Source organism: Rhodococcus sp. K11/5 (genome assembly GCF_055193735.1).
In genome coordinates this window covers 3,446,839-3,502,634 of record NZ_CM143721.1, presented here as the reverse complement: position 1 = coordinate 3,502,634, position 55,796 = coordinate 3,446,839, and the positions used below count along the sequence as shown (strand labels likewise).

General features: G+C 64.5%; 57 protein-coding genes, 2 pseudogenes, 1 riboswitch and 1 other annotated feature (2 of these 61 only partly in view). Of the genes and pseudogenes, 40 read left to right on the top strand and 19 right to left on the bottom strand.

The features are described from left to right. The 9 genes in view from ACY466_RS16500 to ACY466_RS16460 are tightly spaced (at most 26 nt apart) and all read left to right on the top strand, a layout consistent with a single transcriptional unit that may run on beyond the window. A protein-coding gene (locus ACY466_RS16500) for a branched-chain amino acid ABC transporter permease (protein WP_463246660.1) crosses the window boundary here: on the top strand, nucleotides 1-24 show its 3' portion. 975 nt of this gene lie to the left of the window's left edge; the window shows 24 of its 999 coding nt (coding positions 976-999); its start codon lies beyond the left edge, outside the window; it ends in the stop codon at nucleotides 22-24. Then, nucleotides 21-1,064 carry a branched-chain amino acid ABC transporter permease gene (locus tag ACY466_RS16495; protein WP_463246659.1) on the top strand — a complete coding sequence of 348 codons (1,044 nt, stop codon included), beginning with the start codon at nucleotides 21-23 and terminating at the stop codon, nucleotides 1,062-1,064. Before ACY466_RS16500 ends, ACY466_RS16495 begins: the two co-directional genes overlap by 4 nt. Continuing rightward, a complete protein-coding gene (locus ACY466_RS16490) occupies nucleotides 1,061-1,783 on the top strand; it encodes an ABC transporter ATP-binding protein (RefSeq protein ID WP_463246657.1) in 723 nt (240 codons plus the stop codon). Before ACY466_RS16495 ends, ACY466_RS16490 begins: the two co-directional genes overlap by 4 nt. Beyond that, entirely contained in the window at nucleotides 1,780-2,487 is a 708-nt protein-coding gene (locus ACY466_RS16485) for an ABC transporter ATP-binding protein (protein ID WP_463246655.1), read from the top strand. Before ACY466_RS16490 ends, ACY466_RS16485 begins: the two co-directional genes overlap by 4 nt. A gap of 24 nt (nucleotides 2,488-2,511) precedes the next feature. Next, nucleotides 2,512-3,135: an aspartate/glutamate racemase family protein gene (locus tag ACY466_RS16480; protein ID WP_463246653.1), complete on the top strand. Its 624-nt coding sequence runs from the start codon at nucleotides 2,512-2,514 to the stop codon at nucleotides 3,133-3,135. Then, a complete protein-coding gene (locus ACY466_RS16475) occupies nucleotides 3,132-4,505 on the top strand; it encodes an FAD-dependent oxidoreductase (RefSeq protein ID WP_463246651.1) in 1,374 nt (457 codons plus the stop codon). Before ACY466_RS16480 ends, ACY466_RS16475 begins: the two co-directional genes overlap by 4 nt. An 18-nt stretch (nucleotides 4,506-4,523) precedes the next feature. Beyond that, nucleotides 4,524-5,993, top strand: a complete 1,470-nt coding sequence (locus ACY466_RS16470) for a dihydroorotase (protein WP_463246649.1) — start codon at nucleotides 4,524-4,526, stop codon at nucleotides 5,991-5,993. Beyond that, nucleotides 5,990-7,180: a CaiB/BaiF CoA transferase family protein gene (locus tag ACY466_RS16465; RefSeq protein WP_463246648.1), complete on the top strand. Its 1,191-nt coding sequence runs from the start codon at nucleotides 5,990-5,992 to the stop codon at nucleotides 7,178-7,180. Before ACY466_RS16470 ends, ACY466_RS16465 begins: the two co-directional genes overlap by 4 nt. Before the next feature lie 26 nt (nucleotides 7,181-7,206). Further along, a complete protein-coding gene (locus ACY466_RS16460; protein WP_463246646.1) occupies nucleotides 7,207-7,644 on the top strand; it encodes a DUF6992 family protein in 438 nt (145 codons plus the stop codon). On the opposite strand, the gene ACY466_RS16455 is transcribed toward ACY466_RS16460, so the two are convergent. The 3 genes from ACY466_RS16455 to ACY466_RS16445 all read right to left on the bottom strand — a co-directional run bounded on the left by ACY466_RS16455 (nucleotide 7,634) and on the right by ACY466_RS16445 (nucleotide 10,273). After that, a complete protein-coding gene (locus ACY466_RS16455; RefSeq protein ID WP_463246644.1) occupies nucleotides 7,634-8,296 on the bottom strand; it encodes a class F sortase in 663 nt (220 codons plus the stop codon). The two genes, ACY466_RS16460 and ACY466_RS16455, sit on opposite strands and share 11 nt — an antisense overlap. Before the next feature lie 3 nt (nucleotides 8,297-8,299). Beyond that, nucleotides 8,300-9,730 (bottom strand): ice-binding family protein, encoded by a 1,431-nt coding sequence (locus ACY466_RS16450; protein ID WP_463246642.1) that lies wholly within the window; start codon nucleotides 9,728-9,730, stop codon nucleotides 8,300-8,302. A gap of 408 nt (nucleotides 9,731-10,138) precedes the next feature. Beyond that, entirely contained in the window at nucleotides 10,139-10,273 is a 135-nt protein-coding gene (locus ACY466_RS16445) for a hypothetical protein (protein WP_463246640.1), read from the bottom strand. Nucleotides 10,274-10,766: 493 nt separating this feature from the next. Here ACY466_RS16445 and ACY466_RS16440 point away from each other — a divergent pair, with 493 nt between their 5' ends. After that, a complete protein-coding gene (locus ACY466_RS16440; RefSeq protein ID WP_463246638.1) occupies nucleotides 10,767-11,762 on the top strand; it encodes a DUF4185 domain-containing protein in 996 nt (331 codons plus the stop codon). Nucleotides 11,763-11,867: 105 nt separating this feature from the next. Here ACY466_RS16440 and ACY466_RS16435 read toward each other — a convergent pair whose 3' ends face one another. From ACY466_RS16435 to ACY466_RS16425, 3 genes are all read right to left on the bottom strand, one after another. Continuing rightward, nucleotides 11,868-12,203, bottom strand: a complete 336-nt coding sequence (locus ACY466_RS16435; protein WP_463246637.1) for a hypothetical protein — start codon at nucleotides 12,201-12,203, stop codon at nucleotides 11,868-11,870. A gap of 13 nt (nucleotides 12,204-12,216) precedes the next feature. Then, a complete protein-coding gene (locus tag ACY466_RS16430) occupies nucleotides 12,217-12,729 on the bottom strand; it encodes a DUF3558 domain-containing protein (protein ID WP_463246635.1) in 513 nt (170 codons plus the stop codon). A gap of 143 nt (nucleotides 12,730-12,872) precedes the next feature. Then, nucleotides 12,873-14,498 carry an HNH endonuclease signature motif containing protein gene (locus tag ACY466_RS16425; protein ID WP_463246634.1) on the bottom strand — a complete coding sequence of 542 codons (1,626 nt, stop codon included), beginning with the start codon at nucleotides 14,496-14,498 and terminating at the stop codon, nucleotides 12,873-12,875. Nucleotides 14,499-14,654: 156 nt separating this feature from the next. Here ACY466_RS16425 and ACY466_RS16420 point away from each other — a divergent pair, with 156 nt between their 5' ends. From ACY466_RS16420 to ACY466_RS16380, 9 genes and pseudogenes are all read left to right on the top strand, one after another. Further along, the gene (locus tag ACY466_RS16420; RefSeq protein ID WP_463246632.1) at nucleotides 14,655-15,731 is read left to right on the top strand and encodes an SDR family oxidoreductase; all 1,077 of its coding nucleotides are present in this window, start codon (nucleotides 14,655-14,657) and stop codon (nucleotides 15,729-15,731) included. Nucleotides 15,732-15,853: 122 nt separating this feature from the next. After that, nucleotides 15,854-16,525, top strand: a complete 672-nt coding sequence (locus ACY466_RS16415) for a LuxR C-terminal-related transcriptional regulator (protein ID WP_463246631.1) — start codon at nucleotides 15,854-15,856, stop codon at nucleotides 16,523-16,525. Next, nucleotides 16,492-17,751, top strand: a complete 1,260-nt coding sequence (locus ACY466_RS16410) for a sensor histidine kinase (protein WP_463246629.1) — start codon at nucleotides 16,492-16,494, stop codon at nucleotides 17,749-17,751. Before ACY466_RS16415 ends, ACY466_RS16410 begins: the two co-directional genes overlap by 34 nt. Next, nucleotides 17,748-18,800 carry a hypothetical protein gene (locus tag ACY466_RS16405; RefSeq protein ID WP_463246627.1) on the top strand — a complete coding sequence of 351 codons (1,053 nt, stop codon included), beginning with the start codon at nucleotides 17,748-17,750 and terminating at the stop codon, nucleotides 18,798-18,800. Before ACY466_RS16410 ends, ACY466_RS16405 begins: the two co-directional genes overlap by 4 nt. 72 nt (nucleotides 18,801-18,872) lie before the next feature. Beyond that, a complete protein-coding gene (locus ACY466_RS16400) occupies nucleotides 18,873-19,217 on the top strand; it encodes a response regulator transcription factor (RefSeq protein WP_463246626.1) in 345 nt (114 codons plus the stop codon). 40 nt (nucleotides 19,218-19,257) lie between these two features. After that, nucleotides 19,258-20,790: pseudogene (locus ACY466_RS16395) on the top strand (alkaline phosphatase D family protein). Nucleotides 20,791-20,858: 68 nt separating this feature from the next. Then, complete coding sequence (locus ACY466_RS16390; protein WP_463246624.1) at nucleotides 20,859-21,725, top strand: SCO6745 family protein; 867 nt, start codon at nucleotides 20,859-20,861, stop codon at nucleotides 21,723-21,725. Further along, a complete protein-coding gene (locus ACY466_RS16385; protein WP_463246623.1) occupies nucleotides 21,726-22,289 on the top strand; it encodes a hypothetical protein in 564 nt (187 codons plus the stop codon). It begins immediately after the preceding gene. 163 nt (nucleotides 22,290-22,452) lie between these two features. Further along, nucleotides 22,453-22,893, top strand: coding sequence for an Hsp20/alpha crystallin family protein (locus ACY466_RS16380; RefSeq protein ID WP_463246621.1), 441 nt, complete (start codon nucleotides 22,453-22,455; stop codon nucleotides 22,891-22,893). Nucleotides 22,894-22,956: 63 nt separating this feature from the next. On the opposite strand, the gene ACY466_RS16375 is transcribed toward ACY466_RS16380, so the two are convergent. Continuing rightward, nucleotides 22,957-23,097 carry a hypothetical protein gene (locus ACY466_RS16375; protein WP_463246620.1) on the bottom strand — a complete coding sequence of 47 codons (141 nt, stop codon included), beginning with the start codon at nucleotides 23,095-23,097 and terminating at the stop codon, nucleotides 22,957-22,959. Nucleotides 23,098-23,242: 145 nt separating this feature from the next. Between ACY466_RS16375 and ACY466_RS16370 the strand changes: the two genes are divergently transcribed. From ACY466_RS16370 to ACY466_RS16355, 4 genes are all read left to right on the top strand, one after another. Beyond that, nucleotides 23,243-23,371 (top strand): hypothetical protein, encoded by a 129-nt coding sequence (locus ACY466_RS16370; RefSeq protein ID WP_463246619.1) that lies wholly within the window; start codon nucleotides 23,243-23,245, stop codon nucleotides 23,369-23,371. 156 nt (nucleotides 23,372-23,527) lie between these two features. Beyond that, a complete protein-coding gene (locus ACY466_RS16365) occupies nucleotides 23,528-24,973 on the top strand; it encodes a serine hydrolase domain-containing protein (RefSeq protein WP_463252332.1) in 1,446 nt (481 codons plus the stop codon). Nucleotides 24,974-25,294: 321 nt separating this feature from the next. Further along, nucleotides 25,295-25,528 carry a hypothetical protein gene (locus tag ACY466_RS16360; RefSeq protein ID WP_463246617.1) on the top strand — a complete coding sequence of 78 codons (234 nt, stop codon included), beginning with the start codon at nucleotides 25,295-25,297 and terminating at the stop codon, nucleotides 25,526-25,528. 48 nt (nucleotides 25,529-25,576) lie between these two features. After that, nucleotides 25,577-26,632: a glycerophosphodiester phosphodiesterase family protein gene (locus tag ACY466_RS16355; protein WP_463246616.1), complete on the top strand. Its 1,056-nt coding sequence runs from the start codon at nucleotides 25,577-25,579 to the stop codon at nucleotides 26,630-26,632. A 19-nt stretch (nucleotides 26,633-26,651) separates the two neighbouring features. Here ACY466_RS16355 and ACY466_RS16350 read toward each other — a convergent pair whose 3' ends face one another. Beyond that, nucleotides 26,652-26,783: a hypothetical protein gene (locus ACY466_RS16350; RefSeq protein WP_463246615.1), complete on the bottom strand. Its 132-nt coding sequence runs from the start codon at nucleotides 26,781-26,783 to the stop codon at nucleotides 26,652-26,654. A gap of 30 nt (nucleotides 26,784-26,813) precedes the next feature. Beyond that, nucleotides 26,814-27,134: a hypothetical protein gene (locus tag ACY466_RS16345; protein ID WP_463246613.1), complete on the bottom strand. Its 321-nt coding sequence runs from the start codon at nucleotides 27,132-27,134 to the stop codon at nucleotides 26,814-26,816. A 307-nt stretch (nucleotides 27,135-27,441) separates the two neighbouring features. On the opposite strand from ACY466_RS16345, the gene ACY466_RS16340 reads away from it, so the two are divergent. Beyond that, nucleotides 27,442-28,824, top strand: coding sequence for an acyl-CoA dehydrogenase family protein (locus tag ACY466_RS16340; protein WP_463246612.1), 1,383 nt, complete (start codon nucleotides 27,442-27,444; stop codon nucleotides 28,822-28,824). Nucleotides 28,825-28,865: 41 nt separating this feature from the next. Here the strand turns inward: ACY466_RS16340 and ACY466_RS16335 are convergent, their stop codons facing one another. Next, a complete protein-coding gene (locus tag ACY466_RS16335) occupies nucleotides 28,866-29,837 on the bottom strand; it encodes an alpha/beta hydrolase (protein WP_463246610.1) in 972 nt (323 codons plus the stop codon). A gap of 117 nt (nucleotides 29,838-29,954) precedes the next feature. Further along, the gene (locus ACY466_RS16330) at nucleotides 29,955-30,866 is read right to left on the bottom strand and encodes a hypothetical protein (RefSeq protein ID WP_463246609.1); all 912 of its coding nucleotides are present in this window, start codon (nucleotides 30,864-30,866) and stop codon (nucleotides 29,955-29,957) included. A gap of 191 nt (nucleotides 30,867-31,057) precedes the next feature. Between ACY466_RS16330 and ACY466_RS16325 the strand changes: the two genes are divergently transcribed. The 6 genes from ACY466_RS16325 to ACY466_RS16300 all read left to right on the top strand — a co-directional run bounded on the left by ACY466_RS16325 (nucleotide 31,058) and on the right by ACY466_RS16300 (nucleotide 36,017). Further along, nucleotides 31,058-31,798 (top strand): (Fe-S)-binding protein, encoded by a 741-nt coding sequence (locus tag ACY466_RS16325; RefSeq protein WP_463246608.1) that lies wholly within the window; start codon nucleotides 31,058-31,060, stop codon nucleotides 31,796-31,798. Continuing rightward, nucleotides 31,795-33,270, top strand: coding sequence for a LutB/LldF family L-lactate oxidation iron-sulfur protein (locus tag ACY466_RS16320; RefSeq protein ID WP_463246606.1), 1,476 nt, complete (start codon nucleotides 31,795-31,797; stop codon nucleotides 33,268-33,270). Before ACY466_RS16325 ends, ACY466_RS16320 begins: the two co-directional genes overlap by 4 nt. Beyond that, nucleotides 33,267-33,869, top strand: coding sequence for a LutC/YkgG family protein (locus tag ACY466_RS16315; RefSeq protein WP_463246605.1), 603 nt, complete (start codon nucleotides 33,267-33,269; stop codon nucleotides 33,867-33,869). Before ACY466_RS16320 ends, ACY466_RS16315 begins: the two co-directional genes overlap by 4 nt. Before the next feature lie 100 nt (nucleotides 33,870-33,969). After that, nucleotides 33,970-34,464 (top strand): hypothetical protein, encoded by a 495-nt coding sequence (locus ACY466_RS16310; protein WP_463246603.1) that lies wholly within the window; start codon nucleotides 33,970-33,972, stop codon nucleotides 34,462-34,464. After that, the gene (locus ACY466_RS16305; RefSeq protein WP_463246602.1) at nucleotides 34,461-35,129 is read left to right on the top strand and encodes a hypothetical protein; all 669 of its coding nucleotides are present in this window, start codon (nucleotides 34,461-34,463) and stop codon (nucleotides 35,127-35,129) included. The genes ACY466_RS16310 and ACY466_RS16305 overlap by 4 nt, the downstream gene beginning before the upstream one ends. A gap of 30 nt (nucleotides 35,130-35,159) precedes the next feature. Continuing rightward, nucleotides 35,160-35,253: riboswitch (TPP riboswitch) on the top strand. After that, a complete protein-coding gene (locus ACY466_RS16300; RefSeq protein ID WP_463246600.1) occupies nucleotides 35,244-36,017 on the top strand; it encodes a 3-oxoacyl-ACP reductase in 774 nt (257 codons plus the stop codon). Its footprint overlaps the riboswitch before it by 10 nt. Before the next feature lie 85 nt (nucleotides 36,018-36,102). Here the strand turns inward: ACY466_RS16300 and ACY466_RS16295 are convergent, their stop codons facing one another. The 3 genes from ACY466_RS16295 to ACY466_RS16285 all read right to left on the bottom strand — a co-directional run bounded on the left by ACY466_RS16295 (nucleotide 36,103) and on the right by ACY466_RS16285 (nucleotide 37,556). Then, nucleotides 36,103-36,522 (bottom strand): DUF1801 domain-containing protein, encoded by a 420-nt coding sequence (locus ACY466_RS16295; protein ID WP_463246598.1) that lies wholly within the window; start codon nucleotides 36,520-36,522, stop codon nucleotides 36,103-36,105. 102 nt (nucleotides 36,523-36,624) lie between these two features. Continuing rightward, entirely contained in the window at nucleotides 36,625-36,882 is a 258-nt protein-coding gene (locus tag ACY466_RS16290; RefSeq protein WP_463246596.1) for a helix-turn-helix domain-containing protein, read from the bottom strand. Nucleotides 36,883-37,070: 188 nt separating this feature from the next. After that, nucleotides 37,071-37,556 (bottom strand): glycosyl-4,4'-diaponeurosporenoate acyltransferase CrtO family protein, encoded by a 486-nt coding sequence (locus ACY466_RS16285; protein WP_463246594.1) that lies wholly within the window; start codon nucleotides 37,554-37,556, stop codon nucleotides 37,071-37,073. A gap of 176 nt (nucleotides 37,557-37,732) precedes the next feature. On the opposite strand from ACY466_RS16285, the gene ACY466_RS16280 reads away from it, so the two are divergent. Next, on the top strand, nucleotides 37,733-38,584 hold the full coding sequence (locus tag ACY466_RS16280; RefSeq protein ID WP_463246592.1) for an SDR family oxidoreductase: 852 nt from the start codon (nucleotides 37,733-37,735) through the stop codon (nucleotides 38,582-38,584). A 292-nt stretch (nucleotides 38,585-38,876) separates the two neighbouring features. Beyond that, the gene (locus tag ACY466_RS16275; RefSeq protein WP_463246590.1) at nucleotides 38,877-39,242 is read left to right on the top strand and encodes a hypothetical protein; all 366 of its coding nucleotides are present in this window, start codon (nucleotides 38,877-38,879) and stop codon (nucleotides 39,240-39,242) included. Between the two features lie 131 nt (nucleotides 39,243-39,373). Here ACY466_RS16275 and ACY466_RS16270 read toward each other — a convergent pair whose 3' ends face one another. After that, a complete protein-coding gene (locus tag ACY466_RS16270; protein ID WP_463246588.1) occupies nucleotides 39,374-39,751 on the bottom strand; it encodes a DUF6188 family protein in 378 nt (125 codons plus the stop codon). 1,163 nt (nucleotides 39,752-40,914) lie between these two features. On the opposite strand from ACY466_RS16270, the gene ACY466_RS16265 reads away from it, so the two are divergent. Then, nucleotides 40,915-41,214, top strand: coding sequence for a helix-turn-helix domain-containing protein (locus tag ACY466_RS16265; RefSeq protein WP_463246586.1), 300 nt, complete (start codon nucleotides 40,915-40,917; stop codon nucleotides 41,212-41,214). 59 nt (nucleotides 41,215-41,273) lie between these two features. Here ACY466_RS16265 and ACY466_RS16260 read toward each other — a convergent pair whose 3' ends face one another. Continuing rightward, nucleotides 41,274-42,275 carry an IS481 family transposase gene (locus tag ACY466_RS16260; RefSeq protein WP_463246585.1) on the bottom strand — a complete coding sequence of 334 codons (1,002 nt, stop codon included), beginning with the start codon at nucleotides 42,273-42,275 and terminating at the stop codon, nucleotides 41,274-41,276. Nucleotides 42,276-42,411: 136 nt separating this feature from the next. Between ACY466_RS16260 and ACY466_RS16255 the strand changes: the two genes are divergently transcribed. Both ACY466_RS16255 and ACY466_RS16250 read left to right on the top strand, forming a co-directional pair. After that, on the top strand, nucleotides 42,412-43,416 hold the full coding sequence (locus tag ACY466_RS16255) for a protein kinase domain-containing protein (protein WP_463252331.1): 1,005 nt from the start codon (nucleotides 42,412-42,414) through the stop codon (nucleotides 43,414-43,416). 305 nt (nucleotides 43,417-43,721) lie between these two features. Beyond that, nucleotides 43,722-45,218, top strand: a complete 1,497-nt coding sequence (locus tag ACY466_RS16250) for a tetratricopeptide repeat protein (protein ID WP_463246584.1) — start codon at nucleotides 43,722-43,724, stop codon at nucleotides 45,216-45,218. A gap of 544 nt (nucleotides 45,219-45,762) precedes the next feature. Here ACY466_RS16250 and ACY466_RS16245 read toward each other — a convergent pair. Then, nucleotides 45,763-47,023, bottom strand: a pseudogene (locus ACY466_RS16245) (IS3 family transposase). Continuing rightward, nucleotides 46,608-46,739, bottom strand: a sequence feature (AL1L pseudoknot). It overlaps the preceding pseudogene by 132 nt. 342 nt (nucleotides 47,024-47,365) lie before the next feature. Here ACY466_RS16245 and ACY466_RS16240 point away from each other — a divergent pair. The 3 genes from ACY466_RS16240 to ACY466_RS16230 are packed head-to-tail and all read left to right on the top strand — an operon-like array spanning nucleotide 47,366 to nucleotide 53,728. Then, on the top strand, nucleotides 47,366-49,342 hold the full coding sequence (locus ACY466_RS16240; protein WP_463246582.1) for a type I restriction-modification system subunit M: 1,977 nt from the start codon (nucleotides 47,366-47,368) through the stop codon (nucleotides 49,340-49,342). Further along, the gene (locus ACY466_RS16235) at nucleotides 49,339-50,625 is read left to right on the top strand and encodes a restriction endonuclease subunit S (RefSeq protein WP_463246581.1); all 1,287 of its coding nucleotides are present in this window, start codon (nucleotides 49,339-49,341) and stop codon (nucleotides 50,623-50,625) included. Before ACY466_RS16240 ends, ACY466_RS16235 begins: the two co-directional genes overlap by 4 nt. Nucleotide 50,626: 1 nt before the next feature. Continuing rightward, nucleotides 50,627-53,728 carry a type I restriction endonuclease subunit R gene (locus tag ACY466_RS16230; protein WP_463246579.1) on the top strand — a complete coding sequence of 1,034 codons (3,102 nt, stop codon included), beginning with the start codon at nucleotides 50,627-50,629 and terminating at the stop codon, nucleotides 53,726-53,728. 631 nt (nucleotides 53,729-54,359) lie between these two features. Here the strand turns inward: ACY466_RS16230 and ACY466_RS16225 are convergent. Then, nucleotides 54,360-54,713: an ATP-binding cassette domain-containing protein gene (locus tag ACY466_RS16225; protein ID WP_463246578.1), complete on the bottom strand. Its 354-nt coding sequence runs from the start codon at nucleotides 54,711-54,713 to the stop codon at nucleotides 54,360-54,362. 9 nt (nucleotides 54,714-54,722) lie between these two features. Further along, a complete protein-coding gene (locus ACY466_RS16220; protein ID WP_463252330.1) occupies nucleotides 54,723-54,974 on the bottom strand; it encodes an ABC transporter substrate-binding protein in 252 nt (83 codons plus the stop codon). A 59-nt stretch (nucleotides 54,975-55,033) separates the two neighbouring features. On the opposite strand from ACY466_RS16220, the gene ACY466_RS16215 reads away from it, so the two are divergent. Both ACY466_RS16215 and ACY466_RS16210 read left to right on the top strand, forming a co-directional pair. After that, nucleotides 55,034-55,243, top strand: a complete 210-nt coding sequence (locus ACY466_RS16215) for a hypothetical protein (RefSeq protein WP_463246577.1) — start codon at nucleotides 55,034-55,036, stop codon at nucleotides 55,241-55,243. Beyond that, a protein-coding gene (locus ACY466_RS16210; RefSeq protein ID WP_463246576.1) for a glycerate kinase crosses the window boundary here: on the top strand, nucleotides 55,243-55,796 show its 5' portion. It continues 553 nt past the right edge of the window; the window shows 554 of its 1,107 coding nt (coding positions 1-554); the start codon lies at nucleotides 55,243-55,245; its stop codon lies beyond the right edge, outside the window. The genes ACY466_RS16215 and ACY466_RS16210 overlap by 1 nt, the downstream gene beginning before the upstream one ends.

Genomic DNA, 55,796 nt, shown 5'->3' with positions numbered 1-55,796 from the left:
GGATTGTTCGGAGAACGCCGATGACTGCCACCGTGGACAACCCGACCACCGCACCCGCCGACAAGCGCCTGAAGGAGAACTGGCTCAGCCGCCAGCTCATCACGCTCGTCGTCGTGTTCGTCGCCATCGCCACCCTTCCGCTGTTCCTCGGCGAGCAGGCCCAGACGGTGGCCGTGCGGACCCTGATCTTCGCGATCATGGCCGTCGCCTGGAACATCATGAGCGGATTCGGCGGCATGTTCAGTTTCGGTCATGCCGCCTTCTTCGGCATCGGGGCCTACTCCGGTGCGTATCTGTTGGTGGAACACGGCATCTCGCCGTGGATCTCGATGGTGGTGGCCGCGGTGATCGCCGCCGTGGTCGGCACACTCATCGCTTACCTGTGCCTGCGGTATCGGCTCGCGGGCTCGTACTTCGCCCTGGCGACGTTCGCGTTCGCGCAGATGTTCCTGCTGCTGGTGCAGAACCTGGAGGTCTTCAACAAGACCGAGGGCTTCAACGTGCCGATCCTGCCGCGGGATTCGTGGTGGATGCTGCAGTTCGAGAAGGGCAGCGCCAACTACATCTGGATTCCGCTGGTGATCCTCACCCTCGCGGTGCTGGGCACCATCTTCTACGTGCGTTCTCGGGCAGGACAATTCGTCCAGGCGGTGCGCGACGACGCCACCGCGGCGGCGTCGTTGGGTATCGACACGATGAAGTACCGGCTCATCGCCGTCGCGGCCAGCTGCGCGCTGACGGCCGTGGCCGGCGTGTACTACACCCAGTACTACTTCTTCGTCGGTCCCGAGCAGGCGTTCGGATCCGCCGTGTCGGTCGAGGCCATCGTCCCCGCGGTCATCGGCGGCATCGGCACCATCTGGGGCCCCGTCATCGGAGCCGCGGTCATCGGACCGCTCTCCGAGCTCATCAACGAACTGCTCCGAAACCCGCCCGCGTTCCTCGAATTCCTGCAGGGCGCAATCGGTCTGGACGTCGCGGTCTACTCGATCATCCTGATCCTGATCGTCATCTTCCTGCCCAAGGGGATCTTCGGCACCATCCGCGAGAGGACGCACCGATGAGCCTGCTGACCGTCGACAAACTGAGCAAATCGTTCTCGGGAATCCACGCCGTGCGCGAGGTGTCCCTCGAGGTCCCGGACCGGCAGTTCCTGGGCATCATCGGTCCGAACGGGGCCGGCAAGACGACGCTGTTCTCGCTGCTCGCCGGGGAACAGCCGGCGACGAGCGGCCGCGTGATCTTCGACGGCACCGACATCACGGGTTGGCCTGCCAACAAGATCGCCCGCGCCGGGCTGGTGCGCACGTTCCAACTCATGCGTCCGTTCGAGTCGATGTCCGTGCTGGACAACGTCACCATCGCCGCGCTCACCCGCCGCAAGTCCCGCGGCGATGCGCGTCGCCACGCGCTCGAGGTGCTGGACCGGGTCCAGTTGTCCGACCACGTGGGCGGGCGAGTGTCCACCATGTCCACCGCCGGGCTCAAGCGTCTCGAGCTCGCGCGGGCACTGGCCCTGGAGCCGCGGGTGGTTCTGCTCGACGAGGTTCTCGCCGGGCTGGTTCCCGCCGAGCGGGCACCCATGATCGATCTGCTGCGCACGCTGCACGGCGACGGTCAGACCGTCCTGTTCGTCGAACACATCATGGCCGCGGTGATGGCGCTGTCGGAGAAGTTGGTCGTGATGCACGAAGGTGCCGTTCTGACGTCCGGTGACCCACGCACGGTCGTCGAGGACCCGCGGGTCGTCGAGGCCTACCTCGGTGAGGAGAAGACGGCATGACCACGCTGGACATCGAGGACCTGCACGCCGGGTATCGCCGACTCGAAATTCTCCACGGCGTCACCATGAACGTCGGGAAGCACGAGATCGTGTCGCTGATCGGGGCCAACGGCGCCGGCAAGACGACGACACTGCGGGCGCTGTCCGGAATCGTGACCCCGACCAAGGGTCGAATCCTGCTCGACGGCACCGACATCAGCGGGATGCGGATGGACCGGATCGTCAAGTCCGGGTTGATCCACGTGGCCCAGGACCGATCGCTCTTCGGAAGTCTGCCGGTGTCGGAAAATCTGGAGATGGGTGCGTACACGCAGAAGCGCAGCGGCATGAAGGAGTCCCTCGACCGGGTCTTCGAGCTGTTTCCCATCCTCGCCGAGCGCCGGACCCAGCGCGCCGACACCCTGTCCGGCGGACAGCAGCAGATGCTCGCGATCGGACGCGCCATGATGGGCCGCCCATCGGTGCTCACTCTCGACGAGCCGTCCGTGGGCCTGGCCCCGAAACTGGCGCAGCAGGTCCTCGACGCCATCGTGCGGATCCGAGACACCGGGGTCACCGTGCTGATCGTGGAGCAGAACGCCGCGCAGGCCCTGGAGATCTCGGACCGCGCGTACGTCATCGAGAGCGGATCCATCGTGCTCACCGGGTCGGGTGACGAACTGGCGCACGACGATCGCGTCAAGGCCGCGTACCTCGGCATCTGATCCATCTTCTTCGAAGGATTCACCATGCACATTCTGGCTTTCACGCCGATCGACGTCGACGACGTCGAATTGTCCAGGCGGCAACGACGCTACGACGATCTGTCTCCATCCGGGGTCACGGTCGAGCTACGCAACGTCGGTCCGAGCGCACCCTCCGCCCTCGACACCGAGGACGAGGTCAGACGATCGGAAATCGTTCTGGCACAGGCTTTCCGTGCTGTCGACCCGACCGGGTTCGACGCGTTCCTTCCGGATTGCGTTCTCGACCCCTGCGCCGAGGAGGCCGGCGCGTTCGCGCGCCCGGTGTTCGGGCTCACGCGGCTGACCGCGTCGTTCTTCGCCTCGCAGGGCCATCGCATCGGCGCACTCGCGCGGAACGAGGCCATCGCCGCCGAACTCGATCGACGGTTGGCCGGGTACGGGATCGACGCCGAACCCACCGGGGTCCTCGGACTCACCGTGGCGGACATCGCCGATCACGACGCGTGGTCCGCGGCCGTCGGTACGCACGTCGCGTCACTGACGTGCAGCGTCGCCATCAACGCGTGTTCCGCCGTCGACCTGGTCGGTCCGGCGACGACGCCGCTCGTCGTGGACCCCACGGCCACGGCGTTGCGTCTGCTGGGCACGCTCGAGGACGTGCGATGAGCGAGAGCGGCCCCGATCTGGTGGTGGCGGGTGCGGGCGGTGGATTGATCGCCGCGCTGCGCGGAGCCGAACTGGGTCTGGACGTGCTCGTGGTCGAGGCCAGCGAGCACTACAAGCGCGGCAACAACACCGCGATGTCGACGGCGATGATTCCCGGCGCCGGATCGCGCTGGCAACGGGCGGCGGGGATCGACGACTCTCCGGAGCAGTTCGTCGACGACATCATGCACAAGACGGGCGGCGAGGCCGACGCCCGGCTGGCGGCAGCATTGGCGGACGTCAGTGCGCCACTGGTCGAATGGCTCGCCGATCACCTCGGTCTTCCTCTCGACCTGGTCACCGACTTCGCCTACCCGGGGCATTCGCACTTCCGGTGCCACACCATCGACGGGCGGCACGGGAGCATCCTGCTCGAGCACCTGGTACGGGCGGTCTCTCGCGAGCCGAAGATCGACGTGCTCGTACCGGCTCGGCTGACGGACGTCACCGTGGACGCCGCGGGCGCGGTGGACGGCGTCGAGATCACCCTGCCCGACGGATCCACCGAAACGATTCCCACCCGCGCGGTTCTCCTCGCCACCAACGGATACGGCGCGGATTCCGCCCTGGTGTCCGACGCCATGCCCGAGATCGCGTCGGCCCGCTATCACGGGAGCGAGTACTCGGCCGGGGACGCGCTCACCATCGGGCGCCGACTCGGCGCGGACACCGCGTTCCTCGACGCGTACCAGGGCCATGCCGCGCTGTCGAAGAAGGCGTCGACGCTGGTGGGCTGGGCCACCGTCATGCACGGCGGCGTCGTCCTCGACCTCGAAGGGCGGCGCTTCGGCAACGAGACCACCGGTTACTCGGAATACGCTGCCGCCCTGGCCGCCCGGCCGGAGTCGGAGGGGTGGTTGGTCATCGACCGCACCGTGCACGATCTGTGCCTGGCCTTCATCGACTTCCGCCAGACCGTGGACGCGGGTGCGGCCGTGTGGGCCGACTCGGCCGACGAGCTCGCGCGGGCCACGGGGATGCCTGCCGACGCCGTGGTCGGTGAACTCGCGATCGTCGAGGAGTTCGCTCGTGGGGAGGGCAGCGATCCGTTCGGCCGCACCTCCTTCGAACACGTCCTGGAACCGCCCTACGCCGCCATCAAGATCGTGCCCGCGCTGTTCCACACCCAGGGTGGGCTGGTGGTCGACGAGTCGGCCCGCGTGCACCGCGTCGACGGCGGTGCGATCGAGGGTCTGTACGCGTCCGGCGGCGCCGCCATGGGGATCTCCGGTCACGGAGCCGCGGGGTACCTTGCCGGCAACGGTCTGCTGCCCGCACTCGGACTCGCCTATCTCGCAGCCGATTCGGTTGCTTCTGCTCGTCAATACTGAGGTTTCGAAAGGACCATCGTGTCGAATTCCCTGTTGATCACCAATGCTCGTGTCGTCCGTCCGGACGCCGATTCGCCCGAGGACGGCGAGTTCGTCGATCTGCTGATCGAGGACGGGAAGTTCACCCGCATCGAAGCCGGTATCCCCGCCGACGCTGCGGACACCGTCGTCGACGCGGCCGGGAAGGTGGCGTTCCCCGGTGTGGTCGACGCCCATCAGCACTGGGGCATCTACAACCCGCTGGGCGAGGACGCGGCCACCGAATCGCGTGCCTGCGTCCAGGGTGGTGTCACCACGTCGTTGTCCTACATGCGAACCGGCCAGTACTACATGAACACCGGCGGCTCCTACGCCGACGTGTTCCCCACCGTGCTCGCGGCCACCGAGGGCAAGCCGTACGTGGACTACGCGTATCACCTCGCGCCGATGTCCAAGGAGCACATCGCCGAGATCCCCTCCCTCATCACCGATCACGGTGTCACGTCGTTCAAGATCTTCATGTTCTACGGAAGCCACGGCCTGCACGGTCGCTCCGTGGACCAGAGCGAGTTCCTCATGACGCCGGAGGGGGAGCGCTACGACCTGGCCCACTTCGAGTTCGTCATGCGCGGCATTCAGGCGGCGCGTGAGCAGTTGGGCGACAAGGCGGACCACATCTCGTTGTCGCTGCACTGCGAGACCGCCGAGATCATGAGCGCGTACACCAAGATCGTCGAGGACGAGGGCACCCTGCAGGGCCTCGCGGCCTACAGCGCGTCGCGGCCGCCGCACTCCGAGGGACTGGCTGTCACCATCGCGTCGTTCCTGGCGGACGAGACCCAGTTGCCCAACATCAATCTGCTGCACCTGTCCTCGCGCAAGGCGCTCACCGCGGCCATGCGGATGGCGAAGGCGTTCCCGCACGTGAACTTTCGTCGCGAGGTCACCATCGGTCATCTGCTCGCCGACATCGACACCGCGTACGGACTCGGCGGCAAGGTCAATCCGCCCCTGCGCCCCCGTGACGACGTCGAGGCACTGTGGGAGCACGTGCTGGCGGGCGACATCGACTGGGTGGTCAGCGACCACGCGTGCTGCAAGGACGAGAAGAAGTTCGCCGAGGATCGGGGCGACATCTTCGCCGCCAAGTCCGGCTTCGGCGGTGCCGAGTACCTGCTGCCCGGACTGGTCAGCGAGGGTCGCAAGCGCGGGCTCAGCTGGCGACGCATCGCTCAGCTCACCTCGCTGAATCCGGCGTCGCGGTACGGACTTCCGGGCAAGGGCGACATCGCGGTGGGGATGGACGCGGACATCGCGCTCGTCGATCCCGACCACACCTGGACCGTGCGGCCCGAGGATTCGGAGTCGACGCAGGAGTACACCCCGTTCCAGGGCTTCGAACTCACGGCTCGGGTGACCGACACGTTCGTTCGCGGCCACCGGGTGTTGGCGGACGGCGTCGTCTCCGGTGAGCCGACCGGTCGCTACCTGCACCGTCCGTACAAGTGACCGGCCCGCTCGAGGGCATCAAGGTCCTCGACATCTCGACCATTCTCGCCGGCCCGCTCGTCGCGCAGATCCTCGGTGACTTCGGGGCCGAGGTGATCAAGATCGAGCACCCGACGCGTCCCGACGGGATGCGCGGGCACGGCCTCGACAAGGACGGCCACCCGCTGTGGTGGACGATGGTCGGCCGCAACAAGCGGACCATGAGCCTGAACCTGGGAACCGCGGACGGCGCCGACGTCTTTCGACGTCTCGTCGCCGACGCGGACGTGGTGGTGGAGAATTTCCGGCCGGGAACCCTCGAGCGGTGGGGTCTGGGATACGACGTGCTGTCCGAGTCCAATCCAGGTCTGATCCTGCTGCGCGTCACCGGGTTCGGTCAGACCGGCCCGTACGCGAGCCGTCCGGCCTTCGGCACGCTCGTCGAGTCGATGAGCGGCTTCGCCCACCTGACGGGGCCCGCGGACGGACCGCCCACCCTGCCGGCGTTCGGGCTGGCGGATTCGTTGGCCGGGATCGCGGGGTCGTCGGCGGTGTCGATGGCGCTGTATCACCGCGCGACGAACGGTGGCCGAGGCCAGGTCATCGATCTCGATCTGTTGAGTCCGATCATGACCGCAGTGGGCCCCGGTGTCATCTATGCGGACCAGTTGGGAATCGATCCGGAACGAACGGGTAATCGGTCGAGCAACAACGCTCCGAGAAATCTGTATCGCACCAAGGACGGTCATTGGCTGGCCATTTCTACCAGCGCCAATTCCATTGCCGAGCGGGTGCTGACGTTGGTCGGTCATCCGGAGGTCCTCGAGGAACCGTGGTTCGCGACCGGCCGTCAGCGCGCGGCGCACGCAGATCTACTGGACGGGTACGTGGGCGGCTGGATCGCGGACCGCACTCGCGGCGAGGTTGTGCAGGCGTTCGAGGATGCCGGCGCGGCGGTGGCGCCGGTGTACAAGCCGAGCGAGCTTCTCGACGATCCCCAGGTCAAGGACATCGAGATGGTGACCACCGTCGACGACGAGAATCTCGGCCCGGTGCGCATGCAGAACGTGATGTGGCGGATGGGGGAGACGCCCGGCAGTATTCGGCATACCGGACGTGCACACGGTGCCGACACCGACGAGGTGTTGTCCGAGATCGGATGCTCCGCGGAGAAGATCGCCGAACTGCACGAGTCCGGGGCCGTCTGACGGTTCGGCGGGGCACACTGGAGACCATGACCGCGACCCTCGCCGCCCGTACCGCCCGCCGACTCGGAGCACGCCTCGCCCTGGGCGGCGCCGTGAGCGTGGTGGGCGGGGCGGCGATGGCCGCCCTCGGCACGACGGAAGCTCAGCGTGCGTTCGGTCTGCAGAGCGCGGGGTGGGGTGCCATCGACCTGGTGATCGCCGGAGTCGGTGCGGTTCGCCCGCCGCCCGAGGACCCCGCGAAGCTACGAAAGGTGTTGCTGTTCAACGCCGGACTGGACGTGGGGTACGTCGCCACCGGGGCCCACCTCGTGTACTGGAAGCCGACGTTCGACGGTCGGATCACGGCACAGCAATCGGTGGGCCACGGGGCGGCGATCGTCGTTCAGGGGTTGTTCCTGCTCGTCCTGGACTCCGTCTATGCGGGCAAGGTGTCCCCCACACGTGGAGCTTCCCTCACGCGCTGAGCGACACCATCTCGGCGTAGATCACGACGTTGTCGTCGTAACTCGTCGCGGCGGAATCGAATTCTCCGCCGCAGGTGATGAGTCGGAGCCCGGCATGATCGAGATCGCCGTACACCGACTGGGTCGGGAACTCGGTCTTGCGGTACTGCTCCTTCGCCGTGACCTCGAACGTCACGACGCTGGAATCCGCGCGGGTGACGACGATGTCGTCGCCCGGTGAGAGCTCGGTGAGCCGGAAGAACACACCCGGCTCGCCGTCCCAATCCACATGTCCCGCAACGATGGACGGCCCGAGCTCACCCGGTGTGGGTGAGCCGGTGTACCAGCCGCCGGGGAATCCGCCGGCCGGTACCTCCATCGTCCCGTCGTCCTGAAGTCCCAACCCGATGAGGTTCGAGTCGACCCCGATGGCATCGATCTCGATGCGCACGGGCGTCGACGGAGCCGCCGGCGCCGGCGTGACCGGCTGATCGCCGACCACTGCCGGCGACACCGCATCGACCGCGGTGTCGGTTTCGCTGGAACCGGTGGGCGCCGCGACTGCCGGTTCGGCAGCCGGCGGCGTGGAGCACCCCGACAACACTGCGATGGCAACGATCGCCACCAGTAGTGCCCACAGCTTGGTGCGAAACAGGGTGAGCCAGGACGTCATCGATCAGTTCCGACGTCTGGTCCGCACGAATGCGGTTCCGGCCGCGAGAACGCCGAGGACGCTCCAGGTGGCGATGGTGCCGACCGGGTTCGACGGCGATGTGGTGCTGCCGTCACCGGTGTCGACGCCTCCACGCGGGACCACGGTGATCTGGTTACCGGGGGTCACCGGAGTGGTGGTTCCGGGGTTGTTCGGGGTGCCCGGTGTTCCGGGGGTGTTGGGGGTTCCCGGCGTGCCCGGAGTACCGGGGGTGCCCGGAGTACCGGGGGTGCCCGGTGTTCCGGGCGTGCCCGGCGTACCCGGTGTTCCGGGAGTGCCCGGGATCTCGGGGTTGTTGGGCGTACCCGGTGTTCCGGGGGTGCCCGGTGCGCCGGGGATCGGCGGAACCGTGATCACGCTGGGAACACCCGGAATGCTGGGCAGGCCGGGAATCGGTGGGACCGTGATGACCACGGGCGGGGGAGTTCCGGGCGTCGTTCCCGGAGTTTCGGTACCCGGGTTCGTGCCGCCGTCCCCACCGGTGCCGCCGTCGTCTCCGCCGTCGCCACCAGTGCCACCGTCTCCGCCGTCGCCACCAGTGCCACCGTCGCCACCAGTGCCGTCGTCGCCGCCGTCGCCACCAGTGCCGTCGTCGCCACCTGTACCGTCGTCGCCGCCGTCACCATCAACGGTGGGGACGCCGCAGTCCCCGATGTCGATCACGTTGTTGTCGAGCGTCACGGCGCCGGTCTGAGCCAGGAGCCGTCCGTCGATCGTGGCGCCCGTGTTCGCCGAGATGGACGCGGACGCCATGATGGTTCCGACGAACTCGGTGTTGGTTCCCAGGGTGGCGCTGCTTCCCACCTGCCAGAACACGTTGCAGGGGTTCGCGCCGTTGATGAGATTGACCGATGCACCCGACGCCGTGGTCAAGGTGGAGCCCGCTTTGAAGATGAACACCGAGTCGGTGGCGCCCTGGCCGTCGAGCGTGACCTCACCCGTGATCGCCAGTTCGGTCGGCGCCCCGTAGACGCCGTCGAAGTACGTTCGACCGCCGAGTTCGACGGGCTGGGGGTTCGGATTTTCGGCGCTTTCGCTGAGTGGGCGCGCTGCAGCGTCCCCGTATGCGGCGGTGAGGTTGGCCTTGGCGATGTTCGCTCGCTCGTTCGCGATGTCCAGAGCGCCGGGGGAGGGCTGGCCCGATGCCAGACCGTCGACAGCGCTCCCCGGGCTGAGTCCGACGTCCCCTCGGATGGTGCTCGACCCGGTGTCCGTCACCGTGCTGCCGGCCAGGACGGCGTAGCTGCTCGCGGTACCCAGCGGGACGGTGGTGGTCGCCGCCGACGCGGTGCCGGAGGCGAAGAGCAGCAGCCCCGCGGAGGCGACCGAAACTGCCGCGACGGAGACGGTGCACTGACGAAAAGTGTTGCGAGGCAATGCCTGTGAAGCTTGCATGCAGGATCCCTTATCGAAACGGACACATGCATCATCGATGTGTGTCGCAGGTGGTTTCGCCCAGCGATGTCCCCCGACAAGGTCGGCTGTGCGATGAAGAATCCTTCGCGACGGGTGACGGCTCTGCTGTAAAGCAGGCATCCACGTTTCGCGGTGGGATGGTGTGAGAAGGCTCGAACGCAAGAATGAGTGGACGCGACCTGTTTGTCCAAGTCGATAACCGAGTCCAGACGCTGATCACACCACGTGATACGCGATAAAGCAATTCCAATACTTTATCGGTCACGCGTATTGTTTCGAGCACAGAATCCGGACTTCGTGTTCGGTGACCGCACCGTATAAACACGGCGCGGGACGCCCATGTGGCGCGTGGACCGGCTCCGGTGCAGGAGAGCGGCTACCGAACCATCACTTCTTCACGACCTTTGCCGCCACTTCGTCCACCGATCGACCGGCAGCCTTGGACCGTTTGTCGGCGCGCTTTTCTTTGAGGGATTTCCCCGCTTGTGCGCTCATCGCGCTGCGTGGGGATTTGTCGGACATGGCGTGGGTCCATTGTTCGGAGAACCTTGATGGCCCCGATTCGTCGAATGATACGCCTTTATTTCGTAGAGTGTTCACCGAAACGGAAACCCCCTTTTCGGGGGATTTCGGGTGCCAAATGGTAATGGAAGTACATCCTTGTTATTAGTAACCCTCGGATACATCAACGGTTGCCAAAGCTCGTGACCTGAGTAACACTGACCACATCAGTCACTTTAGTAACAGAGAAAACGGTGGGGGTTCACGGATGCACGCAGTCGGACGACGTATTGCGATCGGTGCTGTCATGACGCTCATGGTCGGTGGCGTCAGCGCTGTGGCCGCTCCTGGAATCGCGAGTGCCGAACCGTGCGGTGGCACGGGAGTCGGGAGTATGCCGTCGTTCGGGAGCAGCGGGGGTGGCCAGGGTGGTCTTGCACCGCGTGGCCCCCAAGGGCCACTCGCCCCGATTCGAAGCAGCAACACCGAGTCGATCTCCTGGGTGACCGGGCCGGTGAGCTCGAACAGCACCTACGACCGACTGGGCATGTCGGGGACCGACCTGGGAATCACGTGGGACAACGGATCGGGCCAAACGCTGATGGCGTTCGGTGACACGTTCGGGAACTGTTCGCTGCCCGGGCAACAGTGGCGCAACAACGTGCTGCTGAGGTCGAACGATACGAACCCGGCGGACGGCATCGACGTGCACCCGGCCGTGGTGGGGGATCGGAACTCCGGTGCAGTGGTGAATCCCGCGAACTTCGCCAGCCAAGTCATCCCGAGTCTGCGACTGCCGATGGTCGAAGCGACCACCATTCCGACCGCCGCCATTTCGCTCAACGGCAAGCAGTACATCAACTACATGTCCGTTCGTGAGTGGGGAACTCCGGGCAACTGGACCACGAACTTCTCGAACATCGCCGTGTCCGAGGACAACGGGCAGACGTGGACATCCGATGCGAACACGATCCGCGCGAACGTCGGCTTCACCGTCCCGACGGTTCGCCAGCTCCAGGCCGGCAATCCGAACTTCCAGATGAACGCGTACGCGCAGGGGAACGACGAGTTCGTCTACCAGTACGGGACGCCGAGCGGTCGCTTCGGTGCCGCGCACCTCGCGCGGTTCCTGCCGGAGGACATCATGGACACCGCCGCGTACGAGTATTTCGGTGCCGACGGCTGGTCCGCCTCCGTCGACGATGCGGTTCCGGTGGTCGGCGGTCCGGTCAGCGAGATGTCCGTCGCGTGGAACGAGTACCTGCAGCGGTACGTGATGTTGTACGGGGACGAGACTCAGGGATCGATCGTCGCTCGCACCTCGATCGCTCCCGAAGGTCCGTGGAGTGCGCCGACCACGTTGTTGGGTCGGGTTCAGACCATCGGCGGTGTGTACGCGCCGTACATCCACCCGCAGTCGAACGGTCGGGGCCTCTACTTCACGGCGTCACGATGGTCGGACTACAACGTCATGCTGCTGAAGACGAACCTGGACGCATTGCCGCGCTGACAGACGCCGCTTCGCCCGGCCTGGGGTTGGTCGAGCGGGGCGACGAGCGGTTTGGTTTGTCGGGAGCTGCGAGTCGACATCGATTCCGGGCGGGGAAGCCCGGGTCTAGCGTCCTTCGCGCAGCTGGCCCGCGATGTGGAGGGCGGTCGATTCGTCACCGGTAGAATAGCTTTCGCCCGCGAGCCGGAAAGCCTCTGCGAGGCGGAGGGCGATGTCGATGTGTTGTTGGAGAATGTCCTCGAGCGAGCCGGGTTTGCCCGCAGCGAGATCCGCGTACTTCTGTTCGACGGCCTTGCCCGACGGGAAAATGCCGAACCCACCCTGGTTGTGGGCGGCCCGCGTAGTCGCACGGACTGCCGCGAGACCCGCGCCGAATTCTTCGCACGCTTTTGCGCATCGTTCTGCCGATTCCGGCGTGATGGCGATGTGTTCGGTACTCATGGGCCTGCTAGTCCTAGTTTGGAAGTTCGGGAGCAAGTGCTGCCGTGATTTCGATCAGAACTACGCAGGGGTCTCCGCGTAGTTGTGCGTCGCCGGCCCTGTCTACCGTCAGGACAATTGATCCCGTAGCAAAGGGCATCGAAATCTCGCAGGAATCTCCCGTGTCATCGGCTACACGGCGGTAGATGTTGGTGTCGCGCGCACCGACGGCCAGTGGGCTGAGGCCGGAGATGCTCGGGTCGGTCAAGAGTTCGTCCTGGCGTATGGATGTCGATTGCGCGATGAAGAAGTACCAATCCTGCTTGAAGACGCACTCGTTCCATACTGTGTCGTCTTCGTCGAGAACACCACCGTCGATGATCGTCGGGTCGACCCCGGCAGCCGCGATGGCTTCGCTGGGGATGGAGCACGGGTCCCACAATTCAGGCTGGGCAACTGGGGCGCCCGCGACTTGTGATCCGCACCCCGCGACGAGCAGCAGAAGTGCAACGCACAAACCGGTACGACGGACAATGGAGGAAGCCACACGCCTTTCGACGCAGCAGGAAGCCTGCGGGTTCCGCTCGATTCCTCGATGATCGCGAGATCGTGCAACGACCTCCGGCCCCACCCGTCAGGACGAGTGAGGCTGGAGCATCGAACGCGGTGAGCTCGAAGCCAGTATTCGGATCAATCTGGCTGTGATGGAGCGCTTTCCGGTGGTTCGGGGTCGGGTGGGTCGGGTTCGTAGAGGTATTCGTCGGGGTGGTGGTAGTGGTTGATGCGCCCGGTGCGCCTCGCGTCGAGCCAGGTCGGTGGGTGCCAGAGGGTGCGCCCCGGGTAGGGGTGATCGTCTGCGGCGGTGGTGGTGGACCAGCGGAGGTTCGGGTCGTCGCCGATGAGGTGGTGATGTCGGTCGCAGGCCAGGGCGAGGCAGTCGATGTTCGTGCGCCCGCATTTGGCCCAGTCGGTGACGTGGTGGGTTTGGCATCGGGTGGCGGGTCGGGTGCAGCCGGGGAAGGTGCAGCCGCGGTGCCAGGCGGTCAGGACGAGGCGTTGGTCTTCGGTGGCGAGGCGGCGGCCGCGTTCGAAGTGCAGGGGTCGGCCGTGGCCGTCGAAGAGCAGCAGGTAGGGGTGTGCGGCGGCGGCCATCTGTATGGCCTGCCTTATCGGGATGTGGGTTCCGGTGCCGGTGAGGGCGAGGCCGGTGGCGTTTTCGAGGTCGTGCAGGGTCATGGTGACGATGGCTTTGGTGGCGACGCCGCGGTGGTGTCCGAGCAGGTTCGAGCTCAGCAGCAGGCGGATGGCGTCTTTGAGGTCGTCGTGGATGCGTTGGCCGCGGCTACGCAGATCCCGCTCCGGCTCCGCATCCGGTTGTGCGTCGGGGGTGGGGAGGCCGAGGTCGAGCTCGGGATCGGCACCCGCACCGGCGTCGGCGTCGGGATCGGCGGTGGGGGAGTCGTTCCCTTCCGCTCCGCCGTCGTCTGAGCCGTCGGACGCACCGTCGTCGGCCGCGTCACCGCCGCCCGCGTCACCGCCGGAGCCATCCCTCTTCGGTCCTTTCTTGGCTCCGGGTTTGCCCATCGCCTCGGTGACCGCTTCGAGCAACGCCCGGAACTCCGCATCGACCCGGAACTTCCCCCGACTGAGCCCGTGGGAGTCCTGCTTGTCGAAGTGGATGAAACACGACGCCGCCACTTCCTCGTCCGAGGGTGGGTTCCCGTCCTCGTCGAGGTGCGCCAGGATCCGCTCCCCGGCCGCGCGCACCGCATCCGCAGCGTGCTCACCGCACAGCGCCACCAACTGCTTCTCCGCCTCCTCGGCCACCTCCGGCCCGACCTCGTCGGGAATGCGGGAGACGATGTTCCGGATCACCGCCACGTGCGCCGGATCCAACACCCCCTGCACGGCGGCGGTGCCGGTGTGCGGGTACACCGGCGGCATCGGCTTACCCGTGAACGCCCACCGCTTCCCGACGTCCGCGGCGGTGCGCAACCGGTCCCCGGCGGCGCGGGCGGTGATCCGCAACAACATCCCCAGCGAGAAGGGGGCGGAGCCGCCGAGACCGTCGAATCCGCCCTGATGGACGGTGTCGTTGAGCCACGTGTACGAGGACCCCAACAGCGAGCGGCGGACGGTTTCGGTGCGGGCAATCAACGCCAACCGATCCCGATTCGACAACCGTGACGCATCGACCGATGCGAGGTCCGCCATCCCCTTCTCCAGCGACGCGATCAGCTTCTCGACGGAGGCATCGGTGATCACGGCGCCGGCGATGTCGCCGACCCCGTCCCCCGTGCCGTCCCCCGAAAGCATGATCAGAAGGTAACCGACCCCACCGACACAAATCGAACAGGTGTTCCCATTGCTTACTTGCGTGCACGATTGCGGATCTCAGCAGCGGGTAGCCCTCACGGGCAGGGGGCTCGAACCGGCTCGAGGCGAGCCGGAGATCTACTGGAGGCGCATTCCATGACATCACCACAACCCGGTACGGCGCTCGTCGTCGGAGCGACGGGAATCTCGGGACAGACGATCTGTCGGCAGCTGGTGGACGCGGGATGGAAGACGTATGGACTGTCTCGGCAGACCGAGCTCCCGGTCGATGGCGTCGACGTCGTGACGGCCGACCTCCTCGACGCCGACGGCATGAAGAACGCCCTGCGTGGAACCGCTCCGGACGTCGTCTTCTTCACCGCCTGGATGATGCAGGACAGCGAAGCGAAGAACATCGAGGTCAACACGGCCACGCTCCGCAACACCTTCGACGCACTGGCCGACGAGAAGTCCGTCCGCCACGTCGCCCTGATGACCGGCCTCAAGCACTACCTCGGCCCGTTCGACGCCTACGGCGAATCCGTCACGGCCGAAACGCCGTTCCACGAGTCCGAGGAGCGGCTCGACACCCCGAACTTCTACTACGCGCAGGAGGACGAGCTGTTCGCGGGCGCCGAGAAGCTCGGCTTCACGTGGAGCGTGCATCGCGCGCACACGGTATTCGGGTACGCCGTCGGCAACGCCATGAACATGGCCCTGACCCTCTCCGTCTACGCGACCATCTGCAAGGAGACGGGCGCTCCCTTCGTCTTCCCCGGCTCCGAGACCCAGTGGGACGGACTCACCGACGTCACCGACGCCGGACTCCTCGCCGAGCAGATGATCTGGGCGGCCACCGACGAGAACGCCCGCAACGAGGCGTTCAACATCGCCAACGGTGACGTCTTCCGCTGGCGCTGGCTGTGGCCGCAGATCGCCGAGATGTTCGGCGTCGAGCCGGTCGGCTTCGACACCGAACCACGCCCGCTCGACGGCCGTATGGGCGACGCTGCCGAGATCTGGAAGAAGATCGCCGCGCAGCACGATCTCACCGAGCCCGACGTGACCAAGCTGGCGTCCTGGTGGCACACCGACGGCGACCTCGGTCGCGACATGGAGTGCCTCACGGACATGACCAAGAGCCGTAAGGCCGGTTTCCTCGGATTCCGCTCGACGCCCGAGAGCTTCGCCGAGCAGGTCGCCCGGTACCGCGAGGCGCGCATCATCCCCTGACGGCGGGCGCCCTTCCGGCACACCAACCCCTGGCCCGACGCCGTGAGCGGCGACTTCTCGACGCGACGGTGTCGGGCCTGCGGGTTACGATCTGGTCCCTGTCGGGCAGAAGGGGGGTGTCGATGGAACTACGAGAACCGGAAACGACGGTCTCACGCATCGGCATGGTCGACGATCATGATCTCACCGTGCGCGGGCTCGAGGGCGCGCTCGCGGATCAGCCCGATCTGAACCTCGTGGCCAGCGCGCCCACGGTGGCCGAGCTGTTCGAGCAATCGCCCGGCCTCGATCTGGTGGTTCTCGATCTTCGTCTGCGCGACGGGTCGTCGCCGGCGGCGAACGTCGAGGCCATTCGTCGGCACGGGCTCGCCGCTCTGGTGCTGACGTCAGGGGAGGACCCGTTCCTGGTGCGGGCGGCCGCACGCGCGGGGGTGCTCGGGGTGGTGCGCAAGTCGCAGTCGGCGGGGCACGTCATCGACGCGATTCGCAGCGCGGCCAAGGGTGAACTGGTCCCCACCATCGATTGGGCGGCGGCCATCGACGGTGACCCTGATCTGTCCACGGTGGACCTGAGCCCCCAGCACCGAAAAGTGTTGTCCCTCTACGCTACCGGTGAAACAGCCACCCGAGTCGCGTCGATCATGGGTATCTCGCCCGAGACGGTGAACGATTATCTGGGACGCATTCGCCTCAAGTACGCGGAGGCCGGTCGACCGGCGCCCACCAAGACGGACCTCTACAAGCGCGCACTGGAGGACGGGTGGTTGCCCTTCCCTCGTCGTCGCAAGAAGTAGCGACGTCGTCCGGTGCCGCCGGACAGCGCACCACCGAGCAGCGCACCACCGAGCAGCGCAGCGCCGCGGATCAGATCCTGACCATGTTCGGCCGATTCATCGGTGCCGGTTACATCTTCTATCTGCTCGTCTCCGTTCCACTCATCCGAGACGCCGCCACGGTGACCCATCCCTGGTGGACCCCGGTGGCGCTCGCGCTGTTCTTCGGCCCCGGCTTCGTACTCTGCGCGGCATCGTTCACTTCTCGTGGTCGGCGGCATCTCCGCACCATCGCGGCGTCGTGCGCGATTCTGTATCTCGTCGGACTGGCCACCTGGCCATTCGGGTGGACCGGCGCGATGGTGGACAGCGGGCTGCCGACGTGGTTCACCCTCTTCCCCGCTCTGGCGAGTCTCGGCGCCGCGGTGTCCCTGCGCCCACGCTGGGCGTTCCTGCACCTGGCGCTGACCGTCACGGTCTGCCAGATCGTCAATCAGTACATTCGGATGCCGGACGAACGAAGCCCGCTCCTGGCCGACATCGTCTACGCCTTCGGGTTCAGCATCATCTTCGTGGCCGCGTCCATCACCGCATCGAGGACCGGCTTTCTGCTCGATCGCACGCGGTCCAGCACGTACGCCCAGGCCGCGAGTTCTGCTGCCGTGCAGGCGCGAACGGTCGAGCGGCGGCGATTCGACGGTTTGATCCACGACAACGTGATGTCCACGCTTCTCGCGGCTTCGCGCGACCCGGTGGACGTCGGTGTGGTCACCCAGGCGAAAGTAGCCCTGGCCGAGCTGGATTCACTGCGGGACGAGACGTCGGGCACCGTCGAGTTCGGGCCACCCGCGGTGATGGCGCACCTGCGCGACGCGGCTGCGACCGTGGACGACTCGGTACAGGTGACGTTCACCGTCGTGGACGACGCGGTGCCGCGGTCGATTCCGGCCGAGACCGTCCGCACCGTGGGTGCAGCGATGGCGGAAGCGTTGCGCAACAGCGTCCGGCACGGCGGGAACGACGCGTCCCGCACCGTCGACGTCCGGTTGTCGGCGGCCGATCTGACCGTGGTCGTCGCAGACGACGGGCGGGGCTTCGATCCACGTGCCGTCCCGTCCCATCGACTGGGTGTGCGCGTGAGCATCCTCGATCGGATGGAGCGTCTGGCCGGAGGTTCGGTGTCGCTGCGCTCGTCGGTCGGCCGCGGTACGCGGGTCGAGCTGCGTTGGTCGACGGAGACGGCATGACCGCGACGGCGGCGGTCCACCCGCGTGAGGCGGACATCACCACCCTCCTCGGAATGCACACGCGCACGGCGTGGCTGATCGTCGGGATCAACATCGCCGGCGTCGGCTCCGCGGCGTTCTCGTCCCTTCGGGGTGTGAACGTTCCGTCGGCCGTCGTGATCGCCGTCGTCATGCACGCGTGCTCGGCGGTGGCTCTCATGCGGATGCCGGGTGACCCGTTTCCACTCGCTGCCACCTGCGCGGTGACGCTGGCGGGACCGGTGGCATGTCTTGTCGTGTTGGCGGCGTTGTCGGTGCCCATCGCGAATCCGTTGCAGACGTGGCCTATCGGCACCAGCGCCGGTCTGTACACGTTCCTGTGCGTTCGAGGCCGCACCGGGTGGGCGTGGTCCGGGTACGCGGCCATCCTGGCGGTCGGTATCGGGTGGGCCGTGACGACGGGGCAGGACCCCGGCGTCGGTCTCGGCCTCGTCCTTCCGAGCGCCGCGCTCCTTCTCATGGGCACGTTCTTCGCGTTCGCCATCCGGAGTCCGGTGCGAGACATCTTCCGACTCCGGGAGGAGTCGACGCGACGAGCGGCGGAGGAAGCGGCGGCGGCCGCAGCGCTCGACGAGCGCGATGCGCAACTGACTCGCTTGGACGAGCTCGCCCGGCCCATCCTCACCCTGATCGCGTCGGGTGAGCCGCTGTCGGACGAGGAGAAGCTCAGCTGTCGGCTGCTCGAGTACCACCTTCGGGACACCCTGCGCGCGGCCGGCCTCGACGACGTCGACGTCGACGTCCACAGCGCGGCCCGTGCGGCGCGAAGTCGCGGGGTCGAGGTGGTCCTGCTCGACGATCGAGGTGAAGACCCGGCCGAGCGCGTCGATCGCCACATTCTGGACGCGGTGATCGCGGCGCTGGAGGACCCGTCGCTGACGGCAGTCACGGTGCGTTTGATGCCCCCGGATCGGGGTTTCGCCGCGTCGATCCTGGTCAGCGGTACCCGCGGCACGGTCCGGCGGGTCTTCGACGCCGCCGGACATCCGGTGACGTCCCACTCCGGCTGATCCCCCCGAGGTCGGGGGCACCCGGTTCGGCGTCTACCGAACACACCACCACCTTGTTTACCGTTCGACCTCGTGAAAGCCGCGAACACGGCATGGATGACGGGGGATGACATGACGACCGCGATGTGCCGCTGCCGCGACAGAGGGATCGACACCAGGGCCGGTGAGCCGGACATGCCCCTGCCCGCGCCCACCCTGTCACCGCGAGAGGTGCAGATCCTCGTAGGATGGCTGGTCGAGGGCGTCTCGAAGGGCCAGCTCGCCACCGGGATGTACGTCTCGCTCGGAACGGTGAACACTCACCTCGCCCGCATTCGCGCGAAGTACGCGGCCGTCGGGAGGCCCGCCCCCACCAAGGCCGACCTTCTGGTTCGCGCGCTGCAGGACGGATTGCTCACCATCGACGCGTTCGCCTGACCGTCGCGTCGCGTTCATCCGCGTGCGGCACGGTGTCGCCATGCAGATGTCGAGACGATCGCTGTTCCGCTACACCGCACTCGGCGCCGCGGCGGGAGTTCCCCTGCTGGCGTGCAGTTCCGGGCAATCCGGGCCCGGTCTCGTCAGATCGCGGCCGACGCTCACCCACGGGATCGCGAGCGGCGACGTCCGGACCGACGGCGCACTGATCTGGGCCCGGTCGGACACCCCGGCCACGATGGTCGTCGACACCTCCGCGACCGACTCCTTCACCAACGTCGTCACCCGGCGCGGGCCGCTGCTCACCCCGCGTTCCGACGGCACCGGGGTCCTGCGACTCACGGGTCTGCCTGCGGGAGAGCGCATTCACTACCGGGTGACGCTGGAAGGTGAGGACGGGGCGACGTCGGAACCGGTCACGGGAGTCTTCTCCACCGCCCCGGATCGGCCGTCGGACATCCGGCTCCTGTGGTCGGGGGACACCGCGGGGCAGGGCTACGGCATCAACCCCGAGATCGGCGGTATGACCATCTTCTCCGCGATGGCCGATCGGCAACCGGACCTGTTCCTGCACAGTGGAGACGTGGTCTACGCGGACGGTCCGCTCGAGGAAAGTGTCACCCTGCCCGACGGTCGGATCTGGCGAAACACCCTGTCCGACGCCAAGGTCGAGGTCGCCGAAACCCTGGACGAGTACCGCGGGCAGTACGCCTACAACCTCACCGACGAGAACTACCGACGGTTCAACGCGTCGGTAGCGCAGATGGTCCAGTGGGACGACCACGAGACCGTCAACAACTGGTACCCCGGTGAGATCCTGGATCTCGAGGAGTACACGGAGAAGAACGTCGACGTTCTCGCTCAGCGCGGCCTGCAGGCGTTCTCGGAATGGCTGCCCGTCGCACCCACGGAGGCGGTGGACGGTCGCATCTACCGCAAGATTCCCTACGGTCCTTTGCTCGACGTGTTCGTCCTCGACATGCGCAGCTACAAGGACGCCAACGGTGCGAACGTCGACGCGTCGGGTGAGGTTCTCGGTGCGACGTAACGACGCTGGCTGATCGACGAACTGACGCGCTCGACCGCGACGTGGAAGGTCATCGCCAACGATCTGCCTCTGGGGATCGTCGTTCCCGACGGGGACAGCGCGTTCGAGGGGGTCGCGAACGGGGAGCCCGGGCGTCCGCTGGGCCGCGAGACCGACATCGCCCAGGTACTGACGGCCATCGATCGGAACGACGTCACCGGGACCGTCTGGCTCACCGCGGACGTGCATTACACGGCGGCGCACCGCTATTCGCCGGAGCGCGCCTCGTACCAGGAGTTCCGTGAGTTCTGGGAGTTCGTCAGCGGCCCGCTCAACGCGGGCGGGTTCGGGCCGAACGATCTGGACCCGACGTTCGGACCGGAAGCGGTCTTCGTGCACGCGCCGCCCGAGCCGAAGTCGTCCCCGCTCGACGCGTTCCAGCACTTCGGCGAAGTGCTCATCGACGGGCAGTCGCGCGAGTTGACGGTCAACCTCTGCGACGGGACCGGGGAGGTGTTGTTCACGCAGGTCTTGCCGGCGCCCTGAGCAGGCATGACATTCAGGTCTGGCCCGAACCGGGCATCGGCGCCGACCCCTCCCGGTACCGTCGGCCCATGACTTCCGCTGCTGCCTCCGCCCGCGCCGCCTACAAGACGCTCGAGCCGTATCACATCACCGCGTACTTCAATCCGGAGTTGCGAGCGGCCGGGACGGACACCGGCCTCGACGGGCATGCCTGGTACGCGGGTTCGAGGGCGCAGCCGATGGGCGCGTGCGACGCCAGTGTGGTCGCCGCGTCGTTCTACAACTTCAATCCTGTTCTTGTCCAACGCGTGTGGCCCCTCGCGGTCGAGGCGGGTCTCGATCGGATCGCCGACCGGCGATGGACCATGCTCGATTCGGTTCTGGGCAACGCCCTCGGTGAGTTGGCGTCGGACCCCGGTCTGCCCGATCTCGCGAAGCGCCTTCACGACCTCGGCGATTCCGTCAGCTACGCCGGCCGTCCGCTCTCCGCCGCGTGGCATGCGTCCCCGTCTCCCGACGCCCCGCACCTTGCTCTGTGGCACGCGATCGCCGTTCTGCGGGAATGGCGTGGAGACGGTCATCTCGCCGCCCTGGTGGATGCGGATCTGAGCCCCGTCGAGGCCGTGGTGTTCCACGAGGCGAACCACCCCGAGCCGGGTGGGCGTCGGGTGCTGGGACGACGCATCACGCAGTTGACGCGGGAATGGTCGGACGAGGAATGGGACGCCGCCGCGGAACGGCTCGCGACGCGCGGTCTTCTGACGTCGTCGGACGGCGTCGAGACCCTGACCGCCGACGGCGTCGCACTGGACGCGCACATCGAGACCCGGACCGACGCGATGGCGTCGGGCGTGTGGCGTGGGGTGTCGGATGCGGACGAGCTGATCGGCAGTGTTCGGCCGTACGTCAAGGCCGTGATCGATGCGGGCATCCTGCCGGGGACCAAGAAGAAGTAGGTGCTTGCCTCGGAGCGGACGACTCCGGCGACGTGGTGGTCGTGGCTCACGGGCGGAATCACTGTGCTCGCGGCCGCGGCGTGCGGCGTCGTTCTCTGGACGTTCGTGCCGCCCACGGTGTTTTTTCCGATCTTCGTCCTGGCCGCGTGGGTTTTGTTCGGGCTGGGCATCGCATGGCTGGTGGTCGCCCTCATCGGGTGGTTCCGATTCCGCGCGGTGCGCGGGAGTCTCGCGGCGCCGGCCGTCGTGGTGTTGACCGTCGGCCTGGTCGTCTTCTCGGTGCCGTCGCGCGTCGCCTTCGCGGTGTCCGAGAACGCGTTGACGGACCTCGCTGCTACCTGTGAGGCGTCGTTCGAGAACCGATCGGTGATGGTGTACCGAGTGCAGCGAACGGAACCGATCGGCGACGGGTGCCTCGTGTACGTCGAGGGCGGATTGATCGACTCGGTCGGGTTCGCGTACCTGCCCGGACAGGATCCGTACCTCGGGACGCCCAGGCGCGACGGCGACATCGGATACCGTCCGCTCCACGGTGACTGGTACTCCTTCGTGGAGCAGTTCTGACGAGCCGATCACCGGGACCTGCTCTGCCGGTGCAGTTCTCGGATAATTTTCAGCGGACCAGCTCTTGGCACTCTCCGGCCGAGAGTGCTAAATTAGTGGCACGCACAGACGAGAACCGGGCTCGCGAAGGACGGCCCGGATGGACAACAGGAGGTGTGTTGCTGTGCTCCGCTTCGATCCTTTCCGTGACCTCGACGCTCTGACCTCGGGCCTGCTGAGCACCGGGACCGGCACCGACCGCTCGCCGCGGTTCATGCCGATGGATCTGTACAAGGTCGACGATCACTACGTCCTCGACGCCGATCTCCCCGGTGTCGACCCGGGGTCCATCGATCTCGACGTCGACCGCGGCACGCTGACGCTCACGGCACATCGTTCCGCGCCGAGCGAGGACTCGCGGCAGTGGCTGACGTCGGAACGTTTCACCGGCACCTACCGGCGGCAGCTCGCGCTCGGTGAGGGCGTCGACACCGAACGTATCTCGGCGACGTACGACAACGGCGTTCTGTCGGTACACATTCCGCTCGTCGAGCGAGCTGCGCCGCGCAAGATCAGCATCGGTCAGGCAGAGAACGGCGACCGCACGACCATCGAGGCCGTCTGACGTACGCCACGCTCGTGCGCTGCGCACTTCCCTTTCGGTGTGCGCAGCGCACGGGTGGTGACGTCAGTGCTTCTTCTTGCCGACCGCCGTGGTGACGTCGTCGGAAACCGTTCCGGCGGCCTTCGACTTCTTGTCCGCACGCTTTTCCTTCAGCGATTTACCGGACTTCTGGGTCATGGAATTGCGCGGAGATTTGTCAGACATGATGTCGGTCCCTTGATAAAGAGAACCTTGTGGCTCCAATGGCCGAACCCTACGCCGATTTCACTGCGCGGTGGTCGTTCGGTCGACGCGGTTTCTGCGCTGCAGTCACCGTCGGAGGCTGCATCCACGTTCGAGGAGGTACACGATGACCACACCGTCGCCGGAACCCATCGGCACCGAGGACCGTGAAGCCGATCCTGCCGACCTGGTCGAGCAGAGTATCGACGTCCCCCTCGATGACGACGACTACCCGAGCACGTCTCGAACGGACTGACACCACCCATCTGCACAAAGCGCTGCGCATCCCGGTTCTTCGGGGTGCGCAGCGCTTTTTCACGTTCCGATCACCTGGTGGTCATCCACCGGCCGACTGGTCGTCACTCGGGTCACGAACGATCGTCGACTCGACACAGGGGGAGGGCTGGTGAGAATGGTGCGTCGATGGGCGTTCACGGTGGTGGCGATCGCTGTGGCGGTTCACGCAGCCGGATCTGCCGCTGCCCAACCGGTCACGGAACCGTCGCTGCAGGAGTCGGTGCAGACGTGGGCCGCCGAGATCGGTGCCCCGGGACTGGCCGCACAGATCGTCGACCGCGGCGGCGTCGTGCAGCAGGCCTACGCCGGAGTCGACGGCGACGATCGTGCTGTCGACGGTGATACCCCGTTCGTCTGGGGATCGGTGTCCAAGCAGTTCGCCGCGGCCACGGCGGAGAGACTCGAGCGAGACGGCGTGCTCGACGCGTCGTCCCCGGTCGTCGAGCTGGTTCCGCAAGCGAGCGGGATGCTCGTCGACCCGGCTGTGACGGTCGACGACCTCGTCCACCACACCACCGGATTGCCGCACGACATCACCGTCACCGACGACTGGACGCGTCGGGGATCGGCGATCGACGCCGTCACCGCGATGAGCGCACCGGACGGAACCGGGCCGCGCGGTGAGTTCCGCTACTCCAGCCTGAACTATCTGATCCTGCAGGCGGTGATCGAGCAGGCGACGGGGACCTCCTATCCCGACGCCTTGCGCCGCGAGGTATTGGAACCGGCCGCGGCCGCGGCGATCACCGACCCCGACGCGTTCGTCGATACCGTTCCGCCAGGGCATCTTCCGTACTTCGGGTCCGCTCGTGCCACCGATGTCGGCGTCGACTCCGCGGGTCTGGGCTACGGCTACCTCGCCGGCTCCCTGGACGAGTTGGGCCGCTATGCGTCGTGGCGCCTCGGCCGGCTCGAGGACGGGGAGACAGACGGCGCGGAGGTTCCGACCGGTCAGGGCACCACATACGGAAACGGGCTCTTCCACGAGACCATCGGTGGTGAGGAGGTCTGGTGGCATTCCGGAGCGGTGCCCGGTCACTACACCTACGTGGCCTTCGTTCCCGCGACCGGCACCGCAATGGTGTTGGCCACCAATCGTTACGGCGAGATCGAGGCGGAGCGCATCGCGGCCGTGGGGCGAAACCTGACGACCTCGGTGGTGGACGATTCGACGACGGCGCTGCCGGGATCGATGGCGCCCGTGGTGTTGGGAGTCCTCGGTGTGATCGTGGTGCTGCTCGCGATCGGCATCGTCATCAGGGTGGTGCGACTTCTTCGCGGCACGCCACCTTCGCACTCTGTGCGGGGCGCCGTCCTTCGCGCGATCGTCGCCGTCGTTCTGGGCGCGGTAGCGGTGTACGCCGTGGTGTTCGGGGTGTCCGCCTTCGCCGGAGCTCCGCTGTCGGTGATGGGCCGATGGGCGCCGGATGTGACTCTGCTGGTATGGGTTCTGCTGGGGACGATCGTGGCTGCGTCGGCGGTGTCCGTCGTGGGGCAGGTGGTGGGGATGCGTCGGCATCAGGCAACGACGGATGCGGTGCGTGCGCCTGCAGCGGGGTGATGATTGGGCTGCTTTCGGCCCGGTTTGCCGCACGACGTCGTGATGTCACCATCCGCCTTCCTCCACCGCCTGAACAACCCTGATCAGGTTGTGGCGCGGGTCCGCGACAACTACGCACGGTGCGGTGAGCCGCGGTATCCGCGGCTGCGCGCACCCGACGGTCGAATCGGCGGCACCTGTGTTCACGAGAGGCTCGGATACGCCGTTCGCTCTGCCCTTGACGCTCGCTCGCTGAGTGATATTTTCGAAGTGGTTAGTCACCCGAAGTAGTTCGTCGTCGGAACGGCAGCATCGGCGACACTCGACGAGAGGGGATCGAACATGAACCGACACGCGCAGGTCGTTCTGAAGCAATCGGTCGTCTTTACGATCTTCTACGGCGTCGTGATGGGCGTTGCGCTCAGTCTTCCGATCTGGCTGGCGATCGTGACCGCCCTTGTCGGCGGCGTGCTCTTCTTCGGGCTGATGTACGCGTGGGGGCCGGCGAACCCCCGGTTGGATCGACAATTCGAGGTGAAAGGGCACTCTCGCCGAGTGGGGTCCAGGCGACCGTGACTCGCCCGCGTCTCTTCGCGTTCACCTTCCCCATCTAGCCTCCGCCCCATGGCAATACGACGAGTTCTCGCGGCCGTATCCTTGTGCGCCCTGCTGGCCGCATGCTCCGCCTCGACCGAGGAGGCAGCAGCCGAACCTGCGTCACGGCTGGGCGAATTCGACCTCCAGGCCCACCGCGGCGGACTGGGCCTGGTCACCGAGAGCAGCATCGCGTCGTTCACCAACGCGCTCGAACTGGGCGTGACCACCCTGGAGATGGACACGCAGATCACCGAGGACGGGGTGGCCGTGGTGACGCACGACCGGCAGGTGTCGGACGCGAAGTGCCGAGACACCGAACCGGTCGCTGCCGGCGATCCCGAGTTCCCCTACGTCGGCAAGTACGTCAACACCCTGACTCTCGCCCAAGTGCAGACCCTCGACTGCGGATCCATCCCGCTCGACGGCTACCCCGAGCAGCGGGTGACGCCCGGTTCGACGATCCCGACACTCGACGCGGTGCTCGATCTGGTCAACTCGTACGACTCGACCGTCGAGCTCAACATCGAGACCAAGGTCGAAGCAGCGGCGCCCACCGAAACTGCGCGCCGGCAGCAGTTCGTCGACGTCGTACTCACGTCCGTCGAAGCCGCGGGACTCCTCGACCGGACGACGATCCAGAGTTTCGACTGGGGCGCGCTGCTCGCGGTGCAGGAAGCCGACCCGTCGGTGCGGCTGGTCGCGCTGACCGAACCCGATTTCCTCGAGGTCGGCGAGCCGGGAGCATCCCCGTGGCTGGGCGGGTTGGACATCGACGAGTTCGGCGTGGACCCCGTTGCCGCGGTCGCGTCGTTCGGTGCCTACGCCATCTCACCGGTGCAGGGTGACCCGCAGCGGGGGACGGTTTCCGACCCGGACTTCCAGTTCTACGTCACCCCCGAGATGGTGAATGCGGCACACACCAACGGTATTCGCGTGGTTCCGTGGACGGTCGACGATCCGGCCACGATGGCGGCGCTGATGGACATGGGCGTCGACGGCATCATCACCGACTATCCGGATCGACTGCGCGAGGTGATGAGCGAGCGTGGCCTCCCGCTGCCGGAGCCGGCGCAGGCACGATAGCCAACGAGCATTCGCGCGGTCAGGCGGCCGACTCGATGCGGAACATTCCCCACTGCTCGTCCCCGACGCCTGTGGCGCGCAGTCGGTGCCGAAGGAGTTCGTCCTCCAGCGTTTCTCGGTCGGTGACGTGCCACCGGTACTCGACGTCCACGGTGTCGATCTCGTTGTCGCCCTTACTCGTTCAATAGGTCATGTGCCACGTCATGGTGGCGTCGTCGACGCGTTCGGACCACGCGGAACCGTGATAGGTGCGATCACCGACCTGTTCGCGGGACATCTCGAATCGCGGGACAGCAGACGCCGTCGTCGGCTGCTGGAGGTTGATTACCGCGCAACCGTCGGCGGTCATGCCGGCCGCGATCGCACCCCAAAGGGCCTGTCTCGCATCGGGATCGAGATGGCCGAGGGAATTGATCATCGACGCGGGTGCCGAGACCGGTCCCCGCCCCAACTCGACGGCGGTGCGGGCGCGGAGATCAAGGCCGGCGAGTCCTGCGGCCACGAGGGGGGGCCAGATGCTGCCAGGGCCCCACGCTGAGCAGTTCGAGGTGGTCGGCAGAGCGGACGTACGGATCCACGTAGTCGATCACTGTTGCGGTCCTTCCGGTAATGCCCCGGGGGCGGGTGGCGTCGACTTTATCGACAACGATTATCAACAGTCACCTCGGTGGATCGGCCGGGTCGACGGCACGACCTCGTTCGTCCGGAGAATCGGTGTCCGAGCGAGCGGCCTCGACCGCGATATCCGGTGTGAGTCGTCCTTTCCCGGGGCATTCTGGATCCACCATCACCTGTCCTGGGGGGACACCATGACTTTCGACCTGACACTCACACCCGCACAGCACGATCTCGCCACTCGGGCCCACGACTTCGCCGAGAACGTCGTTCGACCCGTCGCGCAGCACTACGACCAGCAGCAGGAGTTTCCGTGGCCCGTCCTGCAGGAAGCCGCGCGGGCCGGGTTCTACTCACCGCTCTTCTATCGTGACCTGATCGGTGACCCCACCGGCCTGTCGCTGCCCGTGTTCATGGAGGAACTGTTCTGGGGTTGCGCCGGTATCGGGTTGGCCGTGGTGATGCCCGCGCTCGCACTCTCGGCCATCGGACAGGCGGCAACGCCGGAACAGATGCTCGAATGGGCGCCGCAGTGTTTCGGCACACCGGACGACATCAAGCTCGCGGCACTCGCGATATCGGAACCCGAGGGCGGCAGCGACGTTCGGAATCTGCGGACCACGGCCCGCCGGGACGGTGACGACTGGATCATCGACGGCCACAAGATGTGGATCGGTAACGGCGGCATCGCCGACGTGCATGTGGTGAACGCGAACGTCGATCCGGACCTCGGGCACAAGGGCCAGGCGCTGTTCATCGTTCCCGGAGGTACTCCGGGCCTCGAACTGGTGCGCAAACTGGACAAATTGGGTTGCCGCGCTTCCCATACCGCCGAGCTGAAGTTCACCGGCGTCCGCATCCCCGCGGCCAATCTGCTCGGCGGGGCGGACAAACTCGAACACAAGCTCGCCAAAGCCCGCGAGGCGGAGAAGACGGGCGCCAAGGGGCGCTCGGCCACGCTCGGTGCGCTCGAACAGACCCGGCCGATGGTTGCCGCGCAGGCGCTGGGCATCGCCCGCGCGTCACTCGAGTACGCCACCCGATACGCCAACGAGCGGGAGGCTTTCGGCGGTCCCATCATGAACAACCAGGGCATCTCGTTCCCCTTGGCCGACCTTGCGATGCGTATCGACGCGGCGCGCCTCCTCACCTGGCGTGCGAGTTGGATGGCGGCGAACAAGGTGAAGTTCGAGCGCGGTGAGGGGTCCATGTCGAAGCTCGCGGCGACGGAGGTAGCCGTCGCCGCCACCGAACGAGCGATTCAGACCATGGGCGGCTGGGGTTACATCACGGACCACCCCGTCGAGAAGTGGTACCGAGACGCCAAGCTGTACACCATCTTCGAGGGAACCAGCGAGATTCAGCGTCTGGTCATCGGGAACGCCGTGGCGGAGCAGAACGGTGCACCCCCGCTGCACGTGACGATGGAACCGGAGGGCGGCCCGATCAACAAGGCCTTCGGGCGCGGTAGCGAAACGCGGACCAAGGTGCTCGACAAGGCCATCCACGCGAAAGACAAGGTGCCGGAACCGGTTCTGCGCGGTGCGATGAAGTTCCTGCAGCCACCGGGGCGCTGAGTCGCCGGTCGAGCGCGGCGGCGACCATCACCCCGCCGCGCTCACGGAGTCGGAAGATTCTCGCGCAGGAACGCGATCTCGTCCACGATGAGCTCCGGGTAGCCCTTCCCGCCGGGGTAGACGTCGAAGTGCCCACCCGGGTAATCCCGACCAGCGGCACCCATCCGAGAAGCAAGTTCGCGGGCGGCACCCGGGGGAGTGATGTTGTCTTCGCGGCTCGTGGCGATGAAGGTGGGCGCACGACCCGCCTGAGCAACGACGTTCGGTGAGTAGAACGGAATCTGGAGCGCGGTGCGAGCCGTCGCGCGGTTGTCGAACGAGTTTCCCAGCACGGTCCGATACCCCTGCAGTGCACCGGGTTGCGGGAGCAGACCGGAAGATCCCGGCTCCGAGGCGATCGGGAGATAGATCGGTTCTCGTCCGACGGCCGAGCCGGCCAGATCGGCGGTACCCACGGCAGTCAGTTCGACCAGTGCCGGCACGGGAATGGTCGACACCGTGGCGATCCCGTTGACGTGCGGTGCCTGAGCCACGACTGCCCGTACACCGGGGATGTTCTCCGAGCCGAGGGACAGAACATGCCCGCCCGACAGCGATGTCCCCCACAATCCGATCGAGTCGCCGTCGACTCCGGGAAGGGCGCGAGCGGCACCCACCGCAGCGCGCCAGTCCTCGAGCTGGGAATCGATGTCGATGAGGTTGCGCGGTTGCCCCGCGCTGCTGCCCCAGTGCCGGTAGTCGAAGGTGACCACGTCGTAGCCTGCGGCGACGAACTCCGGAGCAACGTCAGGAAGGATTTTGTCCTGCGTGCTGCCCAGACCGAGGGCCATGACCAGCACCGGCCGCGCCGGCCCGCCCGGCTCGGAGTACCGCGTCGCGGAGACGTCCGTTCCTTCGACCGGGAACGTGAACGTGGTGACGGTGGGCGCCGCACCGGCCGTCGACACGGCCAGGATCGTCGAGGCGGCGAGGGACATCAGAACGACCGATGCTGAGGTGAGAAGGCTTCGCATGGGGGAAGTCAACAGGAGGAAATCGAGTCGACGAGTGCGATGGCGCGATGTTGTGACGGCCTACAGCGACACTGCGCGCTCACTCGAGGCGAGTCCGACCTGCTGAATTCGGCCGGCTTACCCCGTGACGACGATCGGCGTCGGGGGCTCGAAGCTCTCGTTCTCCGGCAACACCGGGTGCTCGGAATTCGCATCGATGTCTGCCATCGTCCGAGCTCGACGCAACGTCGCCGATCCCCGCCGGGCGGGCACCAGATCGTCGTACCAGGCGAACCACGGCATCCCGTACCGCGTGTATTCGGCTGCACTCAGCGGCAATGAGGCCGGCTCCGATCCTGTGAGCTCGAACCACGTTGCGCTGTTCACGATGTCGACGGTGAATCGCTGCCCGTGCTCGAGGTCCCAGGAATCGTGCGGAATCACGGGCGTCGCGACGGCCTGCGTGATGGAGCCGCCGGCGCCGAGCCCCATGGGTTCGGCAGCCATGGGTGCAGCGGAGAAGCACACGGTGGGTTCCGGCCGCATCGACTCGTACTTGCTCGCCAGAAGCGGGTAGACCGCGACCTGAATGCCGCCGCGAGCGGGGTCGGACGACAGCTGTTCCTCGACGGTGTGTCCGGTGCCCAACGGCGCCGCGACGAATTGCCGCACCGTGCCCTGCTCGGTGACGAAGCCGTCGAGCCACGGCTGGGCGGGGATCTCGCAATAATCCTCGGCAGTGAAGTCCGGGATCGGCGACCACGGCTCACCGGTGATCACGTTGATGCTTCCGCTGCTCATGGTGACGAGGAACGGGTAGTACGCGCGGAAATCGATCCAGCACGCTTCGGACTGCCACATCGGCAGCCGAAAGCGACTCGCGTCCTCGGTGCCTCGAACGGACAGCCGGCCGAGGCTCGGCGGTAGGCCATAGGTGGTGCCGTCGTCCGGAACCCGGAGGGTGCGCTGGAATGCGAAGGTCATACTCGCGTCGGGATGCACCTCGGGGCAGTCGACGCGAATACCGTCGTTGCTCACGTGAACCGCCATGGTGGTGCTCCTTGCCCGGCCGGGTGGCCTGTCGATGTGTGTGGAGGGATGTAAGCACGGGGGTCCGACAACGTCGTGCGCTCGAACGTTGGGCGCCGCGGCTGCGAGCGCCCGTGCCACGACTGTTCCCACATCGCCTCGCACGGCGGACCGCAGTCGCTACTGTGGTCTGACCACACCTCGGAGGCGCCATGCGGATCGCCCTGTTCGTCACCTGCCTGGCGGACGCCCTCTTTCCAGACTCGGCGAAAGCCACTGTGTCGCTTCTCGAACGGCTCGGCCACACCGTAGTGTTCCCGTCGGATCAGACGTGCTGCGGGCAGATGCACGTCAACACCGGATACCTCAAGGAAGCCGCGCCGCTGGTCCGTCACCACGTCGAGGTGTTCGAGCGGGCGACGTGGGACCTCGCGGTCGCACCGTCGGGATCGTGCGTCGGGTCCGTCCGCCACCAGCACGCGATGGTCGCCCGACGAGCCGGCGACGAGGACCTGGCCACCCGTGCCGAGGACATCGCCGCCCGCACGTACGAGCTGTCCGAACTGCTGGTCGACGTTCTCGGCGTCACGGACGTCGGCGCGTACTACCCGCATCGCGTCACCTACCACCCCACCTGCCATTCGCTGCGGATGCTGCGGGTCGGGGACAAGCCGCTGGAACTGCTGCGCAACGTGCGAGGCATGACGCTCGTCGAACTGCCCGACGCCGAATCCTGTTGCGGCTTCGGCGGAACGTTCGCGCTGAAGAACTCGGAGACGTCGACGGCGATGCTGTCGGACAAGATGGCCAACGTCCTCTCTACGGGTGCCGAGGTGTGCAGCGCGGGGGACTCGTCCTGCCTCATGCATATCGGCGGGGGCCTGTCCCGGCTGCGCACGGGCGTCAAGACCGTGCACCTCGCCGAGATCCTGGCGTCGACGGAGGCAGCATGACCACGTTCCTGGGTTCGCCCGGCGTGTTTGCTCCGGGGGCGGGCAACATCCGCGGGGAGGAGAGCTTTCCGAAGGCCGCGAAGCGCGCTCTGCAGGACACCCAGATGCGACGCAACGTCGGGGCCGCCACCCGCACCATTCGCGAGAAGCGCCTCGGCGCCGTGGCCGAGTGCGACGACTGGGAAGAGCTACGCCTCGCCGGCAGCGCCATCAAAACCGACGTGATGTCGCGGCTGCCGGAGCTGCTGGAACAGCTCGAAGTGAACGTGACCGCGCGTGGGGGAGTGGTGCACTGGGCACGCGACGCCGACGAGGCGAATCGCATCATCACCGACCTCGTCCGGGCCACGGGCAGCGACGAGGTGGTCAAGGTGAAATCGATGGCCACCCAGGAGACGGGGCTCAACGAGTACCTCGAAGCCGAGGGGATCGCCGCGATCGAGACGGACCTCGCCGAGCTCATCGTGCAGTTGGGTGACGACAAGCCCAGCCACATCCTCGTCCCCGCCATCCACCGCAACCGCGCGGAAATTCGGGAGATCTTCCTGCGCCGCATGCCCGGTGTCGACAGTGCGATCACCGACGAGCCCCGCGAGCTGGCGATGGCGGCCCGCGAGCATCTGCGTCGCAAATTCCTGTCGGCGAAGATCGCCATCAGTGGCGCGAATTTCGCTGTGGCCGAGACGGGGACGTTGGCGGTTGTCGAGTCCGAGGGCAACGGCCGCATGTGCCTGACGTTGCCGGACACGCTCATCACGCTCATGGGCATCGAGAAATTGGTGCCCACGTTCGCCGATCTCGAGGTGTTCATGCAGCTGCTCCCGCGGTCGTCGACGGCCGAACGCATGAATCCGTACACCTCGATGTGGACGGGGGTGCACGAGGGCGATGGCCCGCAGAACTTCCACCTGGTGCTCCTCGACAACGGGCGGACCAACGTGCTCGCCGACGAGGTGGGTCGTGCTGCGTTGCACTGCATTCGGTGCAGTGCGTGCCTCAACGTGTGCCCGGTGTACGAACGGACGGGCGGACACGCGTACGGGTCGGTGTATCCGGGTCCGATCGGGGCCATCCTGTCCCCCCAGCTCACCGGCACGACGGGTCACGACGACCCGAATGCCTCACTGCCGTATGCGTCGTCGCTGTGCGGGGCGTGTTTCGACGCCTGCCCGGTCCGAATCGACATTCCCGAGATCCTGGTGCATCTGCGGGCGAAGCAGGTCGATTCCGAGCGCGGCGGTGTCCCCGGGGCGCAGGAGATCGCGATGCGGGCGGCGGGATGGGCGATGAACTCGCCGAAGCGGTTCGGGATGGCGGAGAAGGCCGCCGGGGTCGGACGGTTGCTGGCGGGGAGGAAGGGGCACATGGAATCCCTGCCGTTCCCCGGTTCGCTGTGGACGACGAGTCGCGACACGCCGGCGCCCCCGAAAGAGACGTTCCGCCAATGGTGGGCACGGACGCACGAATCATGAACGCCAAAGAGGAAATCCTGCAGCGCATTCGGTCGGCGACGGTGAACGGCCCTGCCGCACCGCCGGTTCCTCGGGATTACGACCGGGCCGAGCTGGTCGGTCGCGGGAACGTCGACCGATTCGCCGAGACGGTCGACGACTATCGGGCGCAGGTGTTCCGGGTGTCGGAGGCCGGAATCGCCTCGACGGTACAGTCTTTGGTGGCTCCCGATGCGCGCGTGGTGATCCCGACCGATCTCCCCACTGCGTGGGTCGAGGGCGTGGTCACGGTGCCCGACGTGGGCTTGTCGACGGACGAACTCGACGGTGTCGACGCGGTGATCACCGGCTGCCGCGTCGGGATCGCGGCGACGGGGACGATCGTTCTCGATGCGGGCGTCGGGCAGGGGCGACGGGCGTTGACACTGGTACCCGATCACCACATCTGCATCGTGCGCGCGGACCAGGTGGTGGACACGGTGCCGCAGGCGTTCGCGGTACTGGACGCGACGCGGCCGCTGACGTTCGTCAGTGGACCGAGCGCGACGAGCGACATCGAACTCAACCGCGTTGAAGGTGTGCACGGGCCGCGGCGGTTGGATGTGCTGATCGTCGGTTGACGTCGCTGCAATCAAAACGATCGTTATGCAAAGGTGACGGCCATTCGCCGATTGGGTTGTTACGTTCCCTGGAACGAGCACCCGACGGAAGGCAAGTCCAATGTCGAAGCAGCCCAGTGCGACCACCCGACGATGGGCCGCACGCGCGGCGGCGGTGCTGACGTCCGCCGCCGTTGTTGCGGGAATGGCGGCCGGAACAGCGTCGGCCGATCACCCCGAGTACACGATGGTTCCCGGCCACACCTACACGCTCGGTGAGTTCAATGGCATTCAGTGCACGGGGCAGCTCACCACCAATGTGCGCACGCCACACGATCGTCCGGGCGCGGCGCTGGTGTCCCTGTCGTGGTTCTCGTACTTCAGCACACCGTGCTCGGTTGTGGCGCAGGTCAACTGGCACAATCTGGACACGAATCAGCGTGGTACGTCGGCAACCCGAGTGACAACCACGGGCCGGGGCCCGCTCCCGCCGCCGATCACCACCGGCAACGTCGTCGACGTGGTGACGGGGCCGGGGCGCGTCGTCGTCACCATCACCACGGAATCTCTGCACTTCGTCGCCGCGCCGCCCGTCGAGGTGCGGGTGCCCGCGTGACGTGGGCGTCGGCACGGCCCGTGCGAGCGGCGTGCGTGTCGGTCCTCGCCGCGCTGGCACTTGTCGGGTGCACCATCGGTGACGATGCGTCGACACCAGGGAGCACGCCGACCACCGCATCCGCGGCGCCGGAGCCCCCCAGCGACGGGCCGAGCACTGTCGCCGCGCCCGACGGTCAGCCGAGCGGGACCGACGAGACAGCGGGCGCCGAGATATCGACCGTGCCGGACGGCAACCCCACTCCCGCACGTCCGGGGTCTGCGGAAGTGGCCGTCGACCCGGAGTTGTTCCGTAACAGCGGAGCCGACGGTGACGGTTACTTCCTACAGTCCCCGTCGGGCAACATCTCGTGTGGCATCTATCCGACTCCCGGCGCGGCCGGGCCGGTGGGCTGCCAGGCCGTAACCAGTGTTGCGCCGGTGGACGGGCCTACGTGCAGCAACGCGGAGAACGACAAGTATGCAGCGCGCATCGAACCCGCCGGGGCGGTGCACTTCTGCACCACCCAGGGCATCTACACGGCGCCCGACGCCGCGGTCCTGCAGTACGGGGAGATTCTCACGGTCGGCGACGCGTCGTGTGTCTCGCGTGAGGAGGGCATCTCCTGCCTCCTGGCGGGCAGCAACGCCGTCCTCATGTCGCGGGAGGCGAATCTGACCTACTGAGCGCGGCGTCCACTCGCCTGTGGTCTCATGGATCTCGACACGGGGTGCCGAACCGCTCGGCTGAGATCACACCCGTCGAACCTGTCCGGGTCATGCCGGCGGAGGGATGTCGAGATGCGTGCGTTGCCGTTCACCGATCAGATCGTGCTCGTGACGGGCGGTGCCCGCGGACTGGGCGCCGCGATCACCCGAGCGTTCCTGGAACAGGGATCGCGGGTGGTCGTGAACTACCACCGCAGTGAGTCCGCGGCGCAGGCGATCGAGGCCGAGTTCGGTCCCGACCGCGTGCTCGCGGTAGCCGCCGACGTCACCGAGCGCCCTGCCGTGGAATCGATGTTCGCCTCTGCGCGTGAGTATTTCGGTTCGTCGATCACCACGGTCGTCAACAACGCGTTGATCGACTTCTCGTTCGACGGGGACGCACGGGCGAAGGCCGACGTTATCGAATGGTCGGCGTTCGACGCCCAACTGCGCGGCAGTGTCGCCGGAACGCTGCACACGACGCAGGCCGCGGTTCCCGGTATGCGTGAGCAGGGGTTCGGTCGCGTCATCACCATCGGCACCAACCTGGTGCAGAATCCGGTGGTTCCGTACCACGATTACACCGCCGCCAAGGCTGCGCTGCTGGCTCTGACCCGTACCTTCTCGCACGATCTGGGACCGGACGGGATCACCGTGAACATGGTGTCCGGCGGCCTGCTGCGGACGACGGACGCGAGTTCGGCGACACCGCCCGAGGTCTTCGACATGATCGCCGGCAGCACTCCGCTGCGGCAGGTGACCACTCCCGCGGAGTTCGCGGATGCGGTGCTGTTCTTCGCGTCGCCCTGGTCGAGGGCGGTGACCGGTCAGAACCTCGTCGTCGACGGCGGATTGGTGAAGAACTGATGCGGCAGCTGCACCTGAACGCGTTTCTGTTCGGGTGCGGGCACCACGCGGCGGCGTGGCGGCACCCGCAGTCGTCAGTCGAGGTTTATCCCGCGTCGTCCTCCCGCGCCCACGCGATAGCGACGAGGCGGCGCAGGACGTCGAGGTCGATCTGGTCGAGTCTGCGGACGTACACGCAGCCGGCACCCTCGGTGTAGGTGCCGAGGGAGGGGAGCAGAGCGGCACCCTCGGGCAGGTCCTTGAGCCCGTACAGCGACAGTTGCGTTTTCCGGGGTGAGAAGGCGACCTTGGGCCAGTCGCCACGTGTGCGCGAGTTCGCCGGTGACACGAAGCGGTAGCTGCCGTAGCCGACCATCGATGGACCCCACATCACCGGCTGGGCGCCCGTCACCTCGGTGAAGATCTCGGCGAGACGGAGACCGTCCTCGCGGCGACGGGCCGGGGTCGCGGCGGCGAGGAACTCGTCGACACTCGCGTCGGTCGGCTGGGTCTTGATCTCGGACATGGGCGGATCCTGTCACAGGGCTGGGTGCGCGGATGGACCGTGCCATCACGCCGGCAGCGCGACAGCTGGTTCAGGATCGTGTGCGGGGATCGCCCGGAGAGGTCATCGTCCGTCCGGATCGACAACCGTGCCGGCGCGGGTAACAAGGGTCAGGTCGCACCCCAGCGCGTCCGCAACGGCGATAATTCCGTCGAGTTGCGAGGTGTCCTTGCCGCTTTCGATCGTCTGCACGGTCGATCGGCCGACACCCGCAAGAAGAGCGAGTTCCGATTGGGTCATCCCGAGTTCGCGACGACGGACGGCGAATGCACGCGCGAGGTCTCCCGCGTCGTCGCGGCGCGTTCGTCGAGGGGATGCCATGGTGCCTCCAAAGCTTTTGATCGCAGGCTTAAGGGAACGATACTGCTCATCTCCGGATAGTGCACTCCTTATGCTTGGCCTTGCAAGCTCAGGTGGGCTGAAGCCCTTTCGGCAACTTTTGCAGCACCCTACGCTTGCCTGGGCAAGCATAGGGTGCTCGAGTGCCGCCCTGGCCCGGTCGAACTGGTTCAGAGCGACACGATGCGCTGGATACGAGCCCGCACCACCCGCTGCACCATTGCCGGATACGCGTGGAGAGGGGTGGTTAACGCTGCCAACCACACGGCACCGGTCCACGCGCCGACCGCTGCGGCAGCGACAGTGAGCGCCAGTGCCACTGCAGCACACAGGAGGTGACCGAGTTCGGAGCGCCGGGTGTCCAGGTCCAAGGCGCTCAGCCCGGCTCGGGTCCCCTCGAACGAGCGCATGCTCTTCACCACCCGAGTCCACCCGATCGCGTCGAGCAGTCGGCCGAAGCGGTGGACGCCGAGGTATCGGTACATCGCCAGCTCGGCGGACGCCACCTGCCACCACCGAGCCTCGGCGCGGCCGGTCCACCCCCCGAGGCCGATCGACGCGGCCGACATCAGCGTGAAGTGGACGACGATCGCGAACGCGGGATGGTCGGGGCCGATCGCCCACCACGCCGAGCCTAGAAACGCCGCGGTGGCCAAGCAAGTGATGACCACAGCCACGCCCGACGGTCTCGGGCTCGGAGTCCGTGAGTCGGCGGGAATGGGCACGGTGTCACCGTATCGAGGGTCGAGCGCGACCGACCCCGGGCGTTGCATACTCGACGGGTAATCGAACGGCCTACGCCGTTCGACGCGACGAGGGACGGACGCAGCCGATGGCATCGACGATCGCGATAACGGGTTCGACCGGGCAGGTCGGTGGCGCGGTCGCCGCCGAACTCGCGAATGCGGGAGTGGCGCAACGACTGCTGGTGCGCCGACCGGAGCGAGCGCCGCAGCTCGCTGGCGCCACGGTCAGCACGTGCTCGTACGACGACCTGGAGGCATCGACGGCAGCGATGGCCGGGGCGGACATCGTCTTCATGGTGTCGGGTGCGGAGAGCGCGACCCGGCTCGACGAGCACCGCACCTTCGTCGACGCGGCGGTCGCAGCGGGGGTGCGGCACATCGTGTACACCTCGTTCTTCGGTGCGGCGCCGGACGCGACGTTCACCCTCGCGCGCGATCACTACTTCACGGAGCAGCACATCGAGGAGTCCGGGCTCGACTACACGTTTCTGCGCGACAACTTCTACAGCGACGTGATGGAACTGTTCGCCGGAGACGACGGCGTGATTCGCGGGCCTGCCGGGGACGGTCGGGTCTCGTTGGTGGCGCGAGCCGATGTCGCGCGGGTGGCGGTGCGGATCCTGTCCGAACCCGCCTTGCACGTCGGGAAAACCTACGACCTCACCGGTCCCGAAGCGTTGTCGATGGCCGAGGTCGCCGTGACCATCGCCGAGGTGCGGGGTGTTCCGGTGTCCTTTTTCGACGAGTCGGTGGACGAGGCATATGCGTCGCGTGCGCGTTACGGCGCTCCGGGGTGGCAGAACGATGCGTGGGTGTCGACGTACACCGCGATCGAGTCGGGGGAGCTGAGTGCGGTGACCGACGACGTGGAGCGGTTGACGGGGAGGCAGGCGATGACGTTGCGCGAGGTAGTGGCGAATTCGGGCGCGCCCGCGTAGCTCGGCGTTGCGGCAGAACACCACGAATACACCTGTCGACGCGATGTATTGATCTGTTTCGAACATGCTGAACCGTTTTCGCAGGTTGCGATCGACGCCAAGAATTATGCGACTGCATTTATGCCTATGGTCCCACGAGACGCTGATATTTTCGAGCGGTGCGTTTTTTCCGTGTTCGGCTGCGTGCATCACCGAATTAGATCGTTTGCAGGACTGTCGCTGAGTCCGGAATGTTGCCAGAGTGTTGAAGTCGCTGACCGGCGGAGTCGTGTCACTCGAGCAAGGATGAGATATGTCGAAAATTCGGTCACTCGTGGCGGTTCTGGCGATGAGCGTTGCTCCAGCAGCGGCAATCGCGCTGCCCGCTCACGCTGCGGCGGGCACTATCACCGGTACGGTGACGTACGTAAACGTGTTCCAGCAGAATTCGAAGCCGATGGGAATCTGGGTCGACTCCAACAAGAACGACGGTTGGGCCGCGCTCAGCCCTGGTACCGGCGTTACCGGAGCGTGGACGACCAAATTCAGTTTCACCTCATCGGGCGCCACATCCTTCACTTCGAGAATCGGTTGCGGCGGTACCCCGCAGAATTGGAAGACTTCTAATCAGCGCGGCCCCTTTTCGTCGGGTGACCAGAAGTTGACCATCCGGTACTGATGTCGAATCAACTGTCGGCCACCTGAAATTCTGTGGCCGACAGTTGGTCCATCCTGTGAGTCGATACCTGTTGTCGCCGCGATCGAGCCTTGTTGGATTCGTAGGGCTACGGCACAACCGGAACTACGGAGTCAGCTGTCGTCCTGAACCGCCGGCCACGTTGCCACGTCGCCCCCGGGCATGCACACCATCCGAAAGCCGTCCGGCCCGAACAGTGTCCAGGCTTCGTAGGTCGAGTGGGGGCGCACTTCGAGAACGGTTCCCGAGTCCAACGTCACCCGTACCGTTCCCTTCTCGACGGAGCTCGCCGTGATTCGTCCGGTCAGCATCTTCTGGATGTCGTCTGCGATATCCAGCGAGGGAGACGGCGCGAAAGTCATGTGCTCGGAGCGAGTTCGAACGTGTACGTCTCCTTCGATCTCGAATCGAAAGCCCCCGTCGGTGGAGAGGTTCAGGACGTGGTCGATCGATGTCGTTCGCATCGTCTGGCCTGTCAGAGGTAGGTACATCGCGTCACCATCCTGCGGGTTGTGCGAAAGAACCGTCGGGGTTCAGTGGAATGTGCGTCGTCGCTCGACTGCCGGGCTTGCCACCGAGATCGAGGGGTTGTCTCGCGGAGTTGTAGAACCGGACGTATCCGTGTGGATAGTCTGTCGTCGGCTCCATGATCCTGACAGTGTCGGCATTGTTCATCGAGCCCGGCTTCTGCCAAACAGTGCCCTTGCCGTTCTCTGCGACTCTTGACCCCCAGTCTTCCGGTACCGCGGACGGTCGCGGGAGTGACCCCGCCGGGGGTAGTGCCGAAACTTCGTCTGGTCGACGCCGTTGGTGGCGTGAGGTACGTCGAAGTTCATCGCGGTGACGTGACAGATCGGGCCGGTGCCCCACACCCTGGCGAAGCTGTATCGCCGACTTCCACGCCTCGATGATGCGTCGCTGCGGCAGCGCGCAGCAATGGTCGCCGCACGCGCCGGGTGAGTCACAATCTTGGCAAAAGTGTTCACGTCGAACTCATCTCACTCGACTGATCGTGGGCGGAATACGGACGCCCGAGGACGAACGTAAGACGCAAGCGGGGTGAGCTCGGTCCCGCGTTGTCATTGACAAGGCTGCGGAGCGCGTGACGCGACGTCACCCGTCTTACGACACGTCGTTCCAGGGCCCCAGGATCGCGTCGACGAGATGAGGTTCGCGGTACGCATACAAAAAATCCCGACGCGGTTGTGGTCGATCATCGCACTCCGCAGGTCTATCGACGTTCTTGACTGTTCGGAGCGGAGGTTCACCAGGCACGAGTACGTGCGCGTCTTGCCGTCGACGAACGCGGCTGGTCCGCGCCCGTGAGCCGTTCGAGGGGCATGTGTGCCGCAGGGCAGTGCCGCGTGCCGCCGCTCCAGCACCGCTGTTTCGCGCGTTCGCCGAGAACAGCAATCTGGAAGTCACCCGATCTCCGGAGCCGCGATCCACAAGATCGTCCAATGCCGGGCCCAGAGCGCTGGTTACGACCGTGGTCTGGTCACCCGGCTTGGTGGACACTCCCTGCGTGCCGGGTTCGTCACCCAGACTTCCTTCGCAACGGCGCCGCCGCCCACGCCATTATGCGGCAGACCGCCCACGCCGTTTATCGACCGCTCGCGTGTTGCCAGCGAGGGCAACACTGCTATGGTGCGGTATGAGCGATACCGCCCCTTACAGGTTCCGGGAGGCCCGTGTAAGCCGGGGAGAATCTCTACGTCAAGCCGCGTGTGACCTTAAGGTCGCGCCCAGCTACTTGTCACGAGTAGAACGAGGCGAGCGAACCCCATCGCCGACGTTGGTAACGAAGCTGTGCAATCGCTACGACATAGCGTTGCGGGATTCTGGCGCAGAATGGGTTGTAACATCCGGTCAGTTGCAAAAAATTCTGGAGCAGCATCCAGAGGAAGCGGCACGTCTACTGTCGACTTACGGCCATGAATTGGCGACCTCGTGACTACGGCTACAGCGGCATGGGCCACCCTACTGACTGGATTAAGTCTTGAGGGCTACACCCTAGATGTATGAGGCCATGACGTTGGTGACGCCAGCGGTGAGCCGTGATGCTGGTGGTTGGTTCCCGGCGGCAGTGTGAGGTCGATGGTAGTTGTAGTGCACGTTCCAGATCCTCAGGGCGTCCTCGCGCTGGTGTTCGGAGAACCAGGTTCGGGCGTAGAGGAACTCTTCGGCGAGGATCCTGTTGTAGCGCTCGACTTTTCCGTTGTGGCGCGGGGTGTACGGGGTGATGCGCTGGTGCCTGGACCCGAGCAACGCTCGGGCGAACACCTCGGCCCGGTAGCAGGACCCGTTGTCGGTGACCAGACGTTCGATGCGGTCGATGCCGTGCGCGGCGAAGAACACCCTTGCCCGGTGCACGAATCCCACTGCTGTGACGGCTTTCTCGTCTGCGAGGGCTTCGGTGTAGGCCAGGCGGGAGTACCCGTCGACCGCGGAGTGGAGGTAGACGTAACCGGCTCTCGCGCCCTTGGTCTTGGCGCGGTCGACGGCTTTGGCTTCGGCGCTGCCGCGGCCGTGGGCGCGCCATCCTCCGCCGTCGGGGATGCGCCCGACCTTCTTGATGTCGACGTGGACCATGTGGCCGGGCCGGCGGGCGACGATCGTGCGTGGGGTGCGGTTCGTCTCGCCGGTGGGGTCGAGGAATCGGCGTCGGTTGATGCCCAGGTGATCGAGGTGGCGGGTGACGGTGCGCCGGCTGATCTCGATACCGTCCCGCTGCAGCTCGAACGCGATCCGCGACGCGGGCCACTTCTTCTCGCGGCGGAAGCGTTCGATCCGCACGACCACCGAGGGGTCCGCGGCGGTGGGCTGACGGTGCGGGGCGCTGGAGCGGTCCTCGAGGCCGAGGTCGCCGAACTCGCGGTACCGGTGAACCCACTTGGTGGCGCACGCGCGAGAGATGCCCATCTCGGCGGCGACGTGCGCGATGGGCCGGGTGCGGCACCGTTCGACGAGTCGGCGGCGGCCTTCCGGGGACAGTGGGGCATTACGGTGTGTCACGACAGGTCTTTCTGGTCGGCGGACGAGTTGGTGGTACTTCTCATCCTGCCTACCGGGAAGACCTGTCCCACTACGGGGACGCATCACCGCGTGACTACAACCTCATGACCCGCAACACCTAGATGCGAGCGGCCCGATAGGCCAGGGGAGGTTCGGTCTAGTCTTCAACGCTATTTGTGACAGCACGGGAAATGAGCATGCCTTGAAGGTGCTTGTTCCGAGCGCCGATGTTGCGGACGCAGAAGACTTCGCGAATGAGGGGTTACTTCTGCAGAAACTAGTCAAGGCGTCGAACGTGGTCGACATCGACGAGCATTCAGTGCGAACCAACGTGCAAATGACTCACATCGGCGGCGTGCAGGCGCCTGTTCCAATTCCTGTACCCGTCTTGTTTCACGTTTTGGAGAAAGCCAACGGTAATTTATTAAGCAGGATTGCCGCCCGCCGGAAACTCGACTGGGTAGATACTTTAAGTATCTGGCGAGATCTCGTCAAGGGCATCCACCAAATGCATTTGAATAAGGTTGCCCACCGGGATCTTAAAGCAACGAATTGTCTGGTGTTCGAGCTCAGAAAGAATACGATTGCCACAAAATTAGCAGATCTGGGAAGGTCGCGAGACCTAACGACCACTGCTAGGCACAACGCGTTCATGTACGCAGCGGGACTCGGTGACCTTCGCTTTGCACCGCCTGAATACATTTTTTTCCAGGGGTGGGACAACGAGCGTGCGCATCGGGACGCAGATCTGTACGGGCTGGGTTCGCTTCTCTTTGAGTTGGTAACTGGTGTTGGATTGACGGGCGAGGCGATCTCGAATATTCCTGGGGCTCGTAACCAAGCAATGCGAGACGCTGCGAACGGAGTTCATATAAGATTGGATTCCCTCCGCTCGCTATACGCTTCAGCCCTAGTTGGGTTCGATGCCATGATTCCGAAGGTCATCCGTGAGAGGGTATCGTCTTTGATTCATACTCTTTGCGATCCTGTGCCGGAGCGGCGTCGATCAGGCAGCGCTCAGAACAGAAGCACGATGTCGCATGGACTTGAGGGGCTGATTCGGCAAATCGATATTTCAATCAAAGAGCTTACTCTAGCCCAGGCTGGACCTAGTAGATCCAGTTACCGGAGAGGTGCGTAGTGTCAAGTTTCGGACGAATCGTTGTGCCCGAGAGCGGTACTCCGGGCATGAAGGCAGCGCAGCCCTCTGCACCAGGGGTTGGAGCAGGATTTCAGGCGGTTCACACATCAACGGGCTCGAAGGTTACAAGGACCGCGGGGCAAACTCCGGATGACGTTGACTCGTTCACCTCGTGGCAAGAGCAAATCGTTCTTTTAGCATCCGAAGAACGGGCCGCCGCAGAAGCGATGTCTACCTCGGCCGTAGCCTTTGCCAGGGCGTCTCAAGCAGCTCTACAAGCAGGTCTACCTCATGAAGCTTCGCAAATGGCTCGTCGTGGCCTCACAATCATCGCGCAGAGTTCTGACGAAACGGTTAACATTGCTACAGCGTATGCGTGTGCAAACGTATTTTTGAGTTGCGGTGAATTTGAAACACTCACCGCGCTACTTGCGAATTTTGCTAGTACTGTCCCCATACGAATGCTTCGCGCCCGCATTCACGCTGCGTCGGGTCGCTTCGCTAGTGCGGCCGAGGAGATGGGAGAGCTGGATAACGAGCCCATCTTGTCGGCATACCGAGGATACCTGTATCTCATGCAGAATGACCCACAGGCAGCCCTAAGGCAGCTGCGTTCGTCTCTCAGGGGTGCTGGGACTCCCGACGCCACGGTTTATAAGAATATAGCGATTGCTTACATCCGCCTTGGGTCTCCACGCAAGGCGGTCCGTTTCGCGCGGATGGCGCAGAGTGTAGCGCCTGGTCGGCAAGACATTAATTTGATGTTGCTGAGTTTACTCGTTGATGCCAACGACTTAGTGGGGGCATCTGCCGAACTTTCGAAGTTGAAGTCTGAGGGTGTGGTGTCGACTAGCGAGTTGGCTCTATTTGAGGCTCAGATCGCCAGTTTGGGGGGTAACATCGAAAGAACGCGTTCTCTCATATCACGAGCAAGGATTTTAGCTGAGCGTGAAGGTGACCCAGAAGCAGTCGCACTGGCGTCGGCGAACCTCAGAATGATTGATTTCATCTTAGGTAGTACATCTCGATCTGCTGTTGTGAGGGATGTCGATGCCCTGTTCGTGGACCATCCCGGAAGCACGCCGATGTTTTTAATGCTATGCGATTTTTATAGTCGATCAAAAGACGCGCCTGCTTTAGAACTGACACTGGCACGATTTAAGAAACACAGTGTAGACGCGGCGGCGATCGCGTCGGGGGAGTCGTACCTGGCAAATCTCCGGTGCGACTTCGCCAAAGCTGCGCAATATGCAGAGCAGTGGAGTCGGTTGGCCCCGTTGGATGGGGGCGCTGCTAGTTTAGACATTTTGTTTCACGGGCAGACTACTGAGGATTGGGTGGCTGCGAGCGTAAAGGCTGAATCTGCTTTAAAGCGAATCCCCCGGTTGGCAACCGTAGCTAACAGTGCTGCGTATGCAATGGCTCTCGGCGGGAAACCGGTCCAGGCGCTAAAGGTCCTCGATTCGGTTGGCACCAACACGTATGTCTTGCGTGCTACCAAAGGGCTGGCGCTGATTGCGTCTGGCAGGTTGCCTGAAGGTCTAGCTGAATATAGGCGGGCGGCCGAGCTGGCTGATAACGAGTCTGCGTCGGATATCCATGCGCGAACTTTGATGACGCTGCATCAATGGGGCGCGTTAAAACGATTGGGAGTTCTCGACGACTTGCCCACAATGGAGGTAGTCGCTTCTGCTCTCCCTTTCAGTCCGTTGCCGGATGACTGGGAAACGCGACCTTCGTTTGCTGTTCTCAAGTGGGTTGCGGATCAAAATGACTGGCCGTGGCCGCACATGATCGATTGATTCGGCGTGGGCGGAGTAGCCGAGCTCGGGTGTGACACGCGATGGTGCGTTGATACCGATCACCGCAGCGAGCCGGCTCAATGCCCCGCCGATGTCAACCGCGTTGCCACTCGCTCGCACACTGCGCCGTGCTTCTCGATCATCTCAGCGGACACGCGGTGATGCGTACCTCCAACCCATTGACCGAGCCCATAGATTAGGCGCATCTGGCGGGACGAGGTGAATGACCCCAGGTACCCTGCCGCTTCCTTCTGAGTCAGGAAGGATGCATAACATGCCCAAGAAGATCGATCCGGAGGTCAATGCGGGGGCACTGCGGTTGTTGGAGACCCACGGCCAGAAGTATCCGTAGCTGACCGCGGCGGCAGCGGCGATGGCGAAGGAGGTCGGTGTCGGTCACGAGACCGTGCGCCGGTGGGCGGTGCGAGCGCAGATCGACGGTGGAACCCGCTCCGGCACGACCACAGATAGTCCACCGAGATCAAGAAGCTCAAAGCCGAGAGCAAGCAGCTGTGAACCGTCCTGGTCCTGATGGAGACTTCGTTCAGGCCACCTCGCGTTCGGAGGCGGCGGTCGTGCTGTTCTGACGGTAGTCGTTCTCGTAGTCGATGGGTGAGGTGTAGCCCATCGAGGAGTGCAGGCGGTTGTGTTGAACCAATGCACCCATGACGCGGTCTCGCGCTCCACCTCGGCCCGTCCGGTCCACGACTTCTGCCGGTCGATCAGCTCGGATTTGTAGAGTCCGATCGTCGATTCCATCAGCGCATTGTCGAATGCGTCGCCTACCGATCCGATGGAGCCGGCAATGCCCGACTCGGCCAGCGCTTCACTCAGGGCGATGGACGTGTACTGCGAACCGGCATCGCTGCGGAAGATCAAACCCGTTGCTGTGAATGCGAAGTCAGCTCGACGTCGGTTGAACAACGCCTGCTCGAGCGCACCCGTCACCAAAGGTGTCGCCTTCGTCGTCATCACCCGCCACCCCAGGATCCGGCGGGAGAACACGTTGACGACGAACGAGGTGTACACGAACCCCGCCAGCGTCCAGCCGCAGGTGAAATCGGCGGCCCACCACTGATCCGGTCGACTCGGCAGTGCCCACTGCCGGTCGATCAGATCCGGGTGTCGCGGTGCCCGATCATCACGCTCGGTGGTGATCGGGCGCCGTCGACCCCGCACGATTCCGACGGCCCCGCAGATGTCTATCAGCCGGCCGACCTGATCGCGGCCGACATGGTGACCAGCATGTGTCATCGCGTGCCACATCTTGCGGATCCCATAGAGCCGCCGATTGGCCACGTACACGGTGTGGACGGCGTTCGCGGCGTACGCCTCGGCCAACGCAGCGACTGAGACTTGGCCGCGCTGTTTCGCTGCGAAGTAAGTGGACGGGGCGATCTTCATTCCGTGCTCGGTGGGCACTCTGCAGATCGGGTCGACCCCGTAGAGGTGACGGTGATTGTCGATGCAATCGACTTTCACCGCAGTCGGCGGGCGACCTCCGCCTTCGCGAAAAACGCTGACGCTGTCTTGAGAAAGTCGTTGGCTCTGCGTAAATCGGCATTCTCACGCCGTAGAGCTTTCAGCTTCGCATCGTGGTCGGCGCCCGCCGGCCCTCCCTCGGGTTGGCCAGCGGTACCGGTCTTCTCGACCCAGGTCCGCAGCGTCGCCGGATTCACATCCAACAATCCACCGACGTGCTTTTGGGCCGCGAGCTTCGTGTCACCGTGCTCGGCGATCCGGTACCGATACATCCTCGCCGCCCGCTGGCGAGTCTCCTCGTCGAACTTCCTCGGTGCAGCCATACCGGCATTCTCATGGTGAGATCACAGTCTCCACCAGACCCAGGACGGTTCAAAAGTGACTGTTCCCATCTGCGAAATTTCTGTTTGTACTTAATGCGGGTTTCGGGTCGCGACACCTAGCAAGTTTCTGACTTCAGTACCGTTCTGGACTGTTGCTGTTCTTCGGCACTGTCCATACATGAACGGTCGTCTCAGCGTCGTACTTGGCCTCTGGACTCGGTAACGAGTCTTGACGCAATGCCGACATCTACTAGTACACGCCCGACCTCAAGTGCTTGCGCAGGCTTACTGGTCGTTCGGGGTAGCTTCAACCGACCGACCGACCGAGGAGTATCGAACCCCATGGCAAAGACCAGTGCCAACTTGATCTGGAGCATCGCAAACCTTCTGCGCGGCCCTTACCAGCCGAACCAATACGGCGACGTGATCCTGCCGTTCACCATCCTGCGTCGGCTGGATTGCATCCTTCAGCCCACCAAGGAGCAGGTCCTCGCCGAGTACAAGAAGGTTCAGGGCTTGAAGGTCGACCCCGGCGTGGTCCTGAAGTCCAAGTTCAAGTTGCCGTTCTACAACACCTCCCAGTGGACCTTCGCCTCCCTCGTCTCCGACCCCGAAGGCATCGCCGACAACCTGATCGACTACATCGAACAGTTCTCGCCAAACGTGCGGGATGTGTTCGACGGCTTCCGGATGGTTGATCTGGTCGCCGATCTGAACAAGTCGGAGCGGCTGTACCTCGTGGTTAAGGAATTCGCAGCGGTCGACTTGCATCCGACGGTCGTCTCCGGCCACGACATGGGCTACATCTTCGAGGAGCTGATCAGGAAGTTCGCCGAGTCCAACAACGCTCAGGCAGGTGACCACTTCACCCCCCGTGAAGTCATCGCCCTGATGGTGGACGTACTTTTCCACACCGCCGATGACGTGCTAACAAAGCCCGGCACCGTGCGCACAATTTATGACCCCGCTGCCGGTACCGGCGGGATGCTCTCGACGGCATATGACCACCTAATCGAGATGAACCACAGCGCTCGTCCGGTGCTGTACGGGCAGGAGATCAATCCTCGCTCTTACGCGATGTGTAAGTCGGACCTGATCATCAAGAATCAGGATGTGGATAACATTTACCTCGGCGACACCCTCACCGACGATGGGCACACCGGACGTCACTTCGACTTCCTGCTCTCCAATCCGCCGTTCGGTGTGGAGTGGAAGACCCAGCAGAGGGCGATCTCAGACGAGCACGAGGTCCGCGGTTTCGCCGGGCGCTTCGGTGCCGGACTACCTCGCGTGTCCGACGGGTCTCTGTTGTTCTTGCTGCACCTGATCTCCAAGATGCAGTCGGTTCGCAACGGCGAGGGCGGCAGCCGACTCGCCATTGTGCTCAACGGCTCGCCGCTGTTTACCGGTGGGGCGGGCGCGGGTGAGTCGAACATTCGGCGGTGGATCATTGAGAACGACCTTCTAGACGCGATTATCGCCCTGCCGACCGACATGTTTTATAACACCGGCATCAGCACCTATATCTGGATTCTCGACAACAATAAGGCCCGGCAGCGAAAGGGTAAGGTGCAACTCATCAATGCCGTCGACATGTTTGGCAAGATGCGCAAGTCACTGGGCTCTAAGCGCAAGTACCTGAGACCCGAGGATATCGAACGCATTTGCAGGCTCTACGACCTAAACCATAATGAGAAGGGCACGGACACCCAACCTGCGCAATCGAAGGTATTACGTGGTGAGGAGTTCGGCTACGCGACAATCACCGTCGAGCGCCCCCTCCAACTTCGCTTTGAGCCGACCGAGGGCCACATCGAGGGAGTGCTCGCGCAGAAGAGTATTGCCAGGCTCAAGGACGGTGAGCAGGCCGCAATCCGGAAGGCGTTGTTATCCATGGTCGGGCAGGAGTGGACGAACCGGGATGCTTTCGTCGATGCACTCAGGACTGCGCTCCGCCACTCTGGGATCGACCGCCCAGGCCCTCCGTTGTTGAAGACGATTTGGTCTAGGCTCGGTGAACACGATCCCGAAGCGGAAGTGATCAAAAATTCTAAGGGTGAGCTCGAACCAGATCCTGCGTTACGTGATACCGAGATTGTACCGCTGACTGAGGACGTGGAAGATTACTTGGTCCGCGAGATCCTGCCGCACGTGCCCACCGCGTGGATCGACCACGACAAGACGAAGATCGGCTACGAAATTCCCTTCACCAGACACTTCTATCGGTACACTCCACCGAGGCCCCTTGAGGACATCCAGAAAGACTTACGGGCTCTGGTTCTTGAGATTCAGGCCATGCTCGCCGAAGTTGGCGCATGAGCTGGCCGGCATATGATGCGTACAGGGACTCCGGCGTCGCCTGGCTCGGTCGAATTCCGGCTTCGTGGTCTGTCGCTCAGCTACGGCATGTATGCGATGTTTCTACTGGAGACAAAGACACGGCCAACCGCGTTGATGATGGTGAGTACCCGTTCTTTATTCGTTCCGAAGAGATTCACCGTATCGACTCATGGTCGCTCGACTGTGAGGCTGTACTAACTCCTGGTGACGGGGCTGTCGGCAAGATTTTTCATCACTACATTGGCAAGTTCGACTTCCATCAGCGTGTTTACGCTTTTTACAACTTCAAAGGGGTGACTGGTCGATACTTCTTCTATTACTTCTCTGGTTTGTTCGCTGCTGTGGCTCTCGACGGCAGCGCAAAGACGACAGTCGACTCACTGCGCATGCCACTCATTAAGGGCTTCCATCTGACCTTCCCGGGAGTGCAAGAACAGCGAAAGGTTGTCCGATTTCTAGACCGCGAAACCAGCAAGATCGATGCTCTGATCGGCAAGCAGAAACACCTAATTGCCAGCCTCCGGGATGACCTTAGAACTATTATCACCCACGCCGTCACCCATGGACTCGACGCTGATGTGGTCACCAAGGACTCTCGAGTCGAGTCGTTGGGAAGGATTCCCCAGCATTGGATTGCTACGCCGCTTAAGCATGCCCTTCGCAGTGAACCGGGGGCGATAAAGGCTGGCCCTTTCGGTAGCGATTTAACAGCATCCGAGATGGAAGGAGACTTCGCGAAGGTTTACAACCAGAGAGCCGTTCTCGACCGTGACCCTCTGGCCGGACCGGAGTGGGTTTCGGAAGCTAAATATAGAGAGATGGGGGCGTTTAAGGTCTTGCCCGGCGATATACTGGTGACGACTCGTGGCTCAATCGGTCGGGCCTTCGAGGTGCCCGACGATGCACCGATAGGAGTCATTCACCCGTGTGTCATTCGTGTTCGCGCTGACCAAGCTCGCTTGCTAAATGAATTCCTTCTAATCCTGTTGAACGAAACCCCACCTCTTCGTGAGCAATTCTCTCTGTTGAGCAACGCCACGACAATCGATGTCATCTACTCTGGGACGCTCGCATCCTGCACTGTCCCGATCCCGCCGCTCGCTGAACAGAAGCAGATTGTTGAATACATACGCGAGCGACGAGACAAGATTGATTCCCTAATTGCGAAGGCCATCGAGGTTGTTGACACGCTTCGCGAGTTCCGCTCAACGCTAATAACGGATGCCGTGACCGGCAAGATCGATGTGCAAGGAGTAATTTGACATGGGTCAGCATCATGAATCAACTTTCGAGGCTGAGTTATGCGAGCACCTCGCCGCTTGCGGCTGGCTGTACTCGGCGACCGACGCGGGCTACGACCGGGAACTCGCGTTGTACCCAGAGGACGTGTTTGGGTGGTTGGCCGACACGCAACCGGAGCAGCTTGCGAAGCGAGTCAACCCTGACCTCACCGGCGGTCCGCTGGAGAACGCACAGCGGGGAGTGCTGAACGCGCTCGTGAAGGCACTCGGGGCCGATCTCAAGGCGAACGGTGGCACGCTGTCGGTGCTCCGACGCGGGTTCAGGGACCTCAACGCACAGTTTTCGATGTGTCAGTTCAGACCCAACACCAGTCTTAACGCCACCACCGCGAAGAAGTACGAAGCGGCGCGATTGCGGGTGGTGAGGCAGGTGCACTACTCAACGAGAAACAGCAACAGCATTGACCTGGTGTTTTTCGTCAACGGTATCCCCGTCGCCACCGCCGAGTTGAAGACGGACTTCACACAGAACATCACCGACGCGGTTCTGCAATACAAAAACAGCCGGCTGCCGAAGGGTGAGCAGCTGCTGCAGTTTGGATCGAGAGCGCTCGTGCACTTTGCGGTGTCCAACATTGAAGTACAGATGACCACCAAACTGGAAGGCAGAAACACTTACTTTCTGCCGTTCAACAAGGGCAACAACAACCACGCGGGTAACCCGGCAAACCCGGAGGGGTCTCCAACGGCCTACTTGTGGGAGACGATCTTCCAGCGCGACACGTGGCTCGATATTCTCGGACGGTTCCTGCACCTTCAGGTCACCGACACAGTCAACCCCGTCTCGGGCAAGAAGACCCGCAGGCAGATGTTGCTGTTTCCTCGCTACCACCAGTGGGAGGCGGTGTCCCAGCTGATCGAAGCTGCACGGAACGACGGACCTGGGCACCGGTACCTGATCCAGCACTCCGCAGGCTCAGGGAAAACCAACAGCATCTCATGGCTCGCCCATCGGCTGTCGGTGCTCCACGACGACACGAATAGCCCGGTGTTCGACTCCGTCATTGTCATCACCGACCGCAATGTGCTCGACGCCCAGTTGCAGGAGGCGATTCGGCAGGTCGACAAGACCCCCGGCGTCGTTGCCCATATTGACGGGCTCGGCGGGTCGAAGTCTCAGCTGCTAGCCGACTCGCTGCAGGACGGGACGAAGATCATCATCGTCACCATCCAGACTTTCCCGTACGCCCTCGACCAGATTCGTAGCCAGTCCTCGCTAGCTGGAAAGAACTTCGCGATCATCGCCGACGAGGCGCACTCCTCACAGGCGGGAGAAGCATCTAAGCGGCTGAAGTCGGCCCTGACGTCGACGGAGCTAGAAGAACTCGCTGACGGTGGCACTCTGGACGCCGAAGACATCTTGGCTGCGGAGATGACCGCTCGGGCGAAGTCGAAGAACTTGTCGTTCTTTGCGTTCACCGCTACCCCGAAGGCGAAAACCCTCGAACTGTTCGGCCAGGTAGGACCTGATGGATTACCTCGCCCATTCCACCTGTACTCGATGCAGCAGGCGATTGAAGAAGGCTTCATCCTCGACGTACTAAAGAATTACACGCCGTACAAGACCGCGTTCCGGCTTACGCACAATGGTCGCTCTTATGAGTCCGAGACCACTGCGACCGCCGGCACCATCGCCGTCACCGGTAGCGCCGACGGCGACCTGGTTGATAAGAGTGCGGCGGTGAAGTCGGTGATGAACTGGGTCAAGCTGCATCCGGCGAACATTTCCCAGAAGGTCGGCATCATCGTTGAGCACTTCCGCGCTAATGTTGCCCCGCGCCTGGACGGCAAGGCAAAGGCAATGGTCGTCACCTCCTCCCGTAAGGCAGCCGTTCGCTACAAGCTGGCGTTCGATAAGTACGTCGACGACCACCACTACACCGACATCGCAGCCCTCGTCGCGTTCTCGGGCGAGGTCACTGATCTCGACTCAGCGATCGAGAAGGCCACCGAGACATCAATGAACGCGAGCCTTAAGGGTCGCGGCATCCGCGAGACCTTTGCGACCGACGAGTACCAGGTCATGTTGGTGGCGAACAAGTTTCAGACCGGGTTCGACCAGCCCCTTCTCGTTGCAATGTACGTCGACAAGAAGCTCTCCGGTGTCGCCGCCGTCCAGACTCTGTCCCGTCTGAACCGGATCGCCCCAAATAAGGACCAGACCTTCGTACTGGACTTCGCCAACTCTGCGGGGGAAATCGTCAAGTCATTCGAGCCGTACTACAAGGCGACCACCCTGGCCGATGTCACCGACCCGAACATCGTGCACGAGACCATGGCCAAGCTCGACGTCTCCACGATTTACCAAGAATCGGAGATTGAGGGTCTGGTGCGCGACTACCTAGCGAACAAGGGAAATAATGCGCTCACTAAATGGATCACGCCAGCTCGGGATCGGTTCCGTGACCGGGAACGCACCGCCATGGACCATAACGACATCGTCGCGCTCGATGAGTTGGAGATGTTCCGCAAGGATGTAACGACGTTCCTTCGTCAATACGACTTCCTATCCCAGATCGTCGATTACGAAGACCCGTCGCTAGAGAAGCTGTCTATCTACTTGCGTCATTTAGCCCCACAAATCACACGGCAGCAGCTTGACCACAAGATCGATTTGTCCACGGTGGACTTCGAGTACATCGCCCAGAACGAGCAGGACACGACCTCCAGCAAGCTCGAAGGCGGCGTGACGCTTGAGCCAGCCAAGGACGCCGGGACAGGCACCGTCCGCGATCCAGAGTTGGTGGCTCTAGATGAGGTCATCGAGAAGATTAACGTATTATTTTCCGGTGATCACCCCGACTCAAGTGTGCGCAACGTCGTTTCTCACGTCCGCGACCGTCTAGAAGACAGCGAGACACTGCGGCAACAGGCGCAAAACAACTCTCTGGCCCAATTCTCAGCCAGCCCCGATCTGCACGACGAGTTTCTGTCGGCGGTAATCGGCTCGATGGATTCGTCTGTGGATCTGTCCGCGCAAATCCTCAACAACAAGGACCTGTCTCAGAAGCTCCTCGGAGAATTGTTGCCGACGATCTACAAGCATCTTAAGGGCGCTGCCTAATCCGCGACGCGGGCTTTGCTGCAGGTCTTGCGGGGCATCAGTTACCAGACGTCTCAATTCCCGGTGCTCATCGCAGCGACCAGCAGTGGCAGGTCATCTGCTACGGCGATGCATAGCGCGCTCTAGTCCCGCTTGCCGCTTTGCGTGATAATCAACGCAGTAGGGGGAAGGCTCCCGTCGGTTGGCGGGGACAGCTTCTTGATTGCCTGCGGCACGGTGGTGGCTTTCGAGAGGTGGACCGCCCGCTCGTCGGTTCGGTGAACTCTAAAGCGTCGCGAACTGTTTCGCCTTCGACGAGTTCGTCGGTGAACAGGCGGTGTGCCAGCCAGCGAGCGATGCAGTTCGTGGCGATTAGCCCTCGATAGCTGCTGTCCTCGTAGATCGGAAATTAAGATAGTCGCTGGGGCGAATTTCTTCCAGGACGTCTTGCAGGGGCTGGCCGGTTCAAAAGCAGCGAGGGGTCGGTGAGGCTTGACGTATAGAACCATTGGTGGGGCGATGATATTGTCGCGTACCCTTTCGATCGCTTCGACGATCTCCGTTACAGGAATGGCCATAGGTCTGCCTTCGTAGTAGTCGTTGTGGACGAGTGCGTTCCGTAAGTTTGCGAAGTTACGCAGAGCGCGAAAGTCTAGTCGGGTCTGGAATCGGCAGGCGTATTATTGCGGACGGTGCGCCATTCGAGCAGGGCTGCTCGTTGGAAGACGTAGCCGATGTTTCGCTGCGGTCCGTTCACCTCTTTGCCTCGCAGGCTGACCGAACCGCGAGACGCGTTGGTCAGTCCCGCCAACACTTTGAGCAGCGTGGATTTTCCGCGGCCGGAGGGGCCGGCGATAGAGACGAACTCGCCTTCCCCGACGCGCAGGTCCACGTCGGCGAGGGCAGTGACGTCACCGCGCTTGGAGGAGAACTGGACGGTGAGGTTGTCCACCGACACGGCGGTGTCGGTCATCGTGGTCGGTCGATCGCTGTTGATGGCATTCATGTCAGCGTCTCATTCCTCGGTGGAGGTGAAGGAGTTGACGCCCGGTGCCATGCCCTCGGTGTTGTCTGTGGTGAGCAGCGGAATCGTTTCCTGCCACTGCTGCAACAGCACGGACTCCGGCGGGGTCTGCGGATCCTTGCCCACCAAGGAGGCCACGGCCGCTTCGGGATCGGCGATGGCGGCTTCGAACGATTCGCGGGTGGCGTCGACCATGGCCTGCACCAGCTCGGGGGAGCGCTCGATGGTGGAGGTGTTGGCGATGAAGCTGTCGAGCTAGTCAATAACATGGCGGCGACCGTGCCAGCGGAGTTGCGGTGCCGATGGAGGCCGATCCGCTCCTGTCGCGCGGAATGATGGGTGATGGTGTGATCGACTTCGACACCATCGGCCGATGCGTCCACGGCGCCGGATATCGAGGTGATGTCGAAGTGGAGATCTTCAACGCAGCGGTGTGGGCTACGGACGGGGATCAGGTGATCGAGACGATGAAGCAGCGCTACCGCGACCTCGTGTTGCCTACGCTGATCTGATGAGAGTTCTCTTCGCCCCCGATTCGTTCAAAGGCACTATCGACGCCGTCGACGCCGCTTCGGCGTTGATGGAGGGGTGGGCGTCCGTTCGCGCCGAGGATGGCCTGGTGTCGATGCCGCAGGCCGACGGGGGTGAAGGGACGCTCGACGTCCTCGCGGCGTGCTCGGCGGACTCCACGTGGTCGTCCGTCTCCGGTGTCTGCGGCCCGGACGGTCGGCCGGTCGATGCTCGGTGGTTGGTGTTGGCGGACGGTCGGGCGGTGATCGAGCTTGCCGAGTCGTCGGGCATCGCGCTGATGGAATCGCTCGACGCGTTCGGAGCGACGACGCGCGGGCTCGGCGAGGTGATCCGGGCGTGCGGGACGGAGCGGATCTCGGTGGCGCTCGGGGGGTCGGCGTCCACCGACGGCGGGCTCGGTGTGCTGCGGGCGTTGGGGGTTCGGGTGTTGGACGAGTCGGGCCAGGATGTGCCCGAAGGCGGAGCCGGATTGGTCGCGGCGCGGTCGGTGGATGCGTCGGGCCTGGTGTCGGTGCCGCCGGACATCGAGTTGCT

What these genes read in the sequence shown, in the direction of transcription:
- ACY466_RS16495 (WP_463246659.1), top strand. Translation starts at nt 21, where the DNA reads ATGACTGCCACCGTGGACAACCCGACCACCGCACCCGCCGACAAGCGC.
- ACY466_RS16490 (WP_463246657.1), top strand. Translation starts at nt 1,061, where the DNA reads ATGAGCCTGCTGACCGTCGACAAACTGAGCAAATCGTTCTCGGGAATC.
- ACY466_RS16485 (WP_463246655.1), top strand. Translation starts at nt 1,780, where the DNA reads ATGACCACGCTGGACATCGAGGACCTGCACGCCGGGTATCGCCGACTC.
- ACY466_RS16480 (WP_463246653.1), top strand. Translation starts at nt 2,512, where the DNA reads ATGCACATTCTGGCTTTCACGCCGATCGACGTCGACGACGTCGAATTG.
- ACY466_RS16475 (WP_463246651.1), top strand. Translation starts at nt 3,132, where the DNA reads ATGAGCGAGAGCGGCCCCGATCTGGTGGTGGCGGGTGCGGGCGGTGGA.
- ACY466_RS16460 (WP_463246646.1), top strand. Translation starts at nt 7,207, where the DNA reads ATGACCGCGACCCTCGCCGCCCGTACCGCCCGCCGACTCGGAGCACGC.
- ACY466_RS16455 (WP_463246644.1), bottom strand. Translation starts at nt 8,296, where the DNA reads ATGACGTCCTGGCTCACCCTGTTTCGCACCAAGCTGTGGGCACTACTG.
- ACY466_RS16450 (WP_463246642.1), bottom strand. Translation starts at nt 9,730, where the DNA reads ATGCAAGCTTCACAGGCATTGCCTCGCAACACTTTTCGTCAGTGCACC.
- ACY466_RS16445 (WP_463246640.1), bottom strand. Translation starts at nt 10,273, where the DNA reads ATGTCCGACAAATCCCCACGCAGCGCGATGAGCGCACAAGCGGGGAAA.
- ACY466_RS16435 (WP_463246637.1), bottom strand. Translation starts at nt 12,203, where the DNA reads ATGAGTACCGAACACATCGCCATCACGCCGGAATCGGCAGAACGATGC.
- ACY466_RS16425 (WP_463246634.1), bottom strand. Translation starts at nt 14,498, where the DNA reads ATGCTTTCGGGGGACGGCACGGGGGACGGGGTCGGCGACATCGCCGGC.
- ACY466_RS16420 (WP_463246632.1), top strand. Translation starts at nt 14,655, where the DNA reads ATGACATCACCACAACCCGGTACGGCGCTCGTCGTCGGAGCGACGGGA.
- ACY466_RS16415 (WP_463246631.1), top strand. Translation starts at nt 15,854, where the DNA reads ATGGAACTACGAGAACCGGAAACGACGGTCTCACGCATCGGCATGGTC.
- ACY466_RS16405 (WP_463246627.1), top strand. Translation starts at nt 17,748, where the DNA reads ATGACCGCGACGGCGGCGGTCCACCCGCGTGAGGCGGACATCACCACC.
- ACY466_RS16390 (WP_463246624.1), top strand. Translation starts at nt 20,859, where the DNA reads ATGACTTCCGCTGCTGCCTCCGCCCGCGCCGCCTACAAGACGCTCGAG.
- ACY466_RS16375 (WP_463246620.1), bottom strand. Translation starts at nt 23,097, where the DNA reads ATGTCTGACAAATCTCCGCGCAATTCCATGACCCAGAAGTCCGGTAAA.
- ACY466_RS16370 (WP_463246619.1), top strand. Translation starts at nt 23,243, where the DNA reads ATGACCACACCGTCGCCGGAACCCATCGGCACCGAGGACCGTGAAGCC.
- ACY466_RS16365 (WP_463252332.1), top strand. Translation starts at nt 23,528, where the DNA reads ATGGTGCGTCGATGGGCGTTCACGGTGGTGGCGATCGCTGTGGCGGTT.
- ACY466_RS16360 (WP_463246617.1), top strand. Translation starts at nt 25,295, where the DNA reads ATGAACCGACACGCGCAGGTCGTTCTGAAGCAATCGGTCGTCTTTACG.
- ACY466_RS16355 (WP_463246616.1), top strand. Translation starts at nt 25,577, where the DNA reads ATGGCAATACGACGAGTTCTCGCGGCCGTATCCTTGTGCGCCCTGCTG.
- ACY466_RS16340 (WP_463246612.1), top strand. Translation starts at nt 27,442, where the DNA reads ATGACTTTCGACCTGACACTCACACCCGCACAGCACGATCTCGCCACT.
- ACY466_RS16335 (WP_463246610.1), bottom strand. Translation starts at nt 29,837, where the DNA reads ATGCGAAGCCTTCTCACCTCAGCATCGGTCGTTCTGATGTCCCTCGCC.
- ACY466_RS16330 (WP_463246609.1), bottom strand. Translation starts at nt 30,866, where the DNA reads ATGGCGGTTCACGTGAGCAACGACGGTATTCGCGTCGACTGCCCCGAG.
- ACY466_RS16325 (WP_463246608.1), top strand. Translation starts at nt 31,058, where the DNA reads ATGCGGATCGCCCTGTTCGTCACCTGCCTGGCGGACGCCCTCTTTCCA.
- ACY466_RS16320 (WP_463246606.1), top strand. Translation starts at nt 31,795, where the DNA reads ATGACCACGTTCCTGGGTTCGCCCGGCGTGTTTGCTCCGGGGGCGGGC.
- ACY466_RS16315 (WP_463246605.1), top strand. Translation starts at nt 33,267, where the DNA reads ATGAACGCCAAAGAGGAAATCCTGCAGCGCATTCGGTCGGCGACGGTG.
- ACY466_RS16310 (WP_463246603.1), top strand. Translation starts at nt 33,970, where the DNA reads ATGTCGAAGCAGCCCAGTGCGACCACCCGACGATGGGCCGCACGCGCG.
- ACY466_RS16300 (WP_463246600.1), top strand. Translation starts at nt 35,244, where the DNA reads ATGCGTGCGTTGCCGTTCACCGATCAGATCGTGCTCGTGACGGGCGGT.
- ACY466_RS16295 (WP_463246598.1), bottom strand. Translation starts at nt 36,522, where the DNA reads ATGTCCGAGATCAAGACCCAGCCGACCGACGCGAGTGTCGACGAGTTC.
- ACY466_RS16290 (WP_463246596.1), bottom strand. Translation starts at nt 36,882, where the DNA reads ATGGCATCCCCTCGACGAACGCGCCGCGACGACGCGGGAGACCTCGCG.
- ACY466_RS16280 (WP_463246592.1), top strand. Translation starts at nt 37,733, where the DNA reads ATGGCATCGACGATCGCGATAACGGGTTCGACCGGGCAGGTCGGTGGC.
- ACY466_RS16275 (WP_463246590.1), top strand. Translation starts at nt 38,877, where the DNA reads ATGTCGAAAATTCGGTCACTCGTGGCGGTTCTGGCGATGAGCGTTGCT.
- ACY466_RS16270 (WP_463246588.1), bottom strand. Translation starts at nt 39,751, where the DNA reads ATGTACCTACCTCTGACAGGCCAGACGATGCGAACGACATCGATCGAC.
- ACY466_RS16265 (WP_463246586.1), top strand. Translation starts at nt 40,915, where the DNA reads ATGAGCGATACCGCCCCTTACAGGTTCCGGGAGGCCCGTGTAAGCCGG.
- ACY466_RS16250 (WP_463246584.1), top strand. Translation starts at nt 43,722, where the DNA reads ATGGCTCGTCGTGGCCTCACAATCATCGCGCAGAGTTCTGACGAAACG.
- ACY466_RS16240 (WP_463246582.1), top strand. Translation starts at nt 47,366, where the DNA reads ATGGCAAAGACCAGTGCCAACTTGATCTGGAGCATCGCAAACCTTCTG.
- ACY466_RS16235 (WP_463246581.1), top strand. Translation starts at nt 49,339, where the DNA reads ATGAGCTGGCCGGCATATGATGCGTACAGGGACTCCGGCGTCGCCTGG.
- ACY466_RS16230 (WP_463246579.1), top strand. Translation starts at nt 50,627, where the DNA reads ATGGGTCAGCATCATGAATCAACTTTCGAGGCTGAGTTATGCGAGCAC.
- ACY466_RS16225 (WP_463246578.1), bottom strand. Translation starts at nt 54,713, where the DNA reads ATGAATGCCATCAACAGCGATCGACCGACCACGATGACCGACACCGCC.
- ACY466_RS16215 (WP_463246577.1), top strand. Translation starts at nt 55,034, where the DNA reads ATGGAGGCCGATCCGCTCCTGTCGCGCGGAATGATGGGTGATGGTGTG.